This window comes from Microcoleus sp. FACHB-831 (genome assembly GCF_014695585.1).
GTDB lineage: Bacteria > Cyanobacteriota > Cyanobacteriia > Cyanobacteriales > FACHB-T130 > FACHB-831.
The window spans coordinates 1-46,832 of record NZ_JACJON010000033.1 but is presented as its reverse complement, the minus strand read 5'-3'; the positions used below and the strand labels follow the sequence as shown (position 1 = coordinate 46,832).

45 protein-coding genes and 1 tRNA gene are annotated in these 46,832 nt (G+C 45.5%); 15 read left to right on the top strand and 31 right to left on the bottom strand.

Annotated elements, in window-relative coordinates; translation table 11 throughout:
- Nucleotides 1-228: 228 nt before the first annotated feature.
- From H6F77_RS07060 to H6F77_RS07050, 3 genes are all read right to left on the bottom strand, one after another.
- Nucleotides 229-2,385 (bottom strand): ATP-binding protein, encoded by a 2,157-nt coding sequence (locus tag H6F77_RS07060; protein ID WP_190486739.1) that lies wholly within the window; start codon nt 2,383-2,385, stop codon nt 229-231.
- A 215-nt stretch (nt 2,386-2,600) separates the two neighbouring features.
- The gene (locus tag H6F77_RS07055) at nt 2,601-3,863 is read right to left on the bottom strand and encodes a photosystem II assembly protein (RefSeq protein ID WP_190486737.1); all 1,263 of its coding nucleotides are present in this window, start codon (nt 3,861-3,863) and stop codon (nt 2,601-2,603) included.
- Nucleotides 3,856-4,776, bottom strand: coding sequence for an SPL family radical SAM protein (locus H6F77_RS07050; protein ID WP_190486735.1), 921 nt, complete (start codon nt 4,774-4,776; stop codon nt 3,856-3,858). The genes H6F77_RS07055 and H6F77_RS07050 overlap by 8 nt, the downstream gene beginning before the upstream one ends.
- Before the next feature lie 372 nt (nt 4,777-5,148).
- Here H6F77_RS07050 and fmdA point away from each other — a divergent pair, with 372 nt between their 5' ends.
- Nucleotides 5,149-6,336, top strand: coding sequence for a formamidase (gene fmdA / locus H6F77_RS07045; RefSeq protein ID WP_190486732.1), 1,188 nt, complete (start codon nt 5,149-5,151; stop codon nt 6,334-6,336).
- Nucleotides 6,337-6,396: 60 nt separating this feature from the next.
- The gene (locus H6F77_RS07040) at nt 6,397-6,666 is read left to right on the top strand and encodes an FmdB family zinc ribbon protein (protein WP_190486730.1); all 270 of its coding nucleotides are present in this window, start codon (nt 6,397-6,399) and stop codon (nt 6,664-6,666) included.
- Between the two features lie 2 nt (nt 6,667-6,668).
- On the opposite strand, the gene urtE is transcribed toward H6F77_RS07040, so the two are convergent.
- The 6 genes from urtE to ureG all read right to left on the bottom strand — a co-directional run bounded on the left by urtE (nt 6,669) and on the right by ureG (nt 12,792).
- Complete coding sequence (gene urtE, locus H6F77_RS07035) at nt 6,669-7,370, bottom strand: urea ABC transporter ATP-binding subunit UrtE (RefSeq protein ID WP_190486728.1); 702 nt, start codon at nt 7,368-7,370, stop codon at nt 6,669-6,671.
- 97 nt (nt 7,371-7,467) lie between these two features.
- On the bottom strand, nt 7,468-8,217 hold the full coding sequence (gene urtD, locus H6F77_RS07030) for an urea ABC transporter ATP-binding protein UrtD (protein WP_190486726.1): 750 nt from the start codon (nt 8,215-8,217) through the stop codon (nt 7,468-7,470).
- A 26-nt stretch (nt 8,218-8,243) separates the two neighbouring features.
- Nucleotides 8,244-9,425, bottom strand: a complete 1,182-nt coding sequence (gene urtC, locus H6F77_RS07025) for an urea ABC transporter permease subunit UrtC (RefSeq protein WP_309228811.1) — start codon at nt 9,423-9,425, stop codon at nt 8,244-8,246.
- Nucleotides 9,426-9,448: 23 nt separating this feature from the next.
- Entirely contained in the window at nt 9,449-10,609 is a 1,161-nt protein-coding gene (gene urtB, locus H6F77_RS07020; protein WP_190486724.1) for an urea ABC transporter permease subunit UrtB, read from the bottom strand.
- Between the two features lie 60 nt (nt 10,610-10,669).
- The gene (gene urtA, locus H6F77_RS07015; protein WP_190486722.1) at nt 10,670-12,022 is read right to left on the bottom strand and encodes an urea ABC transporter substrate-binding protein; all 1,353 of its coding nucleotides are present in this window, start codon (nt 12,020-12,022) and stop codon (nt 10,670-10,672) included.
- Nucleotides 12,023-12,186: 164 nt separating this feature from the next.
- Nucleotides 12,187-12,792 carry an urease accessory protein UreG gene (gene ureG, locus H6F77_RS07010; protein ID WP_190486719.1) on the bottom strand — a complete coding sequence of 202 codons (606 nt, stop codon included), beginning with the start codon at nt 12,790-12,792 and terminating at the stop codon, nt 12,187-12,189.
- A 304-nt stretch (nt 12,793-13,096) separates the two neighbouring features.
- Here ureG and H6F77_RS07005 point away from each other — a divergent pair, with 304 nt between their 5' ends.
- Nucleotides 13,097-13,768 (top strand): PEP-CTERM sorting domain-containing protein, encoded by a 672-nt coding sequence (locus H6F77_RS07005; protein ID WP_190486717.1) that lies wholly within the window; start codon nt 13,097-13,099, stop codon nt 13,766-13,768.
- A 159-nt stretch (nt 13,769-13,927) separates the two neighbouring features.
- On the opposite strand, the gene H6F77_RS07000 is transcribed toward H6F77_RS07005, so the two are convergent.
- From H6F77_RS07000 to holA, 6 genes are all read right to left on the bottom strand, one after another.
- Nucleotides 13,928-15,529, bottom strand: coding sequence for a GAF domain-containing sensor histidine kinase (locus H6F77_RS07000; protein ID WP_242021964.1), 1,602 nt, complete (start codon nt 15,527-15,529; stop codon nt 13,928-13,930).
- A 200-nt stretch (nt 15,530-15,729) separates the two neighbouring features.
- Nucleotides 15,730-16,401: an urease accessory protein UreF gene (locus H6F77_RS06995; RefSeq protein WP_190486741.1), complete on the bottom strand. Its 672-nt coding sequence runs from the start codon at nt 16,399-16,401 to the stop codon at nt 15,730-15,732.
- 67 nt (nt 16,402-16,468) lie between these two features.
- Nucleotides 16,469-16,906 (bottom strand): urease accessory protein UreE, encoded by a 438-nt coding sequence (ureE, locus tag H6F77_RS06990; RefSeq protein ID WP_190486713.1) that lies wholly within the window; start codon nt 16,904-16,906, stop codon nt 16,469-16,471.
- Nucleotides 16,907-16,924: 18 nt separating this feature from the next.
- Nucleotides 16,925-17,104, bottom strand: coding sequence for a hypothetical protein (locus tag H6F77_RS06985; RefSeq protein ID WP_190486711.1), 180 nt, complete (start codon nt 17,102-17,104; stop codon nt 16,925-16,927).
- A gap of 25 nt (nt 17,105-17,129) precedes the next feature.
- Nucleotides 17,130-17,606, bottom strand: coding sequence for a DUF4168 domain-containing protein (locus H6F77_RS28270; protein WP_255515698.1), 477 nt, complete (start codon nt 17,604-17,606; stop codon nt 17,130-17,132).
- A gap of 183 nt (nt 17,607-17,789) precedes the next feature.
- Nucleotides 17,790-18,779 carry a DNA polymerase III subunit delta gene (gene holA, locus H6F77_RS06975; protein ID WP_190486707.1) on the bottom strand — a complete coding sequence of 330 codons (990 nt, stop codon included), beginning with the start codon at nt 18,777-18,779 and terminating at the stop codon, nt 17,790-17,792.
- 30 nt (nt 18,780-18,809) lie between these two features.
- Here holA and H6F77_RS06970 point away from each other — a divergent pair, with 30 nt between their 5' ends.
- The 3 genes from H6F77_RS06970 (at nt 18,810) to cbiE (ending at nt 21,618) form a co-directional block, all read left to right on the top strand.
- On the top strand, nt 18,810-19,595 hold the full coding sequence (locus H6F77_RS06970; RefSeq protein ID WP_190486705.1) for a DUF1868 domain-containing protein: 786 nt from the start codon (nt 18,810-18,812) through the stop codon (nt 19,593-19,595).
- A 59-nt stretch (nt 19,596-19,654) separates the two neighbouring features.
- Nucleotides 19,655-20,278 (top strand): cobalt-precorrin-8X methylmutase, encoded by a 624-nt coding sequence (locus tag H6F77_RS06965; protein WP_190486703.1) that lies wholly within the window; start codon nt 19,655-19,657, stop codon nt 20,276-20,278.
- A gap of 62 nt (nt 20,279-20,340) precedes the next feature.
- Nucleotides 20,341-21,618 carry a precorrin-6y C5,15-methyltransferase (decarboxylating) subunit CbiE gene (gene cbiE, locus H6F77_RS06960; RefSeq protein ID WP_190486701.1) on the top strand — a complete coding sequence of 426 codons (1,278 nt, stop codon included), beginning with the start codon at nt 20,341-20,343 and terminating at the stop codon, nt 21,616-21,618.
- Nucleotides 21,619-21,728: 110 nt separating this feature from the next.
- Here the strand turns inward: cbiE and H6F77_RS06955 are convergent, their stop codons facing one another.
- From H6F77_RS06955 to H6F77_RS06940, 4 genes are all read right to left on the bottom strand, one after another.
- The gene (locus H6F77_RS06955; protein ID WP_190486699.1) at nt 21,729-22,403 is read right to left on the bottom strand and encodes a Coq4 family protein; all 675 of its coding nucleotides are present in this window, start codon (nt 22,401-22,403) and stop codon (nt 21,729-21,731) included.
- Nucleotides 22,404-22,531: 128 nt separating this feature from the next.
- Nucleotides 22,532-23,383, bottom strand: coding sequence for a CPBP family intramembrane glutamic endopeptidase (locus H6F77_RS06950; protein ID WP_190486697.1), 852 nt, complete (start codon nt 23,381-23,383; stop codon nt 22,532-22,534).
- Nucleotides 23,384-23,450: 67 nt separating this feature from the next.
- The gene (locus H6F77_RS06945) at nt 23,451-23,864 is read right to left on the bottom strand and encodes an AbrB/MazE/SpoVT family DNA-binding domain-containing protein (RefSeq protein WP_190486695.1); all 414 of its coding nucleotides are present in this window, start codon (nt 23,862-23,864) and stop codon (nt 23,451-23,453) included.
- Between the two features lie 233 nt (nt 23,865-24,097).
- Nucleotides 24,098-24,304, bottom strand: a complete 207-nt coding sequence (locus H6F77_RS06940) for a hypothetical protein (RefSeq protein WP_190486693.1) — start codon at nt 24,302-24,304, stop codon at nt 24,098-24,100.
- Between H6F77_RS06940 and H6F77_RS06935 the strand changes: the two genes are divergently transcribed.
- Both H6F77_RS06935 and H6F77_RS06930 read left to right on the top strand, forming a co-directional pair.
- On the top strand, nt 24,303-25,325 hold the full coding sequence (locus tag H6F77_RS06935) for a succinate dehydrogenase/fumarate reductase iron-sulfur subunit (protein ID WP_190486691.1): 1,023 nt from the start codon (nt 24,303-24,305) through the stop codon (nt 25,323-25,325). The two genes, H6F77_RS06940 and H6F77_RS06935, sit on opposite strands and share 2 nt — an antisense overlap.
- Entirely contained in the window at nt 25,315-25,512 is a 198-nt protein-coding gene (locus tag H6F77_RS06930; RefSeq protein ID WP_190486688.1) for a CAB/ELIP/HLIP family chlorophyll-binding protein, read from the top strand. Before H6F77_RS06935 ends, H6F77_RS06930 begins: the two co-directional genes overlap by 11 nt.
- Before the next feature lie 80 nt (nt 25,513-25,592).
- Here H6F77_RS06930 and H6F77_RS06925 read toward each other — a convergent pair whose 3' ends face one another.
- From H6F77_RS06925 to psbX, 5 genes are all read right to left on the bottom strand, one after another.
- A complete protein-coding gene (locus H6F77_RS06925) occupies nt 25,593-26,111 on the bottom strand; it encodes a TolB family protein (RefSeq protein ID WP_190486686.1) in 519 nt (172 codons plus the stop codon).
- On the bottom strand, nt 26,111-26,632 hold the full coding sequence (locus H6F77_RS06920) for a TolB family protein (RefSeq protein WP_190486684.1): 522 nt from the start codon (nt 26,630-26,632) through the stop codon (nt 26,111-26,113). The genes H6F77_RS06925 and H6F77_RS06920 overlap by 1 nt, the downstream gene beginning before the upstream one ends.
- A complete protein-coding gene (locus H6F77_RS06915; RefSeq protein ID WP_190486682.1) occupies nt 26,629-27,174 on the bottom strand; it encodes a TolB-like translocation protein in 546 nt (181 codons plus the stop codon). Before H6F77_RS06915 ends, H6F77_RS06920 begins: the two co-directional genes overlap by 4 nt.
- Nucleotides 27,175-27,258: 84 nt before the next feature.
- On the bottom strand, nt 27,259-28,137 hold the full coding sequence (locus tag H6F77_RS06910; protein WP_190486680.1) for a Ycf66 family protein: 879 nt from the start codon (nt 28,135-28,137) through the stop codon (nt 27,259-27,261).
- A 247-nt stretch (nt 28,138-28,384) separates the two neighbouring features.
- Complete coding sequence (psbX, locus tag H6F77_RS06905) at nt 28,385-28,504, bottom strand: photosystem II reaction center X protein (RefSeq protein ID WP_190486678.1); 120 nt, start codon at nt 28,502-28,504, stop codon at nt 28,385-28,387.
- 194 nt (nt 28,505-28,698) lie between these two features.
- On the opposite strand from psbX, the gene H6F77_RS06900 reads away from it, so the two are divergent.
- Nucleotides 28,699-28,989, top strand: a complete 291-nt coding sequence (locus H6F77_RS06900; RefSeq protein WP_190486676.1) for a YggT family protein — start codon at nt 28,699-28,701, stop codon at nt 28,987-28,989.
- Nucleotides 28,990-29,080: 91 nt separating this feature from the next.
- On the opposite strand, the gene accC is transcribed toward H6F77_RS06900, so the two are convergent.
- On the bottom strand, nt 29,081-30,436 hold the full coding sequence (gene accC / locus H6F77_RS06895) for an acetyl-CoA carboxylase biotin carboxylase subunit (protein WP_190486674.1): 1,356 nt from the start codon (nt 30,434-30,436) through the stop codon (nt 29,081-29,083).
- Nucleotides 30,437-30,587: 151 nt separating this feature from the next.
- Between accC and H6F77_RS06890 the strand changes: the two genes are divergently transcribed.
- A tRNA-Leu gene (locus H6F77_RS06890) sits at nt 30,588-30,668 on the top strand.
- Between the two features lie 138 nt (nt 30,669-30,806).
- Nucleotides 30,807-31,409 carry a chorismate lyase gene (locus tag H6F77_RS06885; protein WP_375335924.1) on the top strand — a complete coding sequence of 201 codons (603 nt, stop codon included), beginning with the start codon at nt 30,807-30,809 and terminating at the stop codon, nt 31,407-31,409.
- A 51-nt stretch (nt 31,410-31,460) separates the two neighbouring features.
- Here H6F77_RS06885 and purF read toward each other — a convergent pair whose 3' ends face one another.
- From purF to pdhA, 5 genes are all read right to left on the bottom strand, one after another.
- Nucleotides 31,461-32,942, bottom strand: coding sequence for an amidophosphoribosyltransferase (gene purF, locus H6F77_RS06880; protein WP_190486671.1), 1,482 nt, complete (start codon nt 32,940-32,942; stop codon nt 31,461-31,463).
- A 281-nt stretch (nt 32,943-33,223) separates the two neighbouring features.
- Nucleotides 33,224-35,599, bottom strand: a complete 2,376-nt coding sequence (gene purL / locus H6F77_RS06875) for a phosphoribosylformylglycinamidine synthase subunit PurL (RefSeq protein WP_190486669.1) — start codon at nt 35,597-35,599, stop codon at nt 33,224-33,226.
- Nucleotides 35,600-35,635: 36 nt separating this feature from the next.
- Nucleotides 35,636-35,854 carry a hypothetical protein gene (locus H6F77_RS06870; protein WP_190486666.1) on the bottom strand — a complete coding sequence of 73 codons (219 nt, stop codon included), beginning with the start codon at nt 35,852-35,854 and terminating at the stop codon, nt 35,636-35,638.
- Nucleotides 35,855-35,970: 116 nt separating this feature from the next.
- Nucleotides 35,971-36,633, bottom strand: a complete 663-nt coding sequence (locus H6F77_RS06865; RefSeq protein WP_190486665.1) for a hypothetical protein — start codon at nt 36,631-36,633, stop codon at nt 35,971-35,973.
- 802 nt (nt 36,634-37,435) lie between these two features.
- The gene (gene pdhA / locus H6F77_RS06860) at nt 37,436-38,470 is read right to left on the bottom strand and encodes a pyruvate dehydrogenase (acetyl-transferring) E1 component subunit alpha (protein ID WP_190486662.1); all 1,035 of its coding nucleotides are present in this window, start codon (nt 38,468-38,470) and stop codon (nt 37,436-37,438) included.
- Between the two features lie 164 nt (nt 38,471-38,634).
- Between pdhA and H6F77_RS06855 the strand changes: the two genes are divergently transcribed.
- The 4 genes from H6F77_RS06855 to H6F77_RS06840 all read left to right on the top strand — a co-directional run bounded on the left by H6F77_RS06855 (nt 38,635) and on the right by H6F77_RS06840 (nt 45,179).
- Complete coding sequence (locus tag H6F77_RS06855; protein WP_190486660.1) at nt 38,635-41,103, top strand: IMS domain-containing protein; 2,469 nt, start codon at nt 38,635-38,637, stop codon at nt 41,101-41,103.
- Between the two features lie 528 nt (nt 41,104-41,631).
- Entirely contained in the window at nt 41,632-42,579 is a 948-nt protein-coding gene (locus H6F77_RS06850; RefSeq protein WP_190486658.1) for an AEC family transporter, read from the top strand.
- A 510-nt stretch (nt 42,580-43,089) separates the two neighbouring features.
- A complete protein-coding gene (locus H6F77_RS06845) occupies nt 43,090-44,349 on the top strand; it encodes a DUF4912 domain-containing protein (protein WP_190486656.1) in 1,260 nt (419 codons plus the stop codon).
- 269 nt (nt 44,350-44,618) lie between these two features.
- The gene (locus H6F77_RS06840) at nt 44,619-45,179 is read left to right on the top strand and encodes a hypothetical protein (RefSeq protein WP_190486654.1); all 561 of its coding nucleotides are present in this window, start codon (nt 44,619-44,621) and stop codon (nt 45,177-45,179) included.
- Nucleotides 45,180-45,191: 12 nt separating this feature from the next.
- Here H6F77_RS06840 and H6F77_RS06835 read toward each other — a convergent pair whose 3' ends face one another.
- Nucleotides 45,192-46,721: an ABC transporter ATP-binding protein gene (locus H6F77_RS06835; RefSeq protein ID WP_190486651.1), complete on the bottom strand. Its 1,530-nt coding sequence runs from the start codon at nt 46,719-46,721 to the stop codon at nt 45,192-45,194.
- Nucleotides 46,722-46,832: the final 111 nt, after the last annotated feature.

Genomic DNA, 46,832 nt, shown 5'->3' with positions numbered 1-46,832 from the left:
TCTCGCTCAAAGTTCCCGTCTAAAAAGCCATTTCATAGGGGAACTGGAACTCAATGTGAACATCTTAACTTCTCCATTCTCAACACTGCTTAGAGCTTAACCGAGAAGTATTGGGCGTTGAGCTTGGTGTTTATAAAGGGGCGATCGCATTAGATGAGGAGTAAATCTATAGATGTTCAAAGCTAAAAAAAGTTATATAAAAAATTGATATGAGAGCGATCGCCAACATCACATAACCTTTTTTATAGGTAACTCAAGGATAACTTCTGTGCCTTGTCCAGGTTGCGAGGTGATGTCAATTCGCCCTTGATGCTGTTGCAAAATTTGGTAGGAAATAGTTAGCCCTAAACCTATACCTTTTCCCACAGGCTTTGTTGTGAAAAAAGGGTCGAATACTTTTGATATAACTTCCTCGGGAATTCCCGACCCGTTATCCTTAATTTTAATTTTAACTACCTGATATTCATTAATTTCGGTTTTAACATATATTTTTTTGTTGTTTTTGTCTTTTAAAGAAAGTAATGAATCAACAGCATTGCTCAGAACATTGATAAATACTTGATTCATCTGCCCTGGATAGCACTCAATGTGGGGGAGTTCTCCATATTGCTTAATCACCTGTATATCTAAACTATCGTCAGTTCTATTAACAGCAGAAGATTGCAAGCGAGATTGTAAAATAAGCAAGCTGCTATCAATCCCTTCGTGGATATCAACTTGCTTCATACCTGCTTGATCGAGGCGAGAAAAGTTGTGCAAAGATAAAACAATCTGGCGAACTCGCTCAGCGCCTGTATTCATGGAGGATAAAATTTTAGGCAGATCCTCGATTAAAAAGTCTAATTCTATTTCTTCGGTGTATTTTTCAAGTTGAGGATCTGTATAGCTTTGCTGATAGCGTTGGACGAGTCTGAGTAAATTTTGCGTGTAATCATTGACGTATATAAGGTTAGCGTAAATAAAGTTAATGGGATTGTTTATTTCATGGGCAATGCCAGCCACAAGCTGACCTAAACTAGACATTTTTTCCGTATGAATCAGTTGTGCCTGAGCTATTTTTAGGTTGCGTAGTGCTTCACGCAGTTGGTTCGCTTGGGCGATTAATTCACTATTTAGTAGCTCTAGTTGGTCGTGAGTCTGCTGTAATTGGTAGTTTTTTTTCCAGAATTCTTGCGTGCGTTTATAGACTCGATCTTCTAAGGTATTACGTTCTTGTTCTAGTTCGTGGGTTCGTTCCGCAACTCTTTGTTCTAGGTTATCAATCAGTGTTTTGAGTGCTTGGGCCATTTCTTGATAGGCATTAGCAAGTTGACCGATTTCTCCCCCTGCACTGACGCCGGGGATTGGGGTAGTTAAATCGCCTGCGGCTAGTGTTTTGCTGCGTTTTGCTAATAAGATAATGGGTTCGCCGATTTGTTTGGCTAGCAGGTGAGCGATCGCGACTGAAAGCAAGCTAGCCAAAGCTAACCCCATCCAAATCAGGCGGTTGAGGGTGAGGGATGCTTGATTAAAATATTTTGAGACAATCTGAATTTTGGCGATCGCTATATGCTTATTTTGCGAAGTAATGGGAGCATAAATTGTATTCAAACCAGAGCTGGGCTCAATGCGATAGACTGACTGACCTTTTTGAATTGCTGGTAATACTTGGTTTGTAAAATTTGTCGTTTCCCAAGGGTCAATACTGACTTTGGCATTGCTAGAAGTTATGGATTTGCCGTCGAGAGAAATTACTTGTAGCTTAGTGGTGGGTTGAGAGAAATTGAGAAAGTTACGCAGCCAAGCTTCATCCATTTTCTGGCCCAGAATTAAAGTTCCAGGCGAATTCCCAGTGCGATCGCTTTTGTAGATTGGCGCTACTGATATTATTAATAACCCGCGATCGCTCGTATCCATCAACTCAATCGCAGATTTGCTGCTGGCGACTACCGCTGCCACCCTTGAAGCTACAGCAGGCACGCGCAAAGTATCACCCCGATATCCCAAAATCTCTCCTTTGCGGCTGACAATTTGCACAGCGTCTACATCGGTAGAGAGAATAAGTTGGTCAGACACCTCTGTTTTGATCCAATCTCGATTTTCTTGGGCGATCGCATTGAATAAATCTGTCCAAATTGCATAGCCTGATGTTAAGTTTTGCAACCCTTTTTCTGTTGCAGCAGTGTAGCCGCGAAAGGCTAATACTTGATCGTCAAGTCGAGTTTTTTCTAAGTCGATAAGCGGCTTCTGCACAAACTGCCACGCGACGGCAGTTAGCAGCATTGCTGGCAGCAAAGATGCCCCAAAAGTAAACACTAATAGCTTGGGTTGGAGCTTTTGTAGCTGCTTCAACATCCCTGATTTCACTTGATGCCCCGTTGCCCTGCACGACTGTTGATTTGTCACAAGGCTTTATACAGTCTACTCTCTAAGGCTATAGTAATGTAGTTGGTGAGGATAGTAGCATTGCCTACTATGCTGCACTATCCAAAAGCTTGGTTAAGGAACTAAATGTAACTAGATGATTTTTGCTTCTAATAGCGCTATTTTCTCGTTCTAGCCTGCTGCCAAAAATCCTTGTTCCAAGACTCTGGCGCAAGGGTACTGCTCATCATACTTAACTATTTTTTAGCTAAGATTATATAATCATCTAAAACATAAGTTGAGTCATATTTTATTCCCAGATACTGCCGCATTAATTTACCCATATATTTTTTGTGGGGTAGATTTTCGCTGGCAAACTTGGCGAACCCAGAACCCATAGGTATCCTTTTACCTGTAGAAGTCATGTATTTGTACCACTCCAGGTTTAACCCTAAATCTGCTACAAATTTTCTTATCACCTCTCCCTCGCGATCGCCAACGTCATTTTGACGAACATTATAACCGTTTAATAGTTTCCTGCCTTGAACTATGAGCAACACATAACCTGTTGATTTCAATCCTTTCTCAAAAATTTCCCTATAAATTCTATAAGAATTTGCTCTTTTATCTGTATCAAAAAAGAAGCCGTGAGAGATAACTATAAAATCAAAAAAATATTCTGGCAATTTATTTATGCGAGCGCTGTAATTTAAAATGTCGCCAGTTTCAAATCGGAAATAAGCATTTATGCCTGTCTGCTGTGGTTCTATATATCGACGCCAAAATTGAAGCCCTCGATACTGAAATGAAGCTTGTTGTTCTAGAGAATAATAAGAAATGTGCATCTTATTTTGTAAGCTGGCATCTTTACTACTTTGTAGTAGTAAAGCCAATCCGTAGGCGCTTGTTGCGGGGCCAGCAGCAATGTCAAGGATGTTAATCTTTGCTTTTAGCAAGCCATACTTATATATTAAAAACCAAGCAAGATAAGCCCCATAGACATTTTCTAAAAAATATTTCATAAAGTAGACATGAGGAGTTAGATTATAACCATATTCTGGGTCTTGTCCAGATTTTAGCCCCTCGATATCTTCTTGTGCTGCTTTCAGCTCTAATGTCAACCTTTGGGGAATAATTTTATCAAATTCAGAATTTAAATACTCTACTAAGTTAAGTTCTAAGTCTTCAAAAATAGATTGGTCAATACCAGTACATTGAATTAAATTTGCATCATGCTCAATTAGCTTAAAATTGCTTGATATAAAATCTACAAACTGGGGCGATGTTTTTTCGAGGTCAGTTTGACCTATTTCTCGATATAAACCCGCTACCTGTTGCTTGTAGTCCCGCGAAGACTGCTCAAATCTTAGCTTGTCTTTAAATAATTTCTCTAGAACAGATAGCTTTGCACCTGATTTTTGTATATCTTCTAACAGTCGCTCGGCAAGGCGAGTGTTATTTTGCTTAATAGCAGTGTGAAACTGGCGCGATCGCCACCAATTTGCAATCACATTAGTCATAACCAAAACCCTCTTTTCCTTCTTTAATTTCCACGCCACTCAATAGAGAATCTAACTTTTCTTTAAACTTCAGATAGCTTACTCGCTCGTTGTCATACCACCAACCGTATTTCTCCTTAATTGCTTGAGCTTCCTCTCGCGTTCCTGCTACAAGGGAACGAGTATGGCTTGCATGAAATTCCTGAATTACCACCCTATCTGCAATTTCTAGTTTTCTGATAAAACCTACTTGGTGTTCTGGCAAAGTTGGTAGTAGAGGCGTGACAGTAATAGAAAATCTCACATCATTCTCTTCATTGCAAGGAATGCTAAATTTAAGTTTGCCAATAGCTTTGAGTCTGGCTGGAACGCTAGGCGCTTTTGGCTCAAAATCTTTTCTTACAGATTCGCTACCTGTGGGTATAGTCATATTAATCCGCAGACGGCTAAATTTTTGCAAAATATCAATATCTCTAACAATCATAGGGCTGCGGGTTTGAATCACTAGCGTCGGTTGATAGTTCACCATTACCTCTAAAAGGCTTCGAGTCAACAGTTGTTTTGATTCAATCGGTTGATAAGGATCGGTAACGCTGCTCATATAAATACTGGGAGGCTTATCGGGATTTTTTTTATACCATCCTTGCAATTCTTTCTCTAAAATATTAACTGCATTTTGTTTGACAATCACCCATTTTCCCCAATCCCCGCGCATCTTAGGGTTAGGGCTGAATGCAGCCGCATAGCAATAGCTACATCCATATTGGCAACCCCGGTAAGGATTAAGCGTAAAGTCATAACTACTGATGAAACCTGTAGCTTTATTAAGTAGAGATTTAGCGTTTTGGTTATATATTTTCGCCCCAGCTAAATTTTCACTAACTAAAATTGTGGCTGTGTTTGCCGAATAACCCTCGTACTGTGGCTTTGCCATTGTTAAAGTCGATCCTATTCAAATACTTTTAAAAGGCTAATTATCTTAATATCGCTTTATTTTTCTTAGAAGTGTGCTTTATTTTTCTTAATTTATAGATTATTCAGGTTATTTGTATTAAAAGATACAACCCCTTCAAGCTCTTTAGTTTTGAATTATTCGTGTCAAGTTAAAACTACACGTTAAAAAGCTTTACATAATAGATATTTTGAAAAAGCTTTTTTATGTTAATACTGGTAAAAATTAAAGCCAGCCAACGAGCGCCAAAAATACGAAAATAGATTACAAACCCATTATTAAGGTTGTGACGTAAGATACCTCAATTCTAACAATGATAAAGCTAACAATAAAAGAATTAAGCAGGAGGATAATATGCCAGAAGTTCTTTTCAAAGTAGACCTAAAAAAGCCGTTCGCAGAACAGGATGTAGTCGGTCACAACCGTTGGCATCCTGATATTCCAGCAATAGTTTCTGTCAATCCTGGTGCGGTGTTCCGCATAGAATGCAAAGACTGGACGGATGGGCAAATTGGAAATAACGACAGCCCTGATGATGTCCGCGATGTAGATTTGTCAGTAGTTCATGTATTGAGCGGCCCAATTCATGTTAATGGTGCCGAACCTGGAGATATTTTGGTAGTTGACCTCTTGGATGTAGGTACGCTTCCCGACTACGAATGGGGTTTTACTGGCATTTTTGCTAGGGAAAATGGAGGCGGTTTCCTTACCGACCATTACCCCGTAGCGCAGAAAGCGATTTGGGACATTCAAGGCATTTATACGAAATCTCGACACATTCCAGATGTGAGATTCGCGGGAATTCCCCACCCTGGTTTGATTGGTTGCGCTCCCTCTCACGAATTGCTGGCTAAGTGGAACAAACGCGAGGCTGATTTAGTTGCTAGTGGTGGTCCTCCTTGGAAACCTGCCATTCCTGCTTTAGCGGAATTGCCTAACCCAAAAAATGCGATTCTTGGCTCTTTAAAAGGTGCAGAATATGACCGCGTGGCTAAAGAGGCGGCGCGGACTGTTCCTCCCCGCGAACATGGTGGAAATTGCGATATTAAGAACTTGTCGAAGGGTTCGCGTATATATTTCCCGGTTTATGTGGAAGGCGCAAAATTGTCGATGGGTGATATTCACTTTTCTCAAGGTGATGGCGAGATTTCATTTTGTGGCGCCATTGAGATGGCTGGATACATCGATGTTCATGTGGATTTGATTAAAGGTGGTGTAGAAAAGTATGCGATGATTAATCCAATTTTTAAGCCGGGGCCAGTGGAGCCGCGTTACTCGGAATATCTCGTATTTGAGGGTATTTCTGTAGATGAATTTACGGGTCAGCAGTATTATTTGGATGCTCACGTTGCCTATCGGCGTGCGTGTTTGAATGCTATTGAGTATTTCAAGAAATTTGGCTATACAGGCGAACAAATTTATCTATTGCTAGGTTCTGCACCGTGCGAGGGTCGTATTAGCGGCATTGTGGATATACCAAATGCGTGTTGCACAATAGCTGTTCCGACGGCAATTTTTGAACGCAATATTTTGCCGATTTGATTAGTAGCCCAGCACTGCCCGCCTACTTATCTAATAAAAATCCAAAATCTAAAATTGATTATGCCAATTTACGATTTTCGCTGCGAAACCTGTGGAGATTTTGAGGAATGGCGGAGTATGAGCGAGTCGAGCAATCCTATGGTTTGCCCATCTTGCGATCGCTTTGCTAAACGCATTTACTCAACTGCTGGTTTGATTCAGACGCCTCGTTCCCTAAGCCGTCGCATTGAGCAAAGTGCAGAACCTAAGTTAGTGCAGCGATCGCAAGAACCCAAGCCGCAGAAACACCACAATAACAATTGCGGTCGCCCTTGGATGGTCGGTCATTAATACTATACAGCCAGAAATCTTTGAATTACATCTTGGCTCAATTCGCTGGTTGAGCCAGATGCAACAATACCGCCTTTTTGCATAGCATAATAGTGGTCGGCTTGCCGAACAAAATGTAAATGTTGCTCCACCAATAAAACAGAAATTCCTGTTGATTCAACGATGCGCCGCACGGCAGATTCTATCTCTAAAATAATAGAAGGTTGGATGCCTTCTGTTGGTTCATCTAATACGAGTAACTGGGGTTTTCCCATCAAAGCACGCGCGATCGCTAGCTGTTGTTGTTGTCCTCCGCTCAAGTCTCCACCCATACGAGACAACATTTTATTTAATACAGGAAATAGCGAAAAAATCTCTTCGGGAATTTCTTCCTTTCCGGTTCTACCTGTTTTTCTCGCCTCCAAACCCAATAACAAATTTTCTTTTACAGTCAAACGCGGGATAATTTCCCGCCCTTGGGGAACGTAGCCAATCCCCATTTTTGCCCTTTTATCTGTTGGTTTGCTAATTATTGACTCGCCAGCCAAGGTAATATTACCGCGGCGAGGTTTGAGCAATCCCATAATTGTTTTTAGTAGGGTAGTTTTGCCCACACCGTTGCGTCCAATCAAGCAAACCATTTGCCCAGGTGCGACACTTAAATCTACATTCCGCAGAATGTGGCTTTCACCGTAGTAGACGTTTAGATCGGATACTTGTAGCATCAAATTTTTTTATATTGTCTATTTTGGATATCTCTGGTTCCCAGTTTCTACCTGGGAATGCTTTTTCAGGTTGAGCCTGGAAACGAGAAATTAAAAACTAATTATTAATTTCTTGCCCCAGATACACTTCAATTACGCGGGAGTCATTTTGCACTTCTTCAATTGTGCCTTCACACAAAACTGAGCCTTCGTGCAACACTGTCACTTTACGGGCAATTTGGCGTACAAATTCCATATCATGTTCGATTACTAGGATGGAATGGCTTTCTGCTAAAGCTAATAACAATTCTCCAATATTTTCCGTTTCTTCGTCAGTCAAACCAGCAACTGGTTCATCCACGAGTAATAAATCTGGAGATTGGGCAACTAACATTCCAATTTCTAAACGTTGTTTCTCACCGTGAGAAAGTAAACCAGCGCGGATGTCGGCTTTTGCAGTTAAGCCGATTGTTTCGAGCAAGCTTAATACTGTAGTGCGATCGCCTGATGAAGAACGACCAAACAGCGTTGGAAACACATTTTTATCGCGATTACAAGTAAGCTCCAAATTCTCTCGGGGTGTTAGGTTAAGGTAAATTCGCGGCGTTTGAAACTTGCGACCAATTCCCAGTCGGGCGATTTGATGTTCAGAAAGGCGTCTAACATTCCTCCCCTTAAAGAACACCCGTCCTTCAGTAGGCTGAACCTTACCACTGATGACATCTAAAAAGGTCGTCTTTCCCGCACCATTTGGCCCGATCACCACTCGCAATTCCCCAGCATCCATGCTGAAGTTTAGCTGTTTAAGTGCCTTAAACCCGTCAAAACTAACCGTTACGTTTTCAGTTTCTAATATTTTGCCGTTCATCAGGACAATTGGCGGTAATAGCCGCTTTATTGATTAATGTTTTCGCGTTCGCGCTCTACTTCCGGGTCTAATTCCAAGCTGGGATAGGTTACTACCTGTTTGCGTTGTCCAAGTAGCGATCGCACTTTGTCAATTCCTTGCGATCGCAGCCAACCCACTAACCCATCAGGAAGCACCATCACCACAATTAGGAACAGCGCCCCCTGAAAAAATAGCCATACTTCAGGGAATTGTTCGCTCAAAATACTCTTGCCAAAGTTGACTAGCAGCGCCCCGACTATCGCTCCTACAAGACTGGCGCGACCCCCCACTGCTACCCAAATTACCATTTCAATTGAAAAGGCAATATCCATCGCTTTGGGCGAAATCAATCCAGTTTGTACCGTGAATAAAGCGCCAGCAATTCCAGCAAGCCCCGCCGAAATGGCAAATACCAGTACTTTGAACCCGGTTGGATTGTAGCCAGAAAATCGCATCCGACTTTCATCATCTCGAATCGCAATTAATACTCGCCCAAATCTTCCACTTGTCAGCCAACGGCATAGCGCGTAAACAGCTGTCAAAACCAGAACTGTCAGCGTGTAGAAAACCATCTGAGTCTGAGGATCGTTTACCCGCATTCCCAGCAAAGTTTTAAAGTCCGTCAACCCATTAGTGCCGTTGAACAGTTCTTGTTGACCGTTGAAGAAATTGAAAAATATTATTGTTGCTGCTTGCGTAAGTATGGAAAAATAAACCCCCTTGATGCGATTGCGGAACACTAAATAACCTAGTATTGCTCCTAACAAAGCAGGGAGAAGAACCACAGCTACACTAGAAAAACCAAAGGAATAAAAAGGTTTCCAGAACCAAGGTAATTCTGTTATTCCATAGAGTCCCATGAAGTCTGGTAACTGGATGCTAGCATCGGCGGGAATCTGCAATTTCATGTGCATGGCGAGGGCATAACCGCCTAGTGCAAAAAACACGCCATGACCGAGACTCAGCAAACCCGTATAACCCCAGATCAAATCGATGCCGAGGGCGACAATTGCCAACGCTAAAAATCGCCCCAGCAAGCTAACGCGGAATGCTTGACCTATGGATGTTAATAGAGTGGGCATTACAAATATGAGGATGAGGGCGATCGCCGCCACTATCCCTGCCTCTATTAACAGTGCTTGCGATCGCCGCCTGCGATCGCTTTTATTTTCTGGATATTTATCCACCTCCCACCTCTCTACTTACTTGTTTAAGCATCAACCGTGCGCCCCTTCTGCGGGAAAATTCCTGCTGGTCGTATTTGCAAAAATACAATAATCAGCGCAAAGACTATTACCTTAGCCATACTGGTCTTGGAAAAGAAGTCAAACATCTTTGCCAAAGGTTCAAATGAAGCTACTAACGGGCCTAGCGGGTTGGAAGTAATAAAATTATTAACTGTACCAATTGCCATTGCTGCGACAATACTGCCCACCAGCTTGCCAACACCGCCTACAACCACAACCATGAAGGTATCAACAATGTAGTTTTGTCCTGTATTTGGCCCCACAGAACCCAACAAAGATACTGCACAACCAGCCACGCCAGCTAACCCAGAACCTAGAGCAAACGTCAGCGCATCTACCTTTTGGGTAGGTATTCCCAAACAAGCACTCATGCTTCGATTTTGCGTTACTGCTCTAATTCGTAAACCCCAAGGCGAACGTTGCAAAAACACGTAAATACCGACAACGCAGAGAATAGTTAAGGCGATAATAAATAGCCGCGTATAAGGCATTTGAAAATTACCTATAGGGACTCCCCCGCGCAACCATCGAGGCGCTGTAACATCCACATTTTGAGCGCCAAACCAAGGTTTAGTTACAGCCAGTTGATAAGTTTGCCCTAAAAATGCGCCTGTTGCCCAGGAAATTCCTAGAGAAAGCGGTAATATCAGCGCCACAACCCAGCCGCGAATTCGCTCAAAATCTGCACGACGGCTGAGAACCCATAAAGCGCCAAAAAATAAAATGCAAAATAGAGCAATAGCGATCGCTAATACCCAATTCACGCTGCGGACAAACTGTTGCAAAATTAGGCTTACTCCCCACGTTGCCAGTAAAGTTTCTAGCGGTCGCCCATAGAGATACCTAATCACTCCCCGCTCTAAAATTAATCCGGCAATAGCTGTTACCAAAAAAGCCAGCGGTAGGGCAAATAAAATATATGCTTCAAACCAAGGCCCCCCTAACATTTTGAAGCCATTTTGCACAATAAAAGTTGTGTAGGCTCCCAGCATCATCAATTCCCCGTGAGCCATATTAATTACGCCCATCAGTCCAAAGACAATTGCTAGACCCAGCGCTGCTATTAACAAAACAGCGCCGCTACTAATGCCATTAAATAAACCTTCAGCAAATCCTACTAGCACGTCTTTTTCTCCCGCTTAAGCTATTAGTTAGTAAGGTGGGCAGTGCCCACCCTACTTAATCTATGTGGTTTTAAACTTTCCTCCTTTCTTCGGATCGGACCAATCGCAGCCATAACCTTTGGTGTCTGCAACGTATTGATTCCAGGGAATTGGCTTCACTGCTGCCGGAGTTGCATAAACAATTTTAAACAAGCCGTCTTCTCCAACTTCCCCAATCCGCACAAATTTAGAGAGGTGGTGATTGCTTTCTAATGTAACCATTCCCCCTGGAGCATCAAAAGTTTGGCCCAAGGCAGCGGCCCGAACTTTCTCCAGGTCTGTTGACTTAGCTTTCTCAACTGCCTGCTTCCACATATAAACCATGATGTACGCTGCTTCCATCGGGTCGTTTGTTACCCGATCTGCCCCGTACTTTTTCTTGAACGCTTCAACAAACTTTTTATTGCTTGGTGTATCTACAGTTTGGAAGTAATTCCAAGAAGCATAGTGACCTTTAAGGTATTCGGTGCCAATTGCCTTGACTTCTTCTTCGGCAATACTTACAGACATCACTGGATACTTATCTGGCCCCAATCCTGCACCTTGCATCTGTTTGAAGAAGGCAACGTTACTATCACCGTTGAGGGTGTTAAATATTACGCCACCAGTGGGTAGGGCTGTTTTAATTTTGGTGATAATCCCTGTAACTTCTGTATTGCCCAGTGGTAAGTAATCTTCCCCAGCGGTTTTGCCCCCTTTTGCTGCTAGCTGGGCTTTGATAATGTTGTTGGCAGTGCGGGGAAAAACGTAGTCAGAGCCAATTAGATAGAAATTTTTGCCCTTATTTTGCAACAGCCAATCAACCGCTGGCTCGATTTGTTGATTTGGGGCTGCGCCAGTATAAAAAACGTTCTGAGAACACTCTTGACCCTCGTATTGCACGGGATACCAGAGCATATGTTTTTTTTCTTCAAATACTGGTAGCACAGCTTTGCGGCTGGCGGATGTCCAGCATCCGAAAATGGTTGTAACTTTATCCTGATCGATGAGCTTTTTCGCTTTTTCAGCAAAGGTTGGCCAGTCAGAGGCTCCGTCTTCAACGATCGCCTCAATTTGTTTGCCCAAAACGCCGCCAGCAGCGTTGATTTCTGCGATCGCCAGCTGTTCGGCATCCACGACGCTCTTTTCACTAATCGACATCGTGCCGCTGAGAGAGTGCAAAATCCCCACTTTGATGGTATTTCCTGCCGCCGCAACGGGTGTGGCAGATGCTGCGGGGCTTGCGGACGCCAAGGGGGTTGCGGATGCTGTAGATGTGGGAGTCGTTGTTGTACTTGCAGTTTCGTTGCTGCCGCAAGCCTTCAGCAACAGGCTCGTTCCCAAAGTGGCAGAGCCATATAAGATAAATTTACGCCGACCTAATCGCTTTGCCATGCTTTTACCTTACTCCTCATTTAATCAGCAAAATGATAGAGGAATTTATGTATACGGTGCGATATTAGAGCCTGCGTCTATAGGAAATTTGTATTTAAGGATACAGAAATGCAACTGCAAGGGAGTTGCAGTTGGTTCTAGGGCGATCGCGCCTAGAAATTTGTTTAACCGAATTTACCAATATTAAGTTTGATAAAGTCAATCACGCACGAGAGTCCTTGCTGGATTTTCAAGTTGGTAAACACAAAGGGTTTCTCACCGCGCATTTTTTTTGCGTCGCGTTCCATAACCCCTAAGTCTGCTCCCACAAAGGGGGCGAGGTCAATTTTGTTAATTACTAGCAAATCTGATTTTGTGATTCCAGGCCCCCCTTTGCGCGGGATTTTATCACCTGCTGCCACATCAATCGTGTAAATTGTCAAGTCTACGAGTTCTGGGCTGAAGGTTGCAGCCAGGTTATCGCCGCCACTTTCTAAAAATACTAAGTCTAAATCGGGGAAGCGGCGTTCCATTTGTTCAATGGCGGCTATGTTGATGGAAGCGTCTTCGCGGATAGCGGTGTGGGGACAGCCGCCAGTTTCTACACCGAGAATGCGATCGCTTTCTAGCGCCTGACTCCGGACTAAATACTGAGCATCTTCTTGAGTGTAAATATCATTCGTGACCACAGCGATCGCGTATTCTTGGCGCATCGCCTTGCACAAAGCATCTAATAAAGCAGTCTTTCCCGAACCCACAGGGCCAGCAATACCGACTCGAAATGCACTCATCAGCGTTTTTCCCCTCAGCAGTAAACATTAGCTACTTAGGTATTACTTATAAAAAATAATTATCGGACTACGTGAAGATACTGTGAAGCTGTATCGAATTTGATAAAGATTTCATAATGCGGATGGCTTTAATCAAGATTCAGTGAAGGCTAAATTTTTTTATAGACATCATTTTCTTAAGTTTGTAATGTATATCAATGCACAAAATTTCAAACATCACCCCTTAGAGGTAGATGGAAAGAATATGTGTACAAATGTTTTACGACTTCACTTGAACAGTTAGACGCTGGTGCTTTTAAATATCATGAAAAACCCTTTCTCTAATTTAGTTGGATCTTCATTATTGGCTGCAAGCGTTGTCTTTGCCTCTTCTGCCTTTTCTAGAGCAAGTGCTGCCTCTATAACTTTTGATGTCAATGACTTCACAGGTTCTGACGCTAAGACAAGCTTGACTCTAGATGATACAGGAGGTGTTGTTAAGTTCACCGTCAATGTTGTACCTAACCCCAATATCGGCGACCTACGCGGAGTATTCTTCAACATTTTGGACGACTCGCTTCTAAGTACGCTAACAGTAACTGGTGCAAATGTAACAGATTTTCAATTTGGGCCAGCTGGGAGTGTTAACGATCTTGGCGGTGGTGCCAACGTCACCCCTAGATCGTTCGATGCTGGCTTGGAAATCGGTACGCCAGGGATAGGTAATGATGACATTCAATCTACAATTTTTACTGTAGCCAGTAGCGCAGGGCCTTTAACTCTTAATCAGTTTTCTAACCAGAATTTTGGAGTGCGCCTAACCAGCGTAGGAACTGGAAGCGATCGCGAGGGAAGCAGCAAACTAGAAGGAACAGCGCCTGTCCCTGGTACAACTACACCCGTTCCTGAGCCTGGTACAACAGCCGCTTTAGGGTTATTAGCTGTCGGTACCCTAGCAGGACTCAAAAAAAATCAAAAGAATGCATCAGGTAGCTAAAAAAAAGCTGCTATTAGTTCACGATAAAACGGTACTATTTTCTTCTGATAAAGCCAGCAATATTTTTTAGCTTTTAACTAAGTTAATTGCAAGTTCAGGGTGCAAGCTGGCTTATAATTTTAGCCCCAATGTTGGTGGGCTATGGCCTAGCGTAAGGATTTAGCGGTTAGTAATTGGCAGTTCAATGTAGAACTCTGTACCCTTACCCGCTTCCGATAAACATTTCATCATCCCACCATGCTTATCTACAATAATCTGATAGCTAATTGACAGCCCCAAACCCGTACCCTTGCCTACGGGCTTCGTAGTAAAAAACGGGTCGAATATCTGTCGCATAACAGCTTCGGGAATACCTGTACCATTATCACCGATACGAATTACAACCATATTACCGTCTAGCACCGAGGTTGTAATTCGGATTTGAGGGGCAGGGTTGTCTTTTGCCTCCTCTAAAGCATCAATCGCATTACTCAATAAGTTCATAAAAACTTGGTTTAGCTGCCCAGCATAACATTCTACTAAAGGTAGCTTGCCATACTCTTTAATAACTTCAATTCCGATAAAGTCTGCTGTAGGTTTCAGGCGATGTTGCAAAATTAGCAGCGTGCTATCTATGCCTTCGTGGATATTAAACTGTCTGTTAGCTGCTTCATCCAACCGCGAAAAGTTTCGCAACGAGAGTACAATTTGATGGATGCGGTCAGTACCCACTTTCATAGAAGACAGAACTTTGGGTAAATCGGCAGTTAAAAAATTTAAATCGATGGCTTCCGCACGCTCTTGAATCGCCTGAGATGGTTCGGGATATTCCTTCTGATAAAGCTTTACAAACTCTAGTAAGTCTTGAACATAGCCACTGACATAAGGCAAGTTGCAGTGGATAAAGGTAACGGGATTGTTAATTTCATGGGCGACACCTGCAACCAATTGTCCCAGACTAGACATTTTTTCGTTCTGAATCAGCTGGGATTGAGTTTGTTTTAATTCTTGTAGAGTATTTCGCAGTTGCAGGTTGCTGCGGCGCAGTGCAGCTTCGACTCGCTTGCGTTTATTAATGGTGCGTTCTAGCTTACCTACATTAATACGCAGCTCCATCTGAGTAATCACTTGACGACCTAGTGCCCGCAGTCCTTCCAGTTGGTCTTTAGTGAGGTTGCGAGGAACCCTATCAATTGTGCATAAGGTGCCAATGGCATAGCCATCCGGTGTAACTAACGGAACTCCTGCATAAAATCTCATCTCTGGGTAGGACTGTACTAGCGGATTGCCAGCAAAGCGCTCATCTTCTAGCGTATTGGGCACAACCAGCAACTCATCCGGATACAGAATAGCATGGGCGCAGAATGCTTGCTCTCTGGGCGTTTCTGTCGATTCAATTCCGACTTTCGACTTGAACCACTGTCTATGTTTGTCTACGAGGCTGACTAGGGCAATAGGAGTGCCGCAAATATAAGATGCCAGGGCAGTCAAATCGTCGAATGCTTCTTCAGGAGAGGTATCGAGAATTTTATAACGCTGGAGTGCCCTCAGTCTGCTCTCCTCATTGGGTGGTAGAGGTGCGGGTACAGCACCTGTTGCAATATTTTTCGGATAAGACCGACTTAACCGCCTTTCTCTGCGAGGTAAGGGGGGAGTTGGACTCTCCTCTCGTCGCACAAAAGGGGCTGGCGTAACTTCGGTTTCCCTTTGGGGTTTAGTGGGCAAAGTTAACCGACCGTTAGTAGCACCTGTTCCCACTAATTCTTCATTTACAACAGGCAAAGAGGAAGATGTTTGGGTAAATATCTTCCTCTTTGCCCTTGTCCTCTTACCTTTTATTGGTAAGTAAGTGGCAAGAAAGCGCCAAAATTGAAACCAGCTACGAGTTAAAAAGCGCCGGAGCAGACGGAGCATTTACAGATTAGGGGCTAAAGACTAGACGTATTCTAGCCTGTAGGTTCTAGGCTTGACTTTTGTGTAATTTAGCTGCGAAATATGCGCGAATATTGAGTTTTGTGAGCCATACTTGCTAGAGCCAATCCCCAGCCGCAGCTACTTAGGTCGTCATCCTCTAAGGCTAAAATTTCTACAGCAGATTTACTGAGGGTCGTTTGCAGATTTAGAAGCAACTGTTGCCCGCTTGTTTGACCGAGGGGAATCAGTTTGACGCCAGCATTGGTGAGATTTGTTGCCCAAGAGTGTAAGTAGCCCAGTAAAGCAGCGTGGAGATGTATTTGCCAACAAGCGGCAGCGATGCCGAAAGCGATCGCGTAATTACATGGATTACCTATCGCTTCTGCTATTTCTCTCACGCATGGCTGCAATTCCACCAACAGCCGCATCAGCGAACCACCCATCTGCCAACTTTGCTCTCGCAATTCTTCTGTTGTACTGGCTGCTGTAACCCACGCATTCCAGTAGCTCAACGCCTCTAAATCATTAATGCTAGCACTCCGATAAGCTCGGATCATCGCTGCTGCCTCTACCCGAATCGCACCATAGCGCAGCGAGTCTTCTAACCATTGTCCTAAGTTTTGCTGGTTGTCGATTATACCTGCATCAACTAAAGTTTCCAGACCTTCGGAATAGCTATAGGCTCCCACTGGCAGCGCTGGGCTAGCTAATTGCAACAGGCTTAAGAGGGCATGGGACATTGGCGATCCAAAGTCCGGAGTCCGGAGTCCGGAGTCCGGCGCCCCCATCCCCAGTTCCCATTCGCCCTTAGTGCTGGTGTCCATAAGCACCTGTTTCTGGTTGAAAAGGTAAAACTTCCTCTTTTACCTCCATCCCCATATGTTCGAGCATCGCTTTTAAAACTGGGTCAGGAGATAACTTTAAGTAAGTGGGGGCAATTTCTATGGCTACGTGGCGATTGCCTAAATGGTAGGCAGCGCGGAGCAATTCTAGGGGTTCTTTAGCTGTAACGGTGAGAATAGGTTCGGGTTTGGCAGCAATGCGGACTAGAGTATCGCCATATTCAGATTGGAGGAGATCGCGATCGCGCAGTACAGTCCCTCTAGGTAAGCGCAAAAACAAGGCTTCACCATCCTGGGTTTCAAAGCGATGGCGGCTGCGGGTGCGCTCATCGGCTGTTAGCGAAAGAGTATAGCTAACAACTGCATCTGGATTTGCGGGCAAGCGTTGTGTCAAATTTAGCATTCCCAAGAGTACCGATACTTAGGCATTGGGATAAGATGCAAGTTGGGTAAGGGCGGTAAGATGCGATCGCGCAGTACCATCCATCTGAGCAACCGCAGAAACAGGCTTGACCGTCGGAAGGTTCAAAAGCGTGTTTTGGCTGCGGTTGCGCTCCCTAGCTGTCAGAGCAAGATTAAAGCTGAGAAGTGCAGCATTCAAAGAATCAGTATTTTGCCTTAGCTACTTACTTTTTGGTTTGGATATCCAGCATTATTCTTTGAATCTGTGCTTGTAACGCCGGATCTTTTTGCATATCAACTGTAATTTGGTTGAACGTCTCAATAGTCAGGCCGTTAGTTTCGACAATCTTTCTCGACTGATTGCAATAATTTACAGCGATCGCCTTAACATTTGCAGGCAAGGCGTTAAGGCTGTCAGGTTTGCTACATTCAAGGTTAGGAGGAGTACCTACAAGTTTCTTAATTTCCTCATAGGCCTTTTGACGACCTGGCTCCATCGCCATGACAGACATGGCGTAGTTTCTGAGCTTTTTCTGATTGTCTTGCGCGGAGGCTTGGGAACTAAAATCGAGATTATAGCTATGTCTCGTCGATAGACTCGGTGCGAAGCCCAACAGCACACTGAGCGTAGCGAGAGTCCCAACGCTCAGGCAATAGGAAAATAAGCGATTTAGGGAAGGACGGGAACTGTAGGAAGTCATCATTAGCGCGTGCGAAGAAAGAACAGCAAACTAGAACAGCACAAGGAATCAAGTTTTTTGAACTATTTTAAGGGCAAGAAGTTCCAGCAAGGCCACAAACTTTACCCCGGGCGCAAAGATAAGATATAACCGAGTAGCGATCGCCCACCTTGCCAAAATGCCATTGCCATGATTATTTCTGTACTAACGCTTACACAGTTGGCAAAGTTCTATCACTTTTGTCTGTAAGGTTGATAAAGGATCTGCACCGCGTTTCAGACTAACTTCTAATTCTAGTAGTAAGGGCAATGTACGGCTGAGTTGCCCCGACTTTAAGGCGCTAACTTCTTGCCTGAGAATGTAAACGCGCTTGGGATTGCCTATCTCGGCGGCGCTGGCAATTTTGTCATCCCGTTCGCCCGCCTCTAACATTAGTTTGACCCACAACCAAGTCCGAAACTGCCCGATAAGCGTTGCTACGATCTTCAATCCAGGTTCGTTACGGTTTATTAAGTCGGCGACGAGAGCGATCGCCCTTGCTGCATCCCCTTGACGAATTGCACCTGCTAGCTGCAAGCTGTTTTGGGTGCTAGATGTCACTAGAGCGGTAACGGCTTTGGCTTCGATAGTTCCCTCTTGCCCTCCCTTGGCAGCAGCGTATAGTTGCAGCTTATCCAATTCGGTGGATAGGAGGCGAGTATCGTTACCCACCGCCTGTGCTAACAGTTCGGCAGCCTCTGGGGTTAGTTTTAGCCCCTTGTTCCCGGCAACTTGTCGCACTTGCTGCACCAATTGTTCGGTTTTCCAGGGCGCAATGAGAGAAAATTCTCTTATATCGGCGTGGTTTTGCAGCAGCTTGGTGGATTTAAGACGCCCATCGGGTTTAGTGCGGCTGGTCAGTAACAGCGTAGAAGAGTCGGGTATTGCTGGTAGGGTGCGCTCCAATTCATCCAACAGTTCTTCAGAACAGTGTTGGCATAGGGTGGTATCTACTAACCAGACTAAACGCCCGCCTGCTCCAAAAGGGGGGGTCATGGCTTGGTTTAGTGCCACGATAATGGCATCGGATCGATCGGGAGAGATTTTGTCATAGTTAAAGCTAGCCCATATGGGATCGAGGACGCGATCGCGTAGGGCTGTAACAGCTTTTTGCAGACCAAAGTCATCCTCTCCCCAATAGAGGAAAATTGACATAAAGAATCACCAGCAGCGAGGGGATCAAGATTGGACGAGACTTATCAGGTTTATCTAAATCGGGTAGCACGCCTGACGCTACCAGCAACCTACCAATCGCAAGTGCAGCACATACAGGAGTCTCCCAAGTTTCGGCCCCACCCAGATGGTGGCAGGCATCCGGTGGCTTTCCCTGGCTATACGGTGATAACGCCACCTTGGGTAGAAGACTCCGAGAGTTCATCATTTTACGCTACCTTGAAAAATTGCCAAGAGCAGCTTGTGCAGCAGCTAGACGCTGGGATGATGGTTCCGGTGCCTCCGGATAGCTTTCATTTAACCGTAGCTGACTTGATTTGGGATAGCGCTTACCGTCACGCTAGTGAGAAGCCTGATTTTGAGGTGCAACTGAGGGGAGCGATCGCCAAAAGTTTTGAGCAATATCAACAATCTACATCTGGCGGCAATCCGATTCGCTGGCAACCTCTAGGGTTGATGGTAATGCCCCGCGCTTTGGCTGTATGTTTACTACCCAAGGACGAACAAGCCTATGACCGGATATTGCAATTTCGCCGCTCAATTTATCAAAATCATAATTTGATTGGACTAGGTATTGAACAGCAATATCGCTTTACACCCCATGTTACTCTGGGGTATTTTGGGGATATTCCGCCTAACTTGGACAGCGATCGCTTCTGCACTACTCTTTCACAATTAAACGATCTTTGGCTTGACGGAGAATCCAAAGAACTATGGAGCCACCATGCAGAACTCCGCAAGTTTGACGATATGACGCACTATTATCGCGAACCCGATTGGCCTGTTTTGCAGTTTTAAAATCCTGAATTATGAACTATGAATTATAAAATTTATAGTTCATAATTTCATCACTTTTTATGAGTTTGCTAAATCATCCCATCTTGGAGCAAAGTTTTGCTGTAATCGATGCTGAGGTTGGCGAACATAACTTTAGCCCAGCCGAGTATGCGATTGTAAGGCGTGCGATCCACAGCACGGCTGATTTTGACTTTGCCAAGCTGATACGATTTAGTCCGGGAGCAATTGAAGGCGCGATCGCTTCTCTCATCCGCAACGTGCCAATTATTACAGATGTTGGCATGGTTAAACAGGGAGTCGCCACAATGGTGGCTAAAACTTTTAATAACCCCCTGATCGCCGCAGTGGAACAAGTATCCCACGCGCTACCGGGCAAAACGCGCACCGAAACAGGCTTAATGCAATGTTTCGGGCAATTTCCCGATGCCATATTTGTCATCGGTAATGCTCCTACAGCGCTGCTAGCTCTCTGCGCTGAGTTGCCACTAGCACCAGTCAAACCGTCTTTAGTAATTGGCGCCCCTGTTGGTTTTATCTCAGTATTAGAGTCAAAAGCAGCACTTGCTCAAGCACCAGTACCTCAAATTATCGTGGACGGGCGTAAGGGTGGTTCGCCTGTTGCGGCTGCAATTTTAAACGCCCTTTTAGTCTTGGCGTGGGAGGAAAAAGAAGGTAAAAAGTAAAAGGTTTTCATGCAAAAGTACTTCTTCCTTTTGCTTTTTTGTTTTTTACTTTTTACTTTTTTATGACACCAGTACACGTTGTTGGAATTGGCTTGGATGGCGCGGCTGGGCTAAGTCAAGCGGTGCGGCAAATTGTGGATGGGGCTACGCTATTGGTAGGAAGCGATCGCCACCTCAGCTATTTCTCAACTCATCCAGCACCGCGTCTGGTACTGCGAGACTTTACCCCAGCTATCGAGGAAATTCGCCAACGCCTAAACAATTTATCCGATGTAATTGTGGTACTGGTTAGTGGCGATCCTTTATTTTTTGGGTTAGGGAGGTTGCTGTTAGAAGAACTACCCACAGAACAATTAATATTTCACCCGCATCTGAGTTCAGTGCAGTTAGCATTTAACAAAATTAAAGTTCCTTGGCAAGATGCGCGGGTTGTTAGCGCACACGGGCGATCGCTGGATGAGTTAATCCAAGCGCTGCAACAAGGTGTAGAGAAGATTGCAGTATTAACAGATGGGACGAATACACCGAATGCGATCGCGCGACTCTTACTTGCTTTAGATTTACCTAGCTATTATCAGTTTTGGGTATGTGAAAATTTAGGTGGTATTGATGAGCGAGTGCAGTTTTTTCCATTAGAAGATAGAGGAGATAAAGCGGCGTCTCTCCGACAACAGAATTTTGCACCTTTGAATGTGGTGGTATTGCTGCGCCAGCCTAAATCAGATGCACAAATAAATCTGAATTTAGATGCTTTGCCGCATTTGGGATTGCCTGATGCAACTTTTTTAAGTTTTAGCGATCGCCCCGGATTAATGACTAAGCGAGAAGTGCGCGTTCTCGTATTAGGAGAACTAGCACTAAAACCAGGACAAATTATCTGGGACATAGGCGCGGGTACGGGTTCAGTTTCCATCGAAATTGCCCGATTATTCCCTCTTTCTAAGATATATGCCATTGAGAAAACAGCAGCGGGTACAAGTTTAATTGAACAAAATTGTCAGCGCTTCCAAGTGGAAAATGTTATCTCCATTCACGGTACAGCACCAGCTGTATTAGATCAGCTACCAGAACCAGATCGCATCTTTATTGGTGGTAGCGGTGGTAATTTGAGTGAAATTTTAGATGTTTGTAGTAGCAAATTGACAGCTTGTGGCGTGTTGGTGCTGGCGCTGGCTACTTTGGAACATCTGAATGCGGGTTTGGGATGGTTGCGCGATCGCGGTTGGGATTACCAGTTGTTGCAAGTGCAGCTATCGCGTTCCGTACCAATCGCACACTTGACACGGTTTTCTCCTCTAAATCCCGTTACGATTGTAAGCGCAACTCGCGCAGTTAAGTGAAATCCTTTACTGAAGCACCGCGCCTGATGACCAGAACTAATTATTGGCTGTGAGTAAGAGATGCACCGCTAAAGACAAAGCGCGATCGCGCTGTTTTCTTATTATTTAAATCAAGCAGATTTAGTTATAGGTTCAACATTCATTTCAGCCCTCCACTCTGCTAACGGCTTCTCCCAATTCTCTTCCCACTTCTGTGCTAAGAAGGGTTTTGCCTTTAAACCCATGCTATATCCCTTGCCAATTATGCTCATCACATCAGTCAAATCATCTGCGGACTTGAGCAGAGTATTCAAAATTACTCCCGCCATAATCGCCACTGATGTAGGTGTGTGAGTTTGAGCGAGATAAAATCCTTGTAGTCCTACCTCTCCTGCTGGATCGGTGCCAAAACCTGTTATCTGGTGCCAAATATCGTGGGTTTGTCGTAGGCGTAATGAAATGTAGGTGTTATCGTCCTGTACTTGAATTTTTCGGTAAAATTCCGGGTCAAAATTTGACCCCTTCATATAAGAAGCATATCTATAACCAAGGGATTCTTCGGGTAATTTCAGCAGTGCTTCCATATCCGGAGTTGGAGCAATATAGCGTTCTTTTACAATAGGCTGAATCTCCGGTTGAGATTTCAGGTACTCCATCGAAAGTTGATAAGTCTCGGTATGGCGAAATCCCTCGGCCATATCAAAAACTGAGTCTGTTTCACCAGGATCTCTAGCAAAGCTAATAAACCCTTTCAACCCAGTTAAATACTCCAGGTGCATTTGTTTATTCAATTCAATGGCTGTCATAAAAATTCCTCGCTTTGTGGTTGCTGGAATTCTCTACAACAGCTCCATCCTATATTCCGGTAGCGATAAACTTTTTTTCTCTGAGGAAGCGTTTTCGGGAACTACAATGCGATCGCCTTGCTTTACCACTAACCAGAAAATGACCACAAAACCGCAGCAGTTCCTAACAAACAAACAATTCCCGCACCCCCAGCTAAGGGTTTTTCTCCTATTCCAGTCATCCAGGCTGGGACGACGCTTGTGTAATTAATCAACCTAGCTGTATCCAGGCTAGCAATTCCCCAAATCCAACCCGCGTGCAATCCCCAAGCTAAACCTAAACTGCCACCATCTACAATCCGCGCCAGCACTAATACCATCCCCATCAGCCACAATCCTGGTATTTGTGGCAATGTCTCTTGCTGTTCCCAAACTAAGTGCAGCAAAGCAAAAATGACGCTAGATATTGCCGCCGCCACTAAGACTGAATAGTCCTGCTGTAGTACATTTAGCAGAAATCCTCGAAATATTAATTCCTCAATTCCACTTACCAACAGTCCTATTAACAGCGTTGGCAACAAGATAGATTTGCTTATCGATAGCCAATCTCGTGGCTTTTCTTCCTTTTGCCACTCAATCCAACCCAGCATCGATTGCAAGCCAAATATTACTGCCAGACTTAGGACACCCAAGCCTAACCCCAGGCTTAGTGAAACTAGGGTAGAAAGTTTCCACTCTAATCCATAATCGGAAAAAGACGACCCCTCCGCCCAAGATGCTCCCCACACAATTAAAGGAGCGATAAGATAAAGCGAAGCTAGTAGAGGTAGCTTTTGCTCTACTTTCAGAGGGCTTAGGGGACGCCATTTCAGCACTATTGCCACAGGAATGGCCAGTGGCAACCAAAGACCTGCCCAGACTAAGAAAAAAGCGATCGCTTTCAACAGTCCAGTCGATGAAGCAATTGCTGCTTGTAACTGACCATATCCTTTGTCAAACATAGCGATACTTCCTCAAATTGCCAGGGCGATTTGTTAGAAGCACCCTACGCCTAGATACTTAAAGTTCCTATTCTTCATCCTCCTCTTCGTCTTCCTCTCCGAGGATCTTTTTATCAGCATCCATCTGAATTAGGTGGATGTGCTTGTAGCCCAATTTTATTTCAAATTCATCGCCGGACTTTAATCCCATCGCTGCCGTGTACGTTGCACCAATAACAATTTGTCCGTTTTTGTGTACGCTCACGCGATAAGTCGCCTCTCGGCCACGCCCATCTTTTGTTCCCTCTGGATCGAGAGGAACGCCCTTTGCTGCCAGCACCGCATCATAAAAATCTGTTAAGTTGACGCGAGTCTGGTTATTCTTAGTCACGGTGTAATATCCGCAGCTTTTTGCTGTTTCTCGCCGTGGTAAGTTTGAAAGTTCTTTTACTTTTTGAAGTAGTGCTTTCCCTGTCAAGGGACTTTTTTGTGTTTCAGTCATTGCTTTAGAAATTATCCTTCAATGTAACAGTATAGTAAATATAGCCTTAGTTCAATCCTTTAGTCTTATAAAAAATATATACTTAAATATCTCGGCTTTGACAAGTATTTTTTAAAATTTAATTTTAAAATTAGAAATTTTAGATCAAGCACATTTGGGTATCAATACTTAATGTTAGTGGCAGAAAAAGCTAACTTTTTGCCAGCGTCCAGGTTTTACAGCGCAATAGCACTCTAGTCTTTAATGCTGGAAGAGGTTGAAACTATTAGACTATAAGCAGTGGCAGAAAAATCATCGCCCAACTCTAAAACGTGTGTCAGAGAATTGACAGCAGCATATCTGGTAATAGCTCTGTTTGGTGGTGCGCTAACTACCTGCACGAAGTAAGATAACGGCAGATTTATGATGCGAGTGTTTAGATTATAAGATCCAGGCGTCATGCAAGTAATTTTTAAGGTCATTCGGCAGGAGCAAAATTCCTCCCCTAAAGTTCAGACTTATCAGCTGGATGTTGATGCAGGCAATACAATTTTAGATTGCTTAAATCGCATTAAGTGGGAGCAGGATGGTAGTTTGGCATATCGCAAAAATTGTCGCAACACCATTTGCGGTAGCTGTTCTATGCGAATCAACGGTCGTTCTGCGCTGGCTTGTAAGGAAAATGTTGGCAGTGAATTGGCACGGTTCCCACAAACATCAAGTGGAATTCCAGAAATCACCATCGCGCCAATGGGCAATATGCCTGTAATTAAGGATTTGGTGGTGGATATGAGTAGCTTCTGGGATAACCTCGAAGCAGTTGAACCGTATGTCAGCACGGGTGCGCGGCAGGTTCCGGAAAGAGAATTTTTGCAGACGCCAGAAGAGCGATCGCGCCTTGACCAAACTGGTAATTGTATTCTCTGCGGTGCTTGTTATTCTGAATGCAATGCCCGCGAGGTAAATCCAGAATTTGTTGGCCCGCATGCGCTAGCAAAAGCTTACCGGATGGTAGCAGATTCTCGCGATGCCCAGACAGAACCTCGCTTGGAAAAATACAACGTTGGCACAGCGGGGGTTTGGGGTTGCACCCGCTGTTTTTACTGCAATACAGTCTGCCCAATGGGCGTAGCGCCCATGGATCAAATCGGTAAGATTAAACAGGAAATACTCGACCGTAAAGACGATCAAGCCAGCCGCTCTATCCGCCACCGGAAAGTATTAATCGAACTGGTTAAAGAAGGAGGTTGGATTGATGAGCGCCAGTTTGGTTTGCAGGTAGTAGGTAATTCTTTTCGAGATATTAAGGGGTTGATAAGCTTGGGGCCGTTGGGGTTAAGGATGTTAGCGCGGGGCAAGTTTCCTTTTTCCTTCGAGCCTTCAGAGGGAGCCGATGTAGTGCGATCGCTCATTGAATCCGTACAAAATCTAGAAGTACAATCCCAGGAGTCTATTTCTTCCACTACAACTCATGAATCCTGAAACCAACACCACTCCCTCAGCTCAACCATCGCTCCAAGAAAACTACAACCAGCCAGAACCCGCTTTTGGCTTTTCCTCTTACGCCGAACAACTGAACGGACGCTTCGCCATGATTGGTTTTGTCGGTCTATTGTTGCTGGAATTGTTCACGCAGCAAGACCTCTTTACCTGGCTCGGCTTGCGTTAGCAATTACAAGAACCAAGTAATTTTTACTATCAAGCCTAGTTAGTAAAGTGGGCACTGCCCACCTTACTAACTAATGTTTATTATCGAGCCGGGGTTGAACTAGCACCTCTATCTACAACAGCAATATGCCATTGACCTAGTTGGCTAGTTTCAAAAGCCACATAGCGTCCATCCCCGGTAATTGTTGGATGGCGTACCGAACCTCGGATATCTACAGTTAACAGTTGTGTAGCCCCGGTTTGGCGATTGTAGATCAAAATATCCGTCTTACCCCGCTCTGTAGAAACATAAGCAATAAACTGACCATTTGCACTCAGCGCAGGTTGATCCTGGCTGGAGTCCCCACGATTTAGATTGGGTAAATCGACAAGACGACGTTCTTGTAAGTCGTATAAAAATATATCTCTGTTGTTATTCCGGTCTGAAGCAAAGGCCAGATATCTACCATCGCTGCTATAAGCTGGGTACTCGTCCGGTGTCTGGCTATTAATTCCACCTGTAAGGATTTGCGGTTGCGATGCGAACAGCTGCGTGCAGCCACCTATGCTCAATACAGCTGCTAACAAAATTAATAAACCCCAATCGAGCTGCAATTTCATCAATAAGTTGGAAAATTAAGCGGTTGCCCCGATTTGTCATAAACTCTAATATCCCACTGACCATTCTCGCTAGACTCAAAGGCAACAGTACTGCCATCAGCGCTAATGCTTGGGTTCCGCACCTCTGCTTGCAAGGTTTCTGTAAGATTCCTTAGCTGGCGTAGTTCGCGGTCGTAGAGATAAATTCCTGACTTGCCTTGGCGACTACCCGTAAAAACTATGTAACGACCGTTTTCTGAAACGGCTGGGTGAGAGCCAATCATATCTAGAGCATTTAATCCAGGTAGATCGACCAAGCGCTGCTCTACAGCATCAAACATATAAATATCTTGCCTGCCCCGCCTATCGGAGGTAAAGACAATGTAACGGTTGGCAATCTGAGGATTTAATTCTGACGCTGGGCTATTTAAGCTGCGCCCTCCTGGATCGGAGGGAAAGATCAAAAGGCGACCTGAGCTGTTACAACTGCTTAACAACCCAGCTAAGACAACAACTGCTGATAGAAATAATGAACTCTTCACTGTCGGGGGGATGGGCTGCCATCTGGGATATCTAACTCAATATTAGGCCCCCTGTCTAGTACTTCTATTTCCCATTGTCCCTTGGTGCCGCTTTCAAAGGCTATGTAGCGACCATCAGGACTGATACTGGGATGTCGCACCCAACCGCGATACCCGATGCTGAGAACTTGTGTAGATTTTGTGATGCGGTCGTAGAGTTCGACTTCGGGGCGTCCCTGGTCGCTGGCCATGTAAACAATATAACGAGCGGTGTGGCTTAGGCTAGGGCTGTCTGCGATCGCATCTTCTCTATTCAATCTCGGCAATTCTACAAACTGCTTCTGTTGCAAGTCATACAGCAATATCTGCTGCTTGCCGTTCCGGTTGGATACAAATGCCATAAAGCGACCGTTGCCACTAAGCGTCGGTTGCTCATCCGTGTAACGACTGTTGAGGGCTGTTGGCCCCACAGGATTATTAACTGGGCTACAGGCTGCGACTAACCCGGCAATGCTTAACCAGATACCACACCTTACCCAGCGACCCAAAGTGGCAGGCAACATTCACTTATCCGCACAACGAAGGAGGATTTTTTCTAGTAAGGGCGTCAAGGTTCCGCCCTTACACCAAATTATCGCCCAATAGTTTTAAAAATCGTCTTTATCGAAATTGCGCGAGTTATCGCCTTCGTCTTCGGGGTAGTCTACGGGTTTGTAATCCACGTAGTCTGCTGGTGTTGCTTCGTCCTCTGATGAATTACGTGATGAATTACGTCGAGATACGGAATCTTCAGGCGGACGACGTTTTCTTGGTTTGGTGGCAGTATCAGGATCGCGGTTGTCTAGATCTGGGATATCGCTACTGCTAGGACGACGCGCTTTCCTACCTGTGTTAGCCGATGTATCTAAATCATCAACGCCGTTTGAAGAACCCCACTCATCTTCCGATCTTGCAGGGCGACGGCTTTCGGGACGGGGGCGAGACTTGCGCGATCGCGTAGCTTGTCCGCCGTAAGAGTCTCTCTCTCCTCCCCGCTCGCCTCCTGGCGCTGGTCTTTCAGTACCACCCCGGCTGCTTGAACGACGACGGGGTTCATCTTCATAGCTTTCGCGGCTGCTTCTAGAATCTAGAGTTCCTCTAATACGGCGTCTGGGGGGTTCTTCGTCCATTGGCTCTAGTTCATCTAATTCTGCTCGATAGACCTTGCTAACGGTTCGCTCCTCATCCACAAAGCGATCGCTCCGTTGTTTTGCCTGCTCTGTTGCCACACCCCGCAGTCTAATGCTCTCAACTGCAAAAAATATAGCCGAGCCTGTCAGCAAAACCTGACCGAATTGCAAAATTGGGTCTAGCCGCCATCCCTGAAAGAGCAGAATGAAGCCGCACAACAGACCTATAGCCGCAAAAAATATATCGTGATCTCTTGATAGCTCTGGACGCACGGAGCGCAGGAAATATAATCCTGCCCCCGCCACCGCCAGAAAAATTCCCAAAATACTGGCTGAGTTTAGCCCAAAATTTACCATTGCTTTTTTCCGTGCGTCAGTTCTATGTTAGCGACTCACAATTAAAATTTCTAATTCGATGTTAGTCCACTAAGGCGCTTTTTTTTTATAACTCAGAAACCCGTTTTCTACACGAAAACGGGTTTTTTCAACTCTACGGGTTTTACCATCTAGCTTTAGATACACAAAACCTCAGTTTATGGTCACAGAGCAACTCTATTTTTAGTTGTTCTAGTTTCCAACTGAGGTTTCAGGAGGCTACACAAATTTAAGAACGCTGGATCTTATCCTTTTGGCTGATAAAAATCAAGGCAACCGTTGCCGGAATCACTACAATCACGCCACCCCACAGGAGGCTGTACAAAAAGTTTGCTAATGAAGGCGTCATAGTCTTCGCTCTCTTTACAAGGATTTCTTTTTATTAATTTTAACGATCTCTTCTCACCTTGAGAAGAGCGTTAAAGATCCTACAATTTGCCTCTCACACAGGGATTCGTCGGTTTGAGCCACTTAATCACCGTCTGGAGCTAAGTTAAAATGATATAGCAATTTGGTTACAAAAGTTAAAAAATATAGTTGTTAATGGACGCTACTACCCTTGCCAGTTGGCTTATTGGTCCACTTGTGGGCTTGATGACCTTTTTGTTTATCTTTCGGATTGTCCTTACTTGGTATCCCCAAGTAGATCTCAATCGTTTTCCCTTCAATCTCATCGCGTGGCCCACAGAACCTTTTTTGATACCGACGCGAAAATTAATTCCCCCCTTGGGTGGCGTAGACATCAGCCCTATCGTTTGGGTGGGCATTTGCAGCCTCATCCGCGAGATTCTTTTAGGACAGCAAGGCCTTTTAACGATGATGGCATCTAGGTAATGGCGGATTAGGGATTGGGAAGATTATTCCCCAGTAGAGACGTAGATTTATCGGCGTCTCCCCTTCCCCAGCCCCTATTCCCCATGCCCCATTACCCCTTACCAGACTGCATGACCTGCTCAACAAAATTCGTGTATACTTCCCCGCGCAAGAATTCAGGATTTTCCAAAATCTTTTGGTGGAAGCTAAGAGTAGTTGGCAGCCCAGTGATAGCACACTCGCGCAGTGCCCGTTTCATTCGCCTAATCGCTGCTGGACGGTCTGGCCCCCAAACGATTAATTTGCCAATTAGCGAGTCGTAGTAAGGCGGAATTTCATAATCTGTGTAGACGTGAGAATCCATCCGGACGCCTGGGCCACCGGGAGGTAAATAGCCGCTGATGCGCCCCGGCTGCGGTCGGAAGTTGCGCTCCGGATCTTCTGCATTAATCCGGCATTCAATCGCATGGCCTCTAAGAACCACTTGGTCTTGGGTAAGCTGTAGTTTTTCCCCCTGAGCTACGTTAATTTGTTCTGCTATCAAGTCCAATCCGGCGATCATCTCAGTTACGGGATGCTCAACTTGAATGCGGGTGTTCATTTCCATGAAGTAGAATTCGCCGGTGGGAGCTAGTAGAAACTCTACCGTGCCTGCTCCAAGGTAGTTGATTGACTTGGCTGCCATCACGGCGGCGGTGCCCATTTTTTCTCGGAGTTCTTGGCTCAAAGCTGGGCTTGGTGCTTCTTCTAGTAACTTTTGATGCCGTCGTTGGATGGAGCAATCTCGTTCGCCTAAGTGGATGACATTGCCGTAGCTATCAGCCAGTATTTGAAATTCGATGTGCCGCGGACGGTCGATAAATTTTTCTAGATAGACGCCAGCATTGCCGAAAGCTGCTTCGGCTTCTCCCTGTGCGGCTTGGAAGAGTTTGCTCAGGTCGCTTTCTTCGCGCACTAAACGCATTCCTCGTCCGCCACCGCCAGCCGTTGCTTTGATCATTACGGGATAGCCAATTTTACGGGCGATCGCTATGGCTTCTTTGTCTGACTCCACCAGCCCATCACTTCCCGGTATTGTGGGCACTCCAGCCCGTTGCATGGTTTCTTTAGCAGTTGATTTATCTCCCATTGCCCGAATTGCCTCCGGCTGAGGGCCTATGAAAGAAATCTGGTGATCGGCGCATATCTCTGCAAAACGCGCATTTTCTGCTAAAAACCCATACCCGGGATGAATTGCCCCTGCATTGCGCGTCAGAGCCGCAGCAATAATATTTGGAATGTTTAGATAACTTTTTCCGCTGGGGGGTTCTCCAATGCAAACAGCTTCGTCGGCCAGCTGGACGTGGAGGGCGTGCTTGTCAATCGTAGAATGAACGGCAACTGTGGCAATACCCATTTCTTCGCAGGTACGGAGAATCCGCAGGGCAATTTCTCCGCGATTGGCAATTAAAATTTTTGAAAACCGCATCTTCGGTGCTTTTTGATTCCCTATTCAGTAGAATAGACCCTTCGGAGATCCGCTGAAAAATATTTCAGATCGCGCTAATGGTGCTAATATATATGAGCGATGATGAAATTGATTAGTTCATTTTTCATTATTTCGTTTTTGTAGTTCATAAGCGGATGTGGCGGAATTGGTATACGCGCACGCTTGAGGTGCGTGTGGCTTTGCCTTGCGAGTTCGAGTCTCGCCATCCGCATATTTTACTAATGAGTGCTGAGTAGCAATTGAAAAGTTACTCGGCACTCATATTTTTTTCTGGGGTATGTTCCCACCATGTAAAATTTTATGTTTTCATAGAACTGATGAAGATTTGTAAAGAAATTTGGCTTCAACTCTGAGACCCGCAAACAGCGTCGCCCTGCCAACAGCATGGTATCCTCTAAACCCGATTTGGCAGGGTAAGGAAGCAGCAGTGCAGCAAGGATTGCCTCACAGCCAGCTAGCACCAGCTTGGCAGATATTACTGCTGGGCGATGGTTCGCCGACACGTCACCTACAGTTGCTGACTGGCGAACCTACGGAAGTGGATGTAATTGATATGTCGCTTGTTGGCATGGATGGCGATCGCGCCCCCGACCAGATAAACTTTGTGCCAGGGCCGCGTCTGCGCCGTCAAGTCTGGCTGCGTACACCGTCGGGCCAGCGGTTGGCTTATGCTACGTCTTGGTGGGAAGCCAGCCACGTAGATGAATATTTACAAAATCGCTCTTTGCCAATTTGGGCAAGTCTTGCTCATCTGCGGACTGAGTTGTATCGAGATGTTCAAGGGATTTACTACGGTAACTCTACTGCTTTAGAGGCAGCGTTTGGCGAAAATGGGCCATTTTGGGGACGCCACTATCTGTTTTGGCATCATGGAAAGCCGTTGACGCTGATTTATGAGGTTTTTTCCCCTTACTTGACTAAATACCTGGGGCCGACACATACACAAGGCTAACGGGTAATAAAAAGAAGGGAATGCTTTAAAAGCATTCCCTTCTTTTTATTTTTATACTGTGACGGCCTTTTCCAACATGAGCTTAGAGCGTTTAACTGGCTCCGGCACAGAAATGGGGTAGTCGCCAGTAAAACAAGCCGAACAGAAACTATTAGGATCTTCGCCTGTAGCTTTGAGCATTCCTGCCCAACTGAGATAAGCTAGCGAATCAACACCAATCTGCTGGGCAATTTCGGCAACCGACTTAGTAGCGGCAATGAGTTGGTCTTGGCTATCCGTGTCAATGCCGTAAAAGCAGGGGTGAGTCACAGGGGGAGAGGAAACTCTCATGTGAACTTCCGTCGCACCAGCATCGCGCAAGGCTTTAACAAGTTTGCGGCTTGTGGTTCCCCGCACAATGGAGTCATCAACAATTATTACTCGCTTCCCAGCCAGGACATCTTTAAGGGGGTTGAGCTTCATACGGATGCCAGCTTCGCGCATTTTCTGCGTAGGCTGGATGAAGGTACGACCGACGTAGCGATTTTTTATCAGACCTTCGGCGTAGGTGATGCCAGATGCTTGGGAAAAACCGATAGCAGCCGGAATGCCAGAATCAGGCACGCCGATAACGATGTCGGCTTCAACTAGACTTTCGCTAGCTAGTTGGCGTCCCAGCCGCATTCTGTAGGTATACAAACTTTCGTCATGCATTACGCTATCAGGGCGGGCAAAGTAAATCATCTCGAATATGCAAAGCTTGCGCTTTGGTTGTTCTGCCCAGAACTGAGAGGTCATTCCGCTTTCGGTGATCCAAACTAATTCTCCGGGCTGGACATCGCGCAGGTAATCTGCACCAATAATGTCTAAAGCGCAAGTCTCTGATGCAAGTACATAGCGTGTAGGACGGTTGTCTTCGTCTCTTTCCAGCGTGCCAATTACCAGGGGGCGGATGCCGTTGGGATCGCGCACGCCCATAAGCCCTGCTGGAGTACCGATGACTAAACTAAAGGCTCCTTTGCATTGCTGAAATGCGTTAATGGCTCCTTCTAACCAGTCTTTGCCTGCGTTAACTTCTTCTCCTACCATCAACGCGATCGCTTCTGAATCTGTCGTTGTAATTAGGTTGCAGTTGCGGTTGAGCAACTCTTCGCGCAGGGGGGCTGTATTAATTAAGTTGCCATTGTGTGCCAGTGCTAGCTTGCCCAAACGAGTTTCTACAACAGCTGGCTGGGCGTTAACGACGCGGCTCGATCCAGTGGTCGAATAGCGGGTATGGCCAACCGCCATATCTCCAGGTAGCTGGCTCAATTTTGCTTCGCTAAAAACCTGGGACACCAACCCCATATCTTTGTGCAGATGCACCTTTTCTCCCTCAAAGGTGGCAATTCCGGCAGATTCCTGACCCCGGTGTTGTAGGGCGTATAAGCCAAAATAGGTCAGTTTAGCTACATCTTCCTCTGGTGCGTAGATGCCAAATACACCGCAGGCTTCCTCTGGCTTATCTGGATGCCCATCGCGGTCTTCAGAGGTTAAGGAATTGTTGGGAATCATGCTCCGGCGTGGCTCCTAGTTGGGATAGTGAGTCTGGGGATGGTTGTCAAATCAAAGAGTGAGGAGAGAGTTAACTTACGTTAACTCTTTCTTAATAATCCTACATAAAAATCTTAAACCTGCACATCCTTTTTAGACGTTTGCTTAAATATCAATCGAAAGATGGATGCTGAAAGTTAAAACTTAAGAGGAAGGGGTTTAATCACAATACCAGTCAGGAAAGCCCCCTTATGAAGAAAAAGCGGCTATTGGAAGCCGGAAGCTCTCCCACAGACTGATAGCTATAGGCGTCGTTGGATGGCGTGGTTCCAGCGATCGCTCACATCTTCGATCGTAACGTCGATTAAGGGGTGGGTTTCACCCGTAAAAACCCTTAACTTTTGGTTGGGTTTTCCTACCAGGCCAATTTTTTGCCAGTTATCCTGGAGGCGCTCCTGTAAATAAGATTCCCAAGTAGCTTGGTTTTCGGGCGAGACAGAAACTATAATTCGGGCGCCCCCCTCGGCAAATAAGACTTCATCCCAGCGGCGAGAGTGTTGCTCGGTAATAGCTAAGGTAATTTCAGCACCGAGTTGGCTAGTGATGCAGGATTCCGAGAGAGCGATCGCAATTCCTCCTTCAGCGCAGTCGTGAGCCGAGCGAACCCAGCCTTGACGAATTCCCTCACGGCAAGCAGCTTGTACGCGACGCTCTAAATCAAAATCGACTAATGGGGGTTTACCCGCGATCGCGCCGTGAATTGTTGCCAGGTACTCCGATGCCCCTAACGTTACCCCATTGGTTTCATCCAAACCTCTGCCCAAAAGATAGATTAAATCTCCCTCAGCTTGCCAAGATTGACCGCATATTTTCGTGATGTCCGGAATCAAACCCACCATCCCCACAACTGGAGTCGGGTAAATAGGTTGGGGCTTACCTTCACTATCCAAAGTTTCGTTGTAGAGAGAGACATTCCCACCAGTCACAGGCGTTGATAGCTCCCGACAAGCTTCAGCAATGCCGCGACAAGCTTCAGCCAGTTGCCAGTAGCCTATCGGCTTTTCGGGGCTAGGAAAATTCAAGTTATCCGTAACTGCCAGAGGTTCAGCCCCCACACAGCTTAGATTCCGAGCCGCTTCTGCTACTACTGCCTTGGCTCCCTCATAAGGATCTAAATAGACATATCGAGAGTTGCAATCTACCGTAGCAGCAACTGCCGATTTTGGATTTTGCTCCTTCCCAGGCAAGTTCTGTGAAGGGGATTTTAGATTGGAGGCTTCTGCAACTGGACGTAATCTCACAACCGCAGCATCAGCACCACCAGGTAAAACCGCAGTATTGTTTTGCACCTGATGGTCATATTGCCGATAAACCCAGCGTTTAGAAGCAATGGTCGGAGTATCTAGCAGAGTTAGCAGAATATCATTCCAGGTTTTCAAGCCTCCTTGAATTTCAATTCCCGCTGGGGTACACGAAGGAAGCGAGTCTGCTGTCCATTCCCAGGCTTTACGCGCGTATTCTGGGGGTTCAGCCAGCAATTCTCGGTGATAAATAGGCGTATTATCCGCGAGGGCTGTAGCAGGAATTTCAGCGGCTATTCCACCTTGGAACAGAATTCGCACTATCGGTTCCTCAATAACCTTTCCTGCGACTACTGCATGAAGTCCCCACTTATGAAAAATATCCATTAATTCTTGCTCTCGCCCCTTATAGGCAACAAACAACATACGTTCTTGAGATTCAGAAAGCAGGTATTCGTAAGGAACCATCCCACTTTCTCGTACTGGAATTAAGTCTAAATCAAGTTCAATTCCAACACCGCCTTTAGCTGCCATTTCTGATGTCGAACAAGTAATACCAGCAGCACCCATATCTTGCGCGGCGACAACAGCACCAGTTTTAAATGCTTCTAGACAAGCTTCAATTAACGATTTTTCTAGGAAGGGGTCGCCCACTTGGACGGCGGGACGGTTGTCAACTGATTCATCGCTTAGTTCAGCACTAGCAAAACTAGCGCCGCCCATACCATCGCGTCCAGTCGTAGAACCAACATAAAGCACTGGATTGCCGATTCCTATTGCACCAGATTTGACAATTTCTGATGTTTCCATCAATCCTAGTGCCATAACATTTACTAGAGGATTGCCAGAATATGCGGAGTCAAAGTAAACTTCACCGCCTACTGTGGGGACTCCAACGCAATTACCATAATGGCTGATGCCCGATACTACACCGTTAAATAATCTTCGTGTTTTGGGATCTTCGAGAGAACCGAAACGGAGGGAGTTTAATAGAGCAATGGGACGCGCACCCATGGTAAAGATATCGCGCAGAATGCCACCAACTCCGGTTGCGGCTCCTTGGAATGGTTCGACGGCAGAGGGGTGATTGTGGGATTCTATTTTAAATGCTAGTTGCAGTCCGTCGCCTAAGTCTACAACTCCGGCGTTTTCTCCGGGGCCTACAAGGATGCGATCGCCTTCTGTGGGAAATTGTTTTAGTAGTGGTCGGGAGTTTTTGTAGCAGCAGTGTTCTGACCACATTACACCGAACATTCCCAGTTCAGCTTTATTGGGATGGCGTCCTAGACGTTGGACGATTTCTTGGTATTCTTCGGGCTTAATACCTTCTGCGGCAATTTCTTCGGGGGAGAAGGGAGTAGATGATATGGCGGTCATAGTGAGTCAATTGCCAATAGGGTACAAATTTTTATTTTACTGATTTCTCACCCATTCGCGAAATTGACGCAGTGAAGAAGTTATACCTAGAGTTTTACAGTTATCTAAAAATTCGATAATTTTTGTTGCGGGGAGTATGGGGAAAGTGGGAGAGCGATCGCATTCCATATATTCCCCCTTTTGTAGTTGATATAATTGCAGCGATCGCTCTCCTATGTTAAGAAAATTCGAGAGCGATCGCCGTACCAGTTCCAAAAATTTGAAAAGTGCTTATGTTTTTAATAACTCAATCACTAACTAAAGATAGCTCTTCCTATGAATGCTTATCTTAAGGTCGCGATCGTGCCAGCAAAAACTCCTACTTTTACTAATTAACGCGCAAAATCCAAGTTTTCTAAAATCAGGGCTTCTCTTGGTCCAAACCCATCTCCGTACTCTCCAGGATAATGGCTAATTACATAGAAAGCCTTTCCTTTGTATTCACCCAAGTACACGTTACCCTGAATTATCTCGTTACCTTTGCGCTGTTGGAAACTAATTTTTTCTTTTGCCCATCGATAAGGGACTCTTTGAGTCCGGCTAACAACTCGCCACCCATTTGAAGCAATTAAACCACGCTTGCCATTTACAAAAGTTTTCACTTGACCTATATTTTTCATTCCGTTCATAAAGGCAAAGTGAACGTATGCTTTATCATTCTTAATCCCACCCGCATTTACAATAAATCTAACTCCTGTCCCTTCGCCAGAACTGCTAGTTTCTGAAACAAAATAGTTTGCTGGGTAGTAAGTACTGAATTGAAGGCTGCTTTGCTCGTAAAGTCTCAGGGTAATATTGCTTTTTTCCCCTTCAACTCTAATGGTGGCAGTTTTTGTAACTGGTTTTTGAGTTTTTGCCTTATTGACAACCTTTAAAGTTGTCTGCGTAGGTGGAAATGTTTTACCATCTTCGATTCCATTTGCTGGTCGATTCGCTAACCCTACTAAGGTGCTAAGTGCCAGTATGCCAGTTATTAGGTAACCACGCTTATTCATTTTAATTTTTTTGTCTTTTTTTGAGTTTGCAAAAAAAATGACATTTTAAAGTTTCTAGCAGTTCCCTACAACACAAAATATTTTTGAGTTTTTTCTTATGAATAGCAATAGAAAAAAAGAATTTTTAAACTATAGCTATATTAATCAAGTTAATAAAAATTGCCATCGCCCAGGTGGGTGAATTTATATAAAACTAAAAAGAAATGCGATCGCTCGCCTTTCTTTTAACAAAAAGCATCGCGGAAGCAATTAATTGAACTATAAAACTATTAATATTATTTGTGCGAAATAACCAAGCTATCTGTAAAATTTACCAAGCGACTTTTAACCCTGTTATATGTTTTTGCACTGTATATTCAAAAATTATGGTTAACTATTTCTAATAGCCTTAGCTTAATTAGGTTTTTCTAGCCATTTTCCAACTCGGTGCGATACAAACATATGAATCCGAGTAATAACCGCTATATAAAAAAATTTAGAGTAATGGGAATTTTTCTGTTAAACGCTAATTTTGTAGTGTTTCGTAGTGGCTTATGACTGATTAAAGGTTAAAACAGCCTTATCCCTTTCCTTGAAGGTGACTGGCTATTCTCTGCACTAATCTTTAATTTCCAGTTTCGCTATATAAGGCGAAATATACCACCCCAACCGCGATCGCCAAAAAAATACTGCTGACAACCTTCTACTACCTTGGGAATAATTAATTCCTGCAAGTAGTCTGGGGAAGCCAGCAGATCGGGTATTACGACTTTAATTGATGATGTGGCTAAACTTGAGTATTTACCATCTATCCTGAGAGGTATTATTCATCCTCGGCGTAAATAAAGCGGTACAGTTCGCTTGGGTCTGGTTCGGGGCTGCTTTCAGCAAACTTGACAGCTTCATCTACAACACCTTGGATTTTATGCTCAAGGTCTTTAAGTTCCTCCTGAGAAGCCAAGTTGTGTTCCGTAAGATAAGCCGCCAACCTCTTAATCGGATCGCGGGCAAACCAGTATTCCTTCTCAGTTTTCGAGCGAAGTTCGTCGGGGTCCGCTAGAGAGTGACCCCGGAAGCGGTAGGTTAAGGCTTCAATTAAAGTTGGCCCTTCACCAGCACGGGCACGAGCTACAGCTTCTTGGGCGACAGCACGTACCGCCAACACATCCATACCATCTACTTCAACACCAGCCATACCAAACGCTTCGGCTTTCTTGTAAATCTCCGGCACAGAGGTGGCGCGTTCGTGAGCCATACCAATTGCCCACTTGTTGTTTTCCACAACATAGAGGATTGGTAGTTTCCACAGCGCCGCCATATTCAAACATTCAAAAAACTGGCCGTTATTGGCAGCACCGTCTCCAAAAAAGCAAGCTGTTACAAGATCTGAACTTGCATCTCCCAAAGCCTCGCGGCGATACTTGCTAGCGAAAGCAGCGCCAGTAGCAACAGGAATGCCTTCAGCAACAAAAGCGTAGCCTCCGAGCAAGCGATGTTCTGCGGAGAACATATGCATCGAGCCACCCCGTCCTTTACTGCAACCAGTGGCTTTGCCGAATAACTCAGCCATCACCTCGCGGGCTGGGACACCAGCGCTCAGAGCGTGTACGTGGTCGCGGTAAGTGCTGGCAACATAATCTTCATCTTGACGCATGGCCTTGATGACACCAGTTGACACAGCCTCTTGTCCGTTGTAAAGGTGGACAAAACCAAACATTTTGCCCCGATAGTACATTTCGGCGCACTTGTCTTCAAAAAAGCGCCCCAACACCATATCCTCGTAGAGGATCAATCCTTCTTCTTTGGTGATATGGACTTGCTCGGTGTGAAATATGGGTGCATTGCGTTCCTGAACCATTGATTTTAGGGGAAAAATTAACTCGAAGGTTGAAGCGCGGTTTTTATATCTATGAAGATCCGCTTCTACTATAGAAGCTAGGGGCTATAATTATCGCACTATTCTATAGTTTATAGTCGCTCAGATAGATTGATTTAGTTACTCGCGTGCAGGGGAAGTACACCGTGCGAATTCCGCTCGATTACTACAGAATTCTAGGCCTGCCGATTCAGGCTACGGCTGAACAGTTGCAGCAAGCTTACCGCGATCGCGCCTTGCAACTTCCTAGACGCGAGTATTCCGAACTCGCGATCGCAGCCCGAAAACAACTGCTAGACGAAGCCTACGCAGTTCTCTCCGACCCGGAACAGCGTGCCGCCTACGATGCCACTTTTCTGTCCACCAATAACGGCGATCGCTCATTTGCCTCGGGACAACCGTCAGACCAGCAAGTAGAGTCCCGCAATGGTGGAGCAGAAGTACCGGGAGAAGCCGACGCCGACCCTTATACTCCTACTCTAGACATCCAGCCAGATCAATTTGTTGGGGCGTTGCTGATTCTGCACGAGCTGGGAGAATACGAATTACTACTTAAACAAAGCCGTCCTTATCTCAGCAGCGGTAGCGCTAGCGTCACTCTAGATAAAGGACGTTTGGGCGATCCCCATCTCGTTAGACCCGATATTGTCTTAACAGTTGCCATTGCTTGCCTGGAACTAGGGCGAGAGCAATGGCAGCAAGGCCAATATGAAAATGCCGCCATTTCTCTAGAAACTGGTCAAGAATTACTTTTACGCGAGGGTTTGTTTGCTGCTCTGCGCGGTGAAATTCAAGCGGATCTCTACAAATTGCGGCCCTATCGCATCCTAGAGTTACTGGCATTGCCCGAAAATAACGTCAACGAACGACGCTCTGGCTTGCAGTTGCTGCAAGATATGTTGCAAGAACGTGGCGGCATTGACGGCACTGGCAATGACGAATCGGGCTTGACCATTGATGACTTTCTCCGCTTTATCCAGCAACTGCGTGGATATCTAACCTCCAGCGAGCAACAGGTTCTATTTGAAGCAGAGAGCAAGCGTCCCTCTGCTGTTGCCACCTACTTGGCAGTCTATGCTTTATTGGCGCGAGGCTTTGCCCAAAGACAGCCCGCGTTGATTCGTGACGCCAAGCAAATGCTGACGCGCTTAGGTAGGCGGCAGGATGTACATCTAGAACAGGCGGTGTGTGCCCTGCTACTGGGTCAGACCGAAGAAGCTAGCCGCGCCCTAGAACTGAGTCAAGAGTATGAACCCCTGGCCTTCATTCGCGAACATTCTCAGGGCGCCCCCGATTTGTTACCTGGCTTGTGTCTATATGGGGAACGTTGGTTGCAAGCAGAAGTGTTTCCCCACTTCCGAGACCTCGCCAAACAGCGGGCTTCGTTAAAGGACTACTTTGCGGATGACCAAGTACAGGCTTATCTAGAAAATATGTCAGAGTCATCAACTGACTCGGCAGATTGGGCTGCTGCAAATCGCGAGCCTCTACAGGCACGGATGCCCAGTTCCCCGGCTGCTCCCCGCAAAACTGACAATGCGGCACCTCGTTCATCTGGTTTGCCAGTTTCTGCGGTTCGTCAAATGACCCAAGCAGATGCTCTTACACAGCCATCGGGTAATACTGACATCGGCCAACGAAACCAAACCCAACGTTTACAGCAGGTGGCTCGTAGTGAGACCCTTGCTCCCCGAACGCAAGGGATATCGACAGCGACTTTGGCGCCGCCGAGGGATTTAGCACCGACAGCCCCGGTGCAGACTCTAGCCCCAGCTGAGCGAATTTCCACAAGTAATCAACCTGCAAGCGATGCCAAATCTACAGGCTTGTCTAATGATTCCTCTTCAAAGCGGCAACAGCGACAACCTACTTTGAAAGAACGGGCACAGGGAATTCCAACTGGCAGTTTGCGCGATCGCAATTCTGTACCATCATCGGCATCGTCTGCTACATCTGAAGGTCTTCCCCGTCTGCCAGCCAGCCGCACGCAGCGTAATTCGCCTAACTTCGGGGATCCAAAATCTCGACGGCTGATTTTGGCTATCGTTGCGGGTATTTTGGGTGTGGCAATCGTTGGATTTTTGGCGATCGCTGCTTTCGGTTGGATACAAAAAACTCTTAAGGGTTTGTCTGGCCCCCAGTTGCAAGGAAACCAACTGCTCATCCAGTTGGATCGCCCTCCCATAACAATTCCCTCACCTGAAAGTCAACCAGAGGTAATTACTGGCCCCCTTACTACAGAATCTTCTGAGCAACTAATTGAAACTTGGCTAAGTACTAAAGCACAAGCTCTGGGTCCAGACCATGCTGTTGATAAACTAGAGCAAATTTTGGCTCAACCAGCTCTGTCTCGTTGGCAGCGAAAAGCTCAAGCCGATAAGAAAAACAACGGTTACTGGCAATACAAGCACAGCGTTGAAATTAAATCTGTAGACCCTAGTAAGTCAAACCCAGAACAAGCCAAAGTTGAAGCTGTGGTTAATGAGGCCGCAGAGTTTTATCAAGAAGGTAAGCTGAATAAGTCTTCTTCTTACGACGACAATCTGCGGGTTCGCTACGATTTGGTACGCAAAGATGGTCAGTGGCGCATACGCGATATGGCTGTGTTGAAATAGCTATAGTCCTAAATTGGAACGACTTTGCTGGTGCATTTCGCGCCAGCAAAATGTCACCCTATTTATACTTTGGATCTGAGTCTAAAATAAGTATATGTAGCTGGTTCTGATTAAATGCAGTCTAAACTAATTTCTACCTATACTCTCTGGGAAATAAACCCTGTTATTTCTATTGCATCTCCCTTTTACGGAAAATGAGATGTTTGGAGATGCGATCGCCATAAATTTTGTTCGCCGAAACAGGTTTTTATCCTCCCTTGGTATAAAAGGGGGTAGGGAGATTAAAGCCTGTATTCAATGCAACTAAGAACCGCTATAGTTCATAGGTATAATCTTTACTTTGTCTATAGTCCTATAGTGCAAACTTTTGTTATTTTTCACCGTGTAAACTTTAGACTTGGGACGCAAGTCTTTAAGTAGGTGGTAGCCCACTATGTATTGTTCGCGATCGCTCCCTAGTCGAACAATCCTTTTTTTTGGCTATTCACACCGAGCATCAGCCTCTCTCTAGCCTTTAGGCTTTTTAATATGAATGAAACCCTGCTTCATGCCTATGCACCCCTAATCTTGTGGACAGGTTTGGGGCTATTACTTTTTCGGTTTATGCCGGAAAATTTCCCGCGCCTGTTGGGTCGAGGACTCTACTGGGTCGGAGTTCCATTGCAAGTTCTTGGTTTGGCTCGCAGCACAGACTTTTCCAAGAATTCTGGCGTAGCACCTATAGTCACTGTTGGAGCTTTAGGATTAGGTTTCATCGTAGCGTGGTTGAGTTTGCAGGTATGGAAATACTTTGCAAAGAGCAAGTCAAATCAGCCAACTGATGTTCTTTCCCGCTCTTTCATCGGCAGTTTTATGCTGGCGGCAATGTTGGGAAATACTGGTTTTGTGGGGTTAGCGATCGCCCCCTCTCTAATTAGCGATTCCTCTATGAGCTGGGTCGTATTCTTCAGCATCACCCATAACTTAATTGCTCCTAACGGTGTGGGAGTTTTAATTGCCAGTTATTTTGGTCGCCCTTTGCAAAAAAATCACTGGTGGGTTCAAGTTAAAGATGTATTGAGCGTTCCTACCTTGTGGGTTTTTGCCATAGGTTTTCTAACTCGAAATGTTCCACTTCCCGAAACAATTGAATCGGGCATTCAAGGCTCTTTAGCCATTGTCATTGCCAGCGCTTTTCTCCTAATAGGAATGCGGCTTGCCCAGCTCAAAGGATGGAAGAGTTTTAAGCTCGCTCTATTCCCCTCCATTTTGAAAGTTGTCGTCATGCCCGCTTTTGTGGGAATCGTGATGACCCTTCTAGGTTTGTCCGGCGAACCCCGTCTAGCAGTTGTTTTGATGTCCGGTATGCCTTCTGCACTTTTGGGCCTCATTTTAGCTGAAGAGTATGACCTCGACCGCGAGTTAGTCGCCAGCAGTATTATCCTCACCACTCTGCTGCTGTTGATTATGATTCCCCTATGGGTTCTTATATTTTGAGTTGCTTGTAGCCCTATTAGTTGTCAGCAATTTTTAATATTGTCACTTGAACTGGGATCAAAACTGCTAACGGCCATCAGGCAGTTGATCCCAGCTTGGCACAAATGTCATGAAATCCTGACATAACGATCCCCAGGTTGCTTGTAAATTCGTAGATATACCTATAATCGACCTCTAGACCCCCTTGACCGTTGCCTTAGCTATTCTGTTACATATTATTAACGAGGCGCTTCCACGATCCCAAAAAAAATCTGTTATACAGGCATTTCTAGGGGATCGCGTGTAGCACCAAAGGTCAACACACCGAACGTCAGACAGTCAGCAGGAGAAACAAAGACTGAGACAGGTGGCGTAAATGTGGGCTAACTAGACCTCTGCACGAGGCAAAGCCTTATGCCGTCAAGCAGGTGCAATAGCGGAGTTAATGATTAAGACGTATTGAATTGCGAATGTGAGGTTATCAATTCAGGAGTCACCTACCTGCCATCCAAACTATCGGAGACAAGACCTATGGCAAAAGAACGCCCACCCTTAGAAGAGATGACATTGCGGCAACTACGGAAGGTTGCCAGTGAGTATGCCATCTCGCGTTATAGCCGGATGCGTAAGTCGCAGTTACTGGCTGAAATTCAAAAAGCCCAAAGCACTAAGTTTTCTCCAATACAATCTCGTACAGTGGAGGCGCAAGAAGAAGTGGAAGCAGCAAAATTTGAACTTGGTCAAGAAGATCGTACAGGTGGTTCTCTCGCATCAGTAGACGAGGGTTTAGGGGATTTACCCGGTGGCTACGGTGACAGCCGGGTTGTTCTATTACCTCGCGATCCCCAGTGGTCTTACACTTACTGGGATATCTCCAACGACCATAAAGAAGACTTGCGCCGTCAAGGCGGGCAGCAACTTGCCCTGCGGTTGTATGATGTCACCGACATTAGCCTGGAATACCAAAGCCCTCACAGCATTCAGGAATATCCCTGCGATGAGCTAGCGCGGGAATGGTATTTACCCATGCCAGTGAGCGATCGCGACTATGTTGTAGATATCGGCTACCGCTGCGCCGACGGTCGCTTTTTAGTCTTAGCTCGTTCCGCTCCCGTCCACGTTCCCCCAGTCTATCCCTCTGACTGGATCGAAGACGTTTTCATCACTGTCAATTTTGAAGAAGATCTGCGCGGCAAAACCTTCTACGAATTGGTTCCGCCTACCAAAAAATTCGCCGCTGCTCCTAGCTACGCTGCGGGCAACCCCATCTACGATCAGATCTTCGGCATGGCCCAAACCGCAGAATCACAAAGGGTTGCGGGTTCTGTGTTCGGTTCTATGCAGCACGTAGCAGGCTCCGTTCAGCAATTGTCCATAGCCGAACAAGCCATAAGCTCATACATCTTCCCGTCTGGCGTTGGTATGTGGGCGGTTCCCACGGCATCTGGTCTGAATATGTCAGGTGTGGGGATGTCGGGTGCCGGCTTCTCTGCTTCCGGAATACCCATGCGTCCTCGCCAATTCTGGTTAGTTGCTGACGCTGAACTAATTGTCTACGGCGCTACCGAGCCTGATGCTACCGTTACGATTGGTGGTCGTCCAATTAAGCTAAATCCAGATGGTACTTTCCGGTTCCAGATGTCATTCCAGGATGGTTTGATTGACTATCCCATCATGGCAGTGGCAGCTGATGGCGAACAAACTCGTTCTATCCACATGAAGTTCGAGCGCGAAACCCCTTCACGGAATACCAATAGTAAAGAAGAAGCTGTCCTAGAGTGGCTCGGCTAAATGGTAGAAAGGCTTCTTAATTAGGATTTAGTCACCTTCTCCCCCGCTACGGTAAAAACGTAGCGGTTTTTTTTGTTGCTATTGTGGCTAATATTTCAGGATGGTAATTCGACCATTAGGGGATGTAATAGTTGGAGAGCTAAAAATTGTAATTTCTTACCTCTTTGAGGAGAGCGATCGCTGACGCTAATTTGTTAAAAGGAATTGGGTATAAACGCTAACTTTCTTCCTCGAAGCGATAGGCTGGAACCTGAAACTAAAAAACAACTATGACACCCGAAGAAATTACCAAAACCCTTAAAGAACTATTTGGCGCAACCGTTCAAACGCCCTCCCCAGGATTGTGGCAAGTGGAAGCTCCTAATATGCGACTGTTAGTGCTTCTCTCCGATGACCAATCGTGGATGCGAGTCCTCGTACCAATTGCAGCATCTCGCGACGCTCAACCATTTATCGAACAGTTACTCGAAGCTAATTTTGATGGTACTCAAGAGGCACGCTATGCTTTACATCAAGATGTACTTTGGGGCGTGTTTCACCACAGCTTAGAAAGTCTTATTGCCGAAGATTTAGCAGGAGCGATCGCCCGCCTTGTTTCTCTACATCAGACTGGTCTTTCTGCCAGCTTTAACCAGTTGGTTGAAAATCGTATGCTTCAAATTATCCAAGCCGCTAAACAGCAAGGGCAATCCCTGGAAGCAACACTTCAAACCTTAGATAGATTTTACGAAGAAGGGATGATGGGCGATATGACGCAAGGTCTGCAAGGAAAAGAAGCAGTACTTGGCGCTTGGCGCTCTCAACTAGAACGCTTATGGCCAGAAGTTTGAGCGTCAACTTTGTCAAAGATAGCTGCTAGCTTGCCGAGTGAACATCGAATAATAGCGATCGCCTAACTTCATCAGCTCGTCGTGCGTACCTGTCTCGACGAGCTTGCCGTTTTCCATCACAACAACTCGGTCTGCTATTTTTGCCAATGCTAATCTATGACTTACTACAACAGTCATTCTGCCTCTAGCAATTGTGCGAAAAATATTGTAAATTTCCTGTTCGGTTTTGGGGTCGAGTGACGCAGTAGGCTCGTCAAAAACTAATAGTTCAGCGTGGCTTAGTCGCATTAAAGAACGGGCGATCGCTATTCTTTGCCACTGGCCGCCGGATAAATCAACTCCACCCTCTAGTTGTTTGCCCAAAGGAGTTTCTAAACCTTGCGGTAAACTTTCGATTTTAGATGCAATTCCGGCTCGCGAGATGGCACGCATAATAGTGTCATTATCGTGCAAATCAGATAAGTAACCAAAGCCAACATTCTCTCGGACAGTAGCAGGGAATCGAGCGTAATCTTGCATTACAACAGCAATGCGCGATCGCAGACGATCGAGATCTAGCGATCGCATATCTCTACCATTCCATTCAATCGAGCCGCTGTTAGGGTCGTATAACCGACAGAGTAATTTAGCTAAAGTGGTTTTTCCAGCGCCATTTTCACCTACAAGCGCCACCATTTCACCAGGCTGAATGGTTAGGTTAATGTTGTCAAGGGTGAGGCGATCGCTACCAGGATAGTAAAATGATAAATTATCAATTTCTATCCCAATTGGGGCTACATTGCCACCTGTTCTTCTTCCAGAAAGCAACATTAACCGCAACTGCGGTTCCAGTTCTAACAGTTGGAAAATCGGCCTAACAGAGAGAGCAAGTTCATATAGATCGGCAGAATTGCCAATGAGTATAAACAAGCTCTGACGCACTTGAATAATTAGACCTGCATAAAGTGCTAAATCGCCCAAAGTATAACTGCCGCGCAAAGCACCCATTACCACGTAAATATAGGGCAAGGCGGCTCCCAACCCACTAAGTAAAGACCACGCAAATACCACCCATGTCCCCCGACGGCGTACCTGCTGCATCTCGCTAAAAATCTGCCAAAATAAGCTTTGCCAGCGTTCCAACCAAAGACCTTGTAGACCGAACAATCGCAACTCTTTTGCGTAGTCTTCACTTGTTAATACTCTGGCGTACAAGTTCATTTCGCGGACGCTGCTAGCTTGGCTGGTTTCAATGCTCCAACTACGGTTGTTGTAGTTTATTTGTACATAAATTGATGGTGCAGCGGTGATAAACATGACCAAGGGCACCCACCAAGCTATTGAGGCAGATAGAGCTAGAGCGGGAAGGAAGACAAAAATGCCACTTAGGGCGATACCAATTCTCACGGCTAGTTCTTTTAGCCGCTCTACACCTTTTTCAGCAAGTTGTACAAGGTTTAATAGTGAGGGAGTTTCAAATAAGGCGATATCCTCAAAAGTGGCTACTTTTTCAAGAACGCGCCCTTGCACAACTCCCTGCACGCGATCGCGCATGGAAGTCATACCATTTCACTTTAAATGTGATACACATAGTTGAGGAAGTGTTATCTTGAAATCTGTCCATGTCAGGTGTAGTAAAAATTAACATTACGGAAGACGCTGAAACTCTTCAGC

Excerpts from the sequence above, each read along its gene's own strand:
- H6F77_RS07055 (WP_190486737.1), bottom strand. The coding sequence starts at position 3,863 with ATGACTAATGTGATTGCAAATTGGTGGCGATCGCGCCAGTTTCACACT.
- H6F77_RS07050 (WP_190486735.1), bottom strand. The coding sequence starts at position 4,776 with ATGGCAAAGCCACAGTACGAGGGTTATTCGGCAAACACAGCCACAATT.
- fmdA (WP_190486732.1), top strand. The coding sequence starts at position 5,149 with ATGCCAGAAGTTCTTTTCAAAGTAGACCTAAAAAAGCCGTTCGCAGAA.
- H6F77_RS07040 (WP_190486730.1), top strand. The coding sequence starts at position 6,397 with ATGCCAATTTACGATTTTCGCTGCGAAACCTGTGGAGATTTTGAGGAA.
- urtE (WP_190486728.1), bottom strand. The coding sequence starts at position 7,370 with ATGCTACAAGTATCCGATCTAAACGTCTACTACGGTGAAAGCCACATT.
- urtD (WP_190486726.1), bottom strand. The coding sequence starts at position 8,217 with ATGAACGGCAAAATATTAGAAACTGAAAACGTAACGGTTAGTTTTGAC.
- urtA (WP_190486722.1), bottom strand. The coding sequence starts at position 12,022 with ATGGCAAAGCGATTAGGTCGGCGTAAATTTATCTTATATGGCTCTGCC.
- ureG (WP_190486719.1), bottom strand. The coding sequence starts at position 12,792 with ATGAGTGCATTTCGAGTCGGTATTGCTGGCCCTGTGGGTTCGGGAAAG.
- H6F77_RS07005 (WP_190486717.1), top strand. The coding sequence starts at position 13,097 with ATGAAAAACCCTTTCTCTAATTTAGTTGGATCTTCATTATTGGCTGCA.
- H6F77_RS06995 (WP_190486741.1), bottom strand. The coding sequence starts at position 16,401 with ATGTCCCATGCCCTCTTAAGCCTGTTGCAATTAGCTAGCCCAGCGCTG.
- ureE (WP_190486713.1), bottom strand. The coding sequence starts at position 16,906 with ATGCTAAATTTGACACAACGCTTGCCCGCAAATCCAGATGCAGTTGTT.
- H6F77_RS28270 (WP_255515698.1), bottom strand. The coding sequence starts at position 17,606 with ATGACTTCCTACAGTTCCCGTCCTTCCCTAAATCGCTTATTTTCCTAT.
- holA (WP_190486707.1), bottom strand. The coding sequence starts at position 18,779 with ATGTCAATTTTCCTCTATTGGGGAGAGGATGACTTTGGTCTGCAAAAA.
- H6F77_RS06965 (WP_190486703.1), top strand. The coding sequence starts at position 19,655 with ATGAGTTTGCTAAATCATCCCATCTTGGAGCAAAGTTTTGCTGTAATC.
- cbiE (WP_190486701.1), top strand. The coding sequence starts at position 20,341 with ATGACACCAGTACACGTTGTTGGAATTGGCTTGGATGGCGCGGCTGGG.
- H6F77_RS06955 (WP_190486699.1), bottom strand. The coding sequence starts at position 22,403 with ATGACAGCCATTGAATTGAATAAACAAATGCACCTGGAGTATTTAACT.
- H6F77_RS06950 (WP_190486697.1), bottom strand. The coding sequence starts at position 23,383 with ATGTTTGACAAAGGATATGGTCAGTTACAAGCAGCAATTGCTTCATCG.
- H6F77_RS06945 (WP_190486695.1), bottom strand. The coding sequence starts at position 23,864 with ATGACTGAAACACAAAAAAGTCCCTTGACAGGGAAAGCACTACTTCAA.
- H6F77_RS06935 (WP_190486691.1), top strand. The coding sequence starts at position 24,303 with ATGCAAGTAATTTTTAAGGTCATTCGGCAGGAGCAAAATTCCTCCCCT.
- H6F77_RS06940 (WP_190486693.1), bottom strand. The coding sequence starts at position 24,304 with ATGACGCCTGGATCTTATAATCTAAACACTCGCATCATAAATCTGCCG.
- H6F77_RS06930 (WP_190486688.1), top strand. The coding sequence starts at position 25,315 with ATGAATCCTGAAACCAACACCACTCCCTCAGCTCAACCATCGCTCCAA.
- H6F77_RS06925 (WP_190486686.1), bottom strand. The coding sequence starts at position 26,111 with ATGAAATTGCAGCTCGATTGGGGTTTATTAATTTTGTTAGCAGCTGTA.
- H6F77_RS06915 (WP_190486682.1), bottom strand. The coding sequence starts at position 27,174 with ATGTTGCCTGCCACTTTGGGTCGCTGGGTAAGGTGTGGTATCTGGTTA.
- H6F77_RS06910 (WP_190486680.1), bottom strand. The coding sequence starts at position 28,137 with ATGGTAAATTTTGGGCTAAACTCAGCCAGTATTTTGGGAATTTTTCTG.
- psbX (WP_190486678.1), bottom strand. The coding sequence starts at position 28,504 with ATGACGCCTTCATTAGCAAACTTTTTGTACAGCCTCCTGTGGGGTGGC.
- H6F77_RS06900 (WP_190486676.1), top strand. The coding sequence starts at position 28,699 with ATGGACGCTACTACCCTTGCCAGTTGGCTTATTGGTCCACTTGTGGGC.
- accC (WP_190486674.1), bottom strand. The coding sequence starts at position 30,436 with ATGCGGTTTTCAAAAATTTTAATTGCCAATCGCGGAGAAATTGCCCTG.
- purF (WP_190486671.1), bottom strand. The coding sequence starts at position 32,942 with ATGATTCCCAACAATTCCTTAACCTCTGAAGACCGCGATGGGCATCCA.
- purL (WP_190486669.1), bottom strand. The coding sequence starts at position 35,599 with ATGACCGCCATATCATCTACTCCCTTCTCCCCCGAAGAAATTGCCGCA.
- H6F77_RS06865 (WP_190486665.1), bottom strand. The coding sequence starts at position 36,633 with ATGAATAAGCGTGGTTACCTAATAACTGGCATACTGGCACTTAGCACC.
- pdhA (WP_190486662.1), bottom strand. The coding sequence starts at position 38,470 with ATGGTTCAGGAACGCAATGCACCCATATTTCACACCGAGCAAGTCCAT.
- H6F77_RS06850 (WP_190486658.1), top strand. The coding sequence starts at position 41,632 with ATGAATGAAACCCTGCTTCATGCCTATGCACCCCTAATCTTGTGGACA.
- H6F77_RS06845 (WP_190486656.1), top strand. The coding sequence starts at position 43,090 with ATGGCAAAAGAACGCCCACCCTTAGAAGAGATGACATTGCGGCAACTA.
- H6F77_RS06840 (WP_190486654.1), top strand. The coding sequence starts at position 44,619 with ATGACACCCGAAGAAATTACCAAAACCCTTAAAGAACTATTTGGCGCA.
- H6F77_RS06835 (WP_190486651.1), bottom strand. The coding sequence starts at position 46,721 with ATGACTTCCATGCGCGATCGCGTGCAGGGAGTTGTGCAAGGGCGCGTT.